The sequence below is a fragment of the Kitasatospora sp. NPDC041988 genome (assembly GCF_055588525.1).
Window position 1 is genome coordinate 1 of sequence record NZ_JBVJCO010000058.1, and the last position, 55,469, is coordinate 55,469.

Genomic DNA, 55,469 nt, shown 5'->3' on the forward strand with positions numbered 1-55,469 from the left:
CCAACATGCACACGACACGCGAGTCAGCCTGAACGACTCTGTACCCACGAACGGGCGACACCAGATCATCCAGAAACGGACTTAACGTCCTCTGACGACCACCGCGCTTTCCTGGCAGCCGGCCTACCCGTCTGCTCACCACCCGAAGAGGGCGCCACCTGGGAGAAGCCCTGGCCGGACTGGCGCAACGGCGACCCCGACGAACTCCGCTCCCACCTCGCGTGGCCGACCGATGGGGTGCTGTCAGCGGTCGAGCACGGGTACTGGCATGCCTCGTGGGGCCCGCGCCTCGCAGAACCGCAGGACGTCCGGGCCGCAGCAGAGAAGCACCTGGCGTCGGTGCCCCAACTGGTACCTCTCTACGCGCACCGATTCCTTCCCGCAGGTCGTGGAACTCACGGGCACCCGGTCCTGTCGATCTGGGGCACGGACATCATCTACTACGGCGAAGACCTTGCCGAGTACATCAGCCACGAGTTCGAAGAGGGGTACGAGCACGCAGCCGCCACTGGTAGCTGACCTGGCGCTTCATCATGCCCTCCTTGCCGGCCGCAGAGCGGCGTCCATCGTCGAGTCCAGCGCCCGTCGCAGCGTGCGGGTGCGGAAGTCGGAGGATACGCATAATGGTGACGTCGGGTATTAGAACTGTCCGAATGCCTTGGGCGTGATCGCACCCGATGACACCATTGGCCATGTAGGTCACTCATCCCAGTCCACCGTGAACTCGCCGGTAGCGCTGTCGCGAGTGGCGTGGCAGCGGCGGGGTGCCAGAGAGAACTCCGCTTCGGCCCACCCGGCGATCGCCGGCGCGAGGGCCACCTCTGCGTAATCGACCTCGAAGATCTCCAGTGCTCGGACTGCGATCAGTATGTAAGGGCTGCTTTCGACGAGTTCGATGTCGCCAGAGACCTTGCCCAGGCCGACTCGCAGCGTGGCGACTTCACTCTCGGTGAGTGCCAGCCGGCTGCCGTAGTAGGCGTTGTTGACCTCGGAAGCGTCTAGCCAGACTCGGCCGCCGACGGGGGCGCCGGCAGTTGGCGGGACCGTCAGTCGGATGGCTTCGGCCGTGATCCCAAGAAACAGTCCGAAGCCACTCTTCTGCACCTTGTAGCGATAGCTTCGCATTGGATCTCATTCATGTCGTGAGTCGCGGCACCGGTCACCGGACGCGATTTCGTGGTCGTGGCGACTTGTTCTGTGGCTGATTTCGGCTGCGTAGGTTGCCCAGTCGCCCGCAGAGAGACGTTGCCAGGCGACGGCGGCGTCGGTGTGGATGCCCAGAGTGCGGGCGAGGATCGCGGCGGGGATCTCGGTGGCGAGCTGGAAGAGAGCGGTGCTGCGGGCCTGGTTGGGCCGGATCCCGAGCTGGTTCAGGCGCTGGTTCAGCTGTGTGGTGCTGATCGGACGTCCGGGCTGGCCGCCGGGGAAGAGCCATGGAGACGGAGCCAGGACGCCGATGGTCGCGTGCCCCTTGCGGTTCGCGGCGACGGTGCGGGCCAGCTGGGCGACGGGCTCGGGCAGCTGAACGGGTGCACTACCGAGGTGGAGACGTACCTCTTGAGCGCCGACCTCGACGTCTTCGATGGTCAGTCGGTGGATCGCCGATGGCCCCTGTGCGTAGAGGAGGAGAAGCAGTCCTGCGAGGCGGTCTTCGGGCTTGAGGGTGTCGTCGTGCAGGAGCCGGCGGGCGACGTTCCACCGGTGTTCGTCATCGAGTGGCTGGGTGGGGCCGTGCCAGCGGACAGCGGGGACGTGGACGGTGGTGAGCTTGTTGGCACGAGCCCAGCGGACGAAGTGCCCGGCTGTGGGGCGGTAGGTCGCGGAGTCGTCGGTGAGCCACCGGTCGAGGTTGGCCTGTCGGCACGTCTCCAAGGCGAGGTCGTGAGCCTGAAGCCAGGTAAGGAAGGCGACGGCCGCGTCGGTGCGTTGACGCGCGGATGCGAACTGCTGCGGGGTCAGGGGGCGGCCGTTGCTGCGTCGGCGTAGTCGACGGACCAGGTGCCATATCGCGTACTGGTGAAGGACTTTGCGCTGTTCGGGGTCCGGCTGTGATGCGAGAAGGCTGGTGAGGAAACGTTCGAGGCGGACCATGTACTCGTCCCGCCCGGGCAGGGCGCCGACGCCGACGAGGACTTGGCGGAGGTGGGCGAGGGGCGGGCTGTCGGGCAGCTCGTCGAGGGCCTCGTGACTCAGGGCTCGTCGGCCGGCCGCGAGGTCGGCCAGGACCGGAGACACGGACGGCTTGTTCAGCCACCGATTGGCGGTGAGTGGGTGCTCGGTGGTGGCGATGTTGTTCCGCAGGGCTTCGAGACCGGGATGGAGGGCATCGGACGGAGGGCCCAGGAGCTCGTTGAGGCGCCGATTGATGAGACAACGAGCGCACTGACCGGGGTGCGGGTAATTGGGATCGCTGCAGGTGGGGCAGGTGTGCCAGACCTCGGGCGCGGTGCAGCGCCGGCAAAGGGGCTGGTCGAGAGTGCCGGAGACGACCGCCGCGACGCCGCCGCAGGCCGAGCACGGCGCGGAGTGACGCTGGCAGTCCAGGCACCATAGCCGACCCGTAGTCCGGGAGGTGCCGCAGGGTTTCTCCGCGTCGCAGATACTGCAATTCGCGGTGAACAAGGAGGGGCAGCCTTGGCAGAGCGGGCCGTCCGGTGTGCGGGTGTTTACGACCCTTCGTCGGCCGCAGTTGATGCAGGTCTCCAGGTTCGCCGGGTCGCTGACCAGGCAGTTCGGACACACTGGCCGGCCTTGGTCGTCGCGGGTGGCGGGCTCTCGGCGGGCTCCGCATCCCGAGCACTCCTCCATACGGGAGTGGGAGATGCACATGCGGCAGACCCGCTTTCCGTCCAGAGGCTTGTCGATGCGTACGACTCTGTGGCAGCCGGGGCAGGACGGCCGGACGATCCCGCCGATGCCGGCCTCGTGCAGCAGGTCGATCAGCTTGAGGATCGCGCGGTGGGGTGCGAGGTGACCGTCGCCGGTCAGCAGAGCTGGGTGGGATTCCAGGGCCCAGGCAAGTTTCCGCTGGTAGGAGGGACGAGGTGCCGATCGACGGACCGCCTCGGAGACCGCCTCCCGGTCGGCCTGCGGATCCAGCTCAGCGATCAGGGCGCCGATCACTGCGATGGGGTCGCGTCCGTCGTCGTCCGGGCACTTCCCGCATCGCGGCCGCCCGGTCCGGTCGCGTGAAGTGACCCAGCGGGTGTTTCCGCAGGCACCACACGGCTCGGGCTGTGACCGCCCGCAGTTCCAGCAGTACCAGTCCTGGCCGCGGCGCTGGAGCGTTCGTATCTGCCTGCCGCATTCGGCGCAACACGGCGGCGAGACCGTCTGGGCCCCGGCCTCACGCAGGGCGATGAGCAGGTCGCCGACGGCCCTGGGCGCCGGCGAGCGACCGTCGTTCAGCACGCGAGGATGCTCACTGAGATGTGCCGCGAGGAGGCGTGACTTCGAGCGTCCACCCGCGACGCTGGCGACCACGGCACGGATCCGGTCCGGCTCCAGCTGATGTTCGATGGCCACGACCAGGTCCGCAATGAGCCCGATCGGGTCGGAGACGGCCCGCTCGGGAGGACCGGGTGCGGTCACGGCCGCTCGAAACCGCGGATGCGGGCTCGCTTGGGTCGCAGGTCACCGACGCCTGCCTCGGCACCGACAGCCTTCTTTGTTCCGGTAGCGGTTCCGGCACCCGCCGGGGCGGTCGGCTCGATGAGGTCGTCCATGGTGCAGTTGAGGATGTCGAGCAGGGCCATGAGGATCTTCAGGCTGAGCCGCTCGGGGCGCTCGACGACGAGCCGGTAGACCTGGCTCGACGATAGGGTGATGCCCCGTTTGTCCAGTAGCGGGATGAGGTCGGTGGTGGAGAAGAGCCCTCGGTCGGCCATGATCTTGCGCAAGTGCCAGTGGTAGTCGAGCTTCGCGGCCATCAGCGGTCCTTGTTTGCGGGGAACTGGGCGAGCGCGGGCGCAAGTGCCCTGTGGAGCATGGTGTTCATGAAGTCGTCGCTGACGTGTAATGGTGACGTCGGGTATTGGAACTGTCCGAATGGGCGGGTCGTCATCGGCTGATGGCCTTGGTGACCGAGGCCAGGAACTGGGTCAAGTGGGGGCCGAAGTCCGGGCGGGGTGGCTCCGGGCAGCCGGGGAGTTCGTTGTTGTCCGGCAGGAGCCGTCGGAGCGCATCGACGGTGTGTCGTTGGTGGAACGGGTTCTCTGGGACTGAGGGGAGCACACTGATCGGCATCTTGAGCGTCGCCAGTTCGGCCTCGGCGACGCCTCGGAGGGTCTGCCCGTCCAGCAAGGCACGAATGATCTGGTCGGAGGCACCAAGGCCGGTCAGGCCGATGCGGGTGCGGGAGTCCACTGCGGGGTCTCCCGCGGTTGCGGGCCAGGCCAGCAGCAGTCTTTCGATCCGGTCCGGGAAGGCCAACGCGAGGCGAACGGCCACCGAGCACCCGTTTGATCCGGCCACCACCGAGACAGGGTGGCCGGGCAGGGCGGGGGCGAGGTGTTCGACCTCGGCGTCCCAGCTCGATGGGCGGTGGAGACGGTTCGGCGCCAGCACCGTGAAGCCTTCGCGTTCGAGGCCGCCTGAGATTCCCGGTGCGGCCCAGAACCGGTCGGCGTCCATGCCGTCCTCCCAGAGTCCGCCGTGGATCAGGAGGACTGCGGCGTGGTCAGGGTGGTGGTGAGGTGTCATCAGTTTTCCCATCTTGCGGTGCGTTGGCTGACGTCGGCGGCGTAGGTGGCCCAGTCGCCGGCTGCGGCTCGCTGCCACTGAACGGCGACGCCGATGTGAATTCCGAGCATCCGCGCGAGCAGTGCGGCCGGGAGTTCCTCGGCAAGTTGGAACAGGGCTGCGGAGCGGGATTGGCCGGGGAGGATGCCGATGGCGTGGAGTCGTTCGGCGAGCCGGGACGAACTGATCGGGTCTCCTGGTCGTCCGCCGGGGAAGAGCCACGGTGACGTGTCGGGGGCGCCGAGTGACGCGTGCCCCTGGCGGTCTGCGACCACGTGGAGGACGAGGTTGGCGAGGGGGTCGGGCAGTACGACTGGCACGCTCCCGAGCTGGAGCCGGACACGCTGGTCGTCGCGGTGCACGTGGTCGAGGGTGAGGCGGCTGATCGCTGCGGGGCGCTGGGCGTAGAGGAGGACCAGGAGTCCGGCGACTCGGTCCTCCGGTTTGAGGGTGCTGTCGCCGAGGAGCCAGCGTGCCTGTTCCCATCGGGTCTCGGTGTCGATGGCGCCCATCGGGCCGGTCCATCGAAGTGCGGGCAGGTCGAGCCGGGTCAGCTTCTGGCCCTTGGCCCAGCGGACGAAGTGTCCGGTGTTGGCGAGGCCGTTGGTGGTCGTCTCAGCGGCCCACTGGTCCAGGTCGCCTTGTCCGGCTGTCGCGAGGGTGAGGTCGTGCTCGGTGAGCCAGTCCAGGAAGCTCGTCGCCGCACTCAGGCGACGCCGGGCAACGGCTGCCTGGTTCGCGGTCGTTGCCTCGCGGGACCGTTGGCGAATGCGACGCATCACATGCCAAGTGCCGTACTGGTGAAGGATCTTCCGTTCCTCTGGGTCGGGGCGTCCGGCGATCTTGCGGTTCGTCCATCGTTCGAGTTGTGCGAGGTGCTCGTCCCGTCGGGGCAGGCCGCCGGTGGCGACCAGGACGCTTCGTAGATGGGTCAGGGTCTTGCTCGGTGGAAGTGCGTCGAGCGCGGCGTGTGTCAGGGAGCCGTCGCCCGTGACGAGCCGGGCCAGGAGGTCCCCGACGGCTGGGCGGGACAGCCAGCCGAGCGCGATTGCCGGCCGGTCGGTGTCGGCCAGGGCCCGGTGCAGTGGCTCCAGTTCGGGGCGCGTGCCGCCGGTGCTGTCGTGCAGCATGCTGCGGAGCTTTTCGTGGAGATGGCAGCGAGCGCAGGCTCCAGAGGTGAGCCGTCCGCTCGTTCCGCAGTCGGGACAGGTCTTCCAGAAGGCGGCGTGCGGGACGAGGCAGGTGCCGCAGAGAGGCGCCTGACGCGTACCGCCGCGGACGACGTCCATACGCCCGCAGGATGAGCACGTCGCGCGAAGCCGAGCGCAGGCCGGACACCAGGGCTGACCGGTGGCCTTGGCGATGAGGCAGGGGACGATTCTCGCGCAGATGGTGCAGGTAAGAATGCGCTGTGGTCGGCAGGTCGGACACAGCGGGCCGTCGGGCGTGCGGGTGCTCACGCGTTGGCGACGTCCGCACTGGAGGCAGTCTTCGAGGTTGTTCGGGTCGCTGATCAGGCAGTACGGGCATAGGGGGCGGCCCTGCGCGTCACGGGCTGCCGGCTCCCGGAGTGTTCCGCACCGGGAGCAGGCGACCGTGCGGGCGCGGGCGTAACAGGTGCGGCAGACCCTCATCCCGTCGCGCTGTTTCGTGAGCGGCACGATACGGCTGCAGCCGGGGCACGGTGGCCGCCGGATCGTGGTGGCGCCCGCGTCGACCAGGGCGTCGATCAGCCTCAGCAGCATGGGGACGGGGGCCTTCGCACCGTCCCCGGTGAGCAATTCCGGGGCATCGCACAGGATCCAGGCGAGTTTGTGCAGGTGGGCGTGCTTGGTAACTACCGTGCCCAGCGCGAGCGAGACCGTTTGGACCGACAAGCCCGGGTCGATCCCGGTGATCAGGGTGACCAGTGTGGATGCCGGGTCGGGGTCGTCCTGGTCGGGGCACTGGCCGCAGCGCGGCCGGCCGAGGCGGTCGCGGAAGGCGACCTGCCGTTCGTGGCCGCAGGCGGAGCACTGCTGAGGACGAACGAAGCACGGTGGGCAGTACCAGTGTTCCGAGCGTCGCTGCATCGAGGTGACCTCGCGGTCGCACTCCGCGCACCGCGGCAGTGCGATCCCGGCTGCCCCGGCCTCCCGCAACGCGAGGAGGAGGTTACCGACGCTCTTCGGAGCGGGGGACCGGCCTGAGATGAGAATCGAGGGGTTCTCGACCAGGGCCGCCGCGAGTCTGCGGCGCTTGGCGCGTCCGCCGCCGGTCTGCTCGACAATCCGCAGGACAGTGTCCCGGTCGAGCCCGGGATCGGCCGCGATGACCAGGTCCACGACGGTTCCCGCCGGATCACGGACGGGGTCCGGTTGCGACGTCATTCGTCCACCGGAGCGATGCGGGCGCGCTTCGGACGCAACGATCCGACGCCCGCGTCGGAACCAACCGCCTTCCGCTTCATGGTGGTTCCTGCCATGACCACCGGCTCGATGAGGTCGTCCATCGTGCAGTCCAGGATGTCCAGCAGGGCCATCAGGATCTTCAGACTCAGACGTTCAGGGCGTTCGACGACGAGCCGGTAGACCTGGCTGGAGGATAGTTCGATGCCGCGCTCGGCCAATAGTGGCGTGATGTCGGTGGTGGAGAACATCCCGCGCGTTGCCATGACCTGCCGTAGATGCCACTGGTAGTCGAGCTTGCCCGTCATCGGCAGTCCTTCCCCGTCGTCGTGTGCTCCCCGGCGAGCGCGGGGGTGAGGGCCTTGAGCAAGGCCGTGTTCATGAAATCGCTGCTGACGTGGGTGTATACGGCCGTGGAGCTGTCACATTCGTGTCCGACTTGGGATTGGATAAAGCGTCGGTCGACGCCGTCCTCGGTCAGATGCGTGACGTAGCTGTGGCGGACGGAATGGACGACGAGCTCCTTCGGAAGCTTCAGAGCGTCACGGTAGGCGACGAACCGGGCGTTGGTCTCCGCCGGCTTGATCCGGCCACCGCGCTCGGTCACCCACAGCGCGGGGTGGTTCTCGCAGCCGAACCTTGGCCGGACGTTCTCGACGTAGTCGGCGACCGCCTCCACCGCCCAGTCCATCACCGACAGTACGTTCCGGCGCCGCGGAGGTTGGCCTCTCTTCGCCTTGCCGTAGCGGACGTTGAGCGTGCCGTATCGGCCGAACTGCGGAGCCGCGGCGTTGCGGCCGAAGTCCACCAGGTCGAGCTTGGAGGTCTCGGTGCGGCGCAGGCCCCATCCGTAGATGACCTTGAACAAGGTGGCGTCCCGGTAGGCCGCGAGCGCGCCCTTGCGCTTGGCCCGCACCGCGCGGTCGACCTGGTCGTCGGCGTAGTCCAGGAACCGCTGGATCTCTTCCCGGGTGAACGGCCTCGCCTCGGGACTGCCCTCGTAGTCGTTGAGGTGCGCGATGGTGTTCCACTCGTGGCAGATCGCCACCGGATGCGTACCGAAGGCGTCCTCGCAGGCCACGGACCAGCCGTAGCGGCCGTCGATCAGGAACTCGCTGAACAGGCGCAGGCTGCCCTGGTAGCTGCGGATCGTGGACGGTGCGAGGTGCTTCTCGCCGGTCAGCGACAGCGACCACTCATCCACATGGCCCGGCACCCAGGCCCACGGGTACTCGTTGGTGAAGTCCACGAACCGCCGCACCAGCCGTTCCCGCGCGGTGATCGTGTCCTCCCGCAGCCCACGGGCGGCCTGCTGGGCCCGCCACCCTCGCAGCATCGCCTCGACCATCGCGTCCTCCGGACGCAACTGCACCACCCCGGAGACCAGCTCCAGATGAGCCGCCCCAGCCAGATCCACCCGCCTCTGCTGCCTCACTCGCCCTCCCTCTCGAAGGGCAAATCATGCATCAGACGGGATGGCGATGCCAAACTACCGGTTCAGGCAACCAACATGACGCTCCGTTGGACACTGGTGGACACCGGCCTTGACCTTGCGACCTGCCGCTTTGTGCCCATCTGATGCAATTCCCGAGGGTTGGTGTAGATGGAGGTGGTGCTGGCGTGCTCGTGACCGACCTGTTCCTGGACGAAGCGGGGATCCCAGCCGTCCTCGATCAGGTGGGTGACGTAGGACCTCCGGAAGGAATGGAAGTCCAGATTCTCGTCCAGGCCCAGCGCGTCCCGGTAGGCGGCGAAGCGGGTGTTCATCTGCGAGAACCCAATTGTTGAAGCCTGGCGGAAGTTGTCGGTGCTTCCGCCCGACGCTTCAGCGTCGGCGGCGGTTGAGCACCCCGATGAGAGTGGCAAGGTCGGCGGCACCGGCCGGGTCGTCTGCGTAGCGGGTGGTCTGGAGAGGGCCGACCTCGGGAAGGACGATGTCCTCCCGGGCCAGAACATGGACCAAGGCCAACAGCGCGGCGCGGGCATTGCCGTCGGTGAAGGGGTGGAAGAAGGCCACGTCGAGGTAGGCGCGGGCCGCGCGGGCGGCCAGCGGGATGTCCGGGTCTGTCGTCTCGCGCAGGCAGGAATCGAAATCGGCCTGCGTGCGAGGGGTCAGGCCGTAGCGTTCGCGGCCGGCCTTCGCGTAGGCGTCGCTCACGCGAAACGGAGCCTGTGTCGCAGCGAGGACTTCGCGCTGCCAGCCGGCCAACAGGGCGAAGTCCATCGGGGTGCGGCGTGCGGCATCTTCTCGGGCCAAGGCGTGTGCGGCGAGCAGACGTTCGGCGCGAATCGGGTCGCGCCGACGCACCGGCCCCTCGCACCAGGATCGGAACCCATCGCGGTCGGGCGGGACCCGCTGTAGGGCCGGTGCACATTGCCAGTCGACCTCGCGGCGTACGCGCAGCCAGACCGAGAGGCTGTCAGTAGCGGTCATGGAGCTCCTCCAGCACCGCCCTCTCACGGTGGTCCTGGTACGGGGCGTGGCCGGTGAGGCCGATGGCGAGATCCTCGCCGACGGATTCGATCAGCGTCCGCTCCGGGTAGACCCAGCTCTTGAACCGGCCACCGATTGCTTTCTCCACTGCCTGCGCGGCTTCGGCCCGGTCCATGCCGGTGCTGGTGAGGAACCAGCCCAGGACGATCGAGGTCTGGGTGCGCCAGGCGTTGTCCGCGCCCGAGTCCAGCGCGTGGGTCACGAGCCGGACGCAGGCCCGTTCCAGGTGCCAGCTGCGATCCTCTGGTGCGGCATCCGGCGGCGGGGCCAGCTCGGCGAAGCGCTGGGCCGTCCGCTCCAACCACTCCCGCCACTCCAGCAGGGCGGCTATGGCGCTTGCTGCGGTCCGGTCGGCAGTCGTCACTGAGTCCGGCGTGCTGTCCCAGCTGCCGATGGGCCCGCCGTTGCGGTAGCGCCAGTTCCATCCCCAGGTCCAGGCGCCGTATCGCTCCCGAAGGATCGCGTCCACGTGGCTCTCGCACCAGTTTTCGCCGTGCCACCCGACGGCCATACCGGAGAGCAGGGGTGACAGCAACGCGCAGATCAGCGAGCGGAGACGGGCCTCCTCGTCCTCGTCCCAGACGAACGAGTGGCGGGCCGGGTCGAACTCGCCCCAGTTCCGAATGCCCTCGTAGGTGATGGGGGGCACACGGTTGTCGGGGAAGGGCAGGGTGTCACGGTTGTACGTCAGGGCTGGCCACTCTTCCTGTCCGATGTGATCGGCCCATCAGTCTCGGCTCAATGCCCCTGGGATCGCGAACGGTTTTTTCGGACCGCGTCGGCTTGTCCGTCATGCCGCTGCCGCCTTCTCGTCTTCGCTGAGCACGCTGAAGTCGACGTCCAGGCGGGCGTCGTAGTCGTCGGGGGTGATGGCGAGTTCGTGGGTGGAGTATTCGCCGAACCGTTTGATGTGCTCGGTCAGGTACGGGGAGACCTGCGCGAGGTCGAGCGGGTCGACCGGGCGGCCCTCGGCCTGCAGTTCCCGGACCACGTCGGCGATGTCCAGGGTGTTGTGGAAGATCACCAGGTTGGCCAGCAGGGAGGTGAACTTCACGTCCTTCTCCTGCTCGACCGGGTCGTTCGCCGCCACGGTGCCGTTCTGGCCGAAGCGCACCCAGTCCGAGAAGCCGTTGAACGCCTCGACCTTGTTGGTCGCCGCCGTCACCCGGGCCCGCAGCGGGCTGTCCGAGAGGTAGCGCAGTAGCTGGACGGTGCGGATCACCTTGCCCACCTCGCGGAACGCGGTGTAGGTGGCGTTGCGCCGAGAGCCGGAGCGCAGGCGCCGCAGCAGCAGGACGGAGGAGATGGCGCCCTCGCGGATCGAGACGATCACCCTCATCAGGTCGCGGAAGTGGGTCTCGATCAGGTGCCAGTCGATGATGTTGCGCCCGGCTTCGCCGAACAGGGCGTCAATGTGCTCGTACTGGGCGGTGCGCGAGGGGCGGAAGAACAGCAGGTCCTTCCAGTTGCGGATGCGGGGCATCAGGTCGATGCCGAGCAGGTGGGCGATGGCGAAGACCGGGTATTTAGCCCCTGCGTGTCCGCGTGGATGGTGGTCGGGCGGACCTCGGAGGTGTTCTTGAGCAGGCCCTCGATGATGTAGACGGCCTCCCAGACCCCGCACGGCACGAAGTGCGTGAACAGCGCGATGTACAGGTCGGAGACGTGGTGGTAGGCGATCCCGCCGACCGCCCCGTAGCGCACCGAGGTCTCGGCAAGCAGGTTGTCGAGGTAGGTGTCCATGTGGGTGCCGTCGGCCGCCGCGGTGGTGCCGTTGCCCCACGCGCGGGACAGGTCGAGCTGGGCGTGCCGGTCGACCACGTCGCCGATCGCCTCGTTCAGCTTCGCCGTGGTGACGTGCCGCCGGGAGGCGACGGACAGCTCGTGGCCGGAGACGCCGGCGATGTGCCGGGCGGCCTCGGCGAAGGTCATGTTCGTGCCCTTCACGAACGTCGTGATCACGTACCGCCCGAACGGGTCCTTCAGCTTCGGATCGTTGCCGGACGCCGGCCCGAACCGGTTCCACCACTCGATCCAGTACGCGGTGCGGGCCACGATGCCCAGCAGGGTGCGCTCGGGCATCCGCTCCTTGACAGCCTGCTCCAGCACCTGGGCGCTCTTGCGTGGTTTCTCCGCCCGGCGGGCCTTGAGCTTGGGCGCCCCGGAGTCGGGGTCGATGAACAGCTCGTCGTTGTCCGGGTACTCGCCGTCCGCCGCGGCCGCCGCCGCGCTCAGGCGACCGCGCAGCTGGGCGACCAGGGCCCGGCCGTCGAAGGTCGCAGCCTCGCCCGGGATACTCAGGCCGACCTCCGCCAGGTACTCCGGCAGCTTCGCCTCCACCTGCTCCCAGGGCAGCAGCTGCTCGGACCAGTCGGCGTACTCCTCCGAGTCGAGCACCGCGACGTCGCCGGTGCGGAGCTCGTCGGCGAGGTAGTAGAACACCATCGCCTCGAAGTGGCGGCGCACGAAGTGCCCCGGCCGGCGCCGGTCGCGGATCGCCTTCTGCCAGTTCTGCGTGGCGAAGGAGACGTCGACCTTGCGGCCGTCGGTGTCGCGGTCGGGGATGAAGTCGCGCACCATCGCCCGGTGGGCCTTGGCGTGGGCGAGGGCGTCCAGCACGGAGGAGTCCTCGCTGGTGGCCTTCAGCTCGATCACGTCGGTCAGGTCGAACATCACCGGCCGGTCGGCCTTGAGGTGCCCGTGCAGCAGCACCTCCCAGTTGTCGCCGTGGTGCGCGGAGCCCGCTCGATCTGCGCGTACTGGGCGTCGAACCCCGCCAAGCCCCTCCACCGCCGCGGTGAGCGAGGCGAGCCCGTTCGACTGCACCATCAGCCCCTCGGCCAGCGTCAGCAGGGCGGGCGAGACCCGGCCCTCCAGCTTCGAGGCGGCCTCGGCCGCGCTGGACTCCTCGTACAGGCCCTCCAGCGCGTCCAGCGCCTGCTTGGTCAGCGCGGCGGCCTTCGCCCGCGCCGTCTGCGCGGGCCCACCGACGTCGACCTGCTGCAGCATTGTGCGGTAGTTGGCGACCAACCGCTCCACGATCTCCTGCTGCTGGCGCCGGATCTCCTCCAGCTCCTCGCGGGCCTTCTTCGCCTTGCCCGCCATCCGCTTGCAGAACATCGTCGCCAGGTCGTCCCGGGCCCGCATCCTCGCCTTCGCGGCCAGGCACGCGATCAGCGCGACCCGGCGGCGGGCGGTGTAGTCCTTGAGCGTCGCCGCGTCCTGGGCCTCCGCCTCGCCGGCGAAGTCCGCGACCTTCCCCGACGCCACCGACTCCAGCCACTTGCCGGTCTCGCCGAGCCCGTCGACCCACGTCAGGTGGCTCTTCAGGCGCTTGAAGTTCGACCAGGTCGCCCGCCCGGGGTCGTGCTTGAGCGCGTTGAACAGCGTCTTGCCGTCCAGGCCGACGACGTCCACCAGGCCCAGCAGCCGCACCCGCTCGTCCTCGGTCATCCGCTCCCGGATGCCGGCCAGGATCTCCTCGTTCACCCGGGCCCGCACGGCGGAGGCCATCGCGTCCAGGGTGGAGTACCGGGGGATCTCCAGCCCGGCCTCCACCAGCTTCTCCAGCGCGATGTTGATCAGGTCCGCCGGGTTGTTCTTCGACGCCGCCTCGATCCGCATCGTCTCCTCGGCCAGCGCACGGGCCCCCGGTCCGTCGTAGCGCATCCCACACCGCTGGCGGACCAGGCTCCGCTGGCTCTTGGCCGTCCGCTCCGAGCCGTACACCGGCAGGGTGTCCTCCGTCAGCTCCGCCGCCCGGCGCACGAACTCCATCACCTGGTCCGGCACGTCGTACGCCTTCGGGAAGCAGCCCATCCGCTGGTACGACTTCAGCGCCAGCAGCAGCGCCAACTGGTGCTCGTCGGAGTCCGCGACCTCCTCCGCCCAGGCCCGCTCCTCCTCGGACGGCGTGAAGAACACGTGCAGCTCACGCGCGGTGATCAGCCGCTTGAACCGCGGGTACGCGGTCCGCTCGATCGAAGTCATCCCCACCCCACCCAATGCCCAGCCCCTGCCGGCCGCGCCGTACGCACCCGCGCGGGATCATCGCGGCGTCAGCGCCGGGGGAGGATCGGAACAGCGGAACCCGGGACAGGGCCAAGCCCCCGGTGGTAGGTCCGGAACGCGGCTCACGCCCTCAAGATCATCCCACTGCCCCTTTTGGCCTCACCTTGGCTGGACCCCTACTTCAGCAGCCGCGACAGCCGGCGGTCGGCGAGCGGCTTGCCGCCGGTCTGGCAGGTCGGGCAGTACTGCAGCGAGGAGTCGGCGAACGACACCTCGCGCACGGTGTCCCCGCAGACCGGGCACGGCTGCCCGGTGCGGCCGTGCACCCGCAGGCCGAGCTTCTTCTCCGCCTTCAGCTCCCCCGCCGCCAGCCCGCGCGAGCGCTCCACCGCGTCCCGCAGCGTGCTGCCGAGCGCCTCGTACAGCCGGGCCGTCTCCTCCTCGGTCAGGCTCGACGCCAGCTTGTACGGGGACATCCGGGCCGCGTGCAGCACCTCGTCCGAGTAGGCGTTGCCGACGCCGGCCAGCACGCCCTGGTCCCGCAGCACGCCCTTCAGCCGGCGCCGTTCGTCGTGCAGCAGCGCGGTGAACGCCGCCAGGGTGAACGACGGGTCCAGCGGGTCCGGGCCGAGCCGGGCAACGCCGGGGACCTCCGCCGGGTCCTGCACCACGTACACCGCGAGGCCCTTCTTCGTGCCCGCCTCGGTGAGGTCGAAGCCGTCCCCGGCGTCGCCCTCCAGCCGCACCCGCAGCGCGAGCGGGTTCCTGCCGCCCGGGCGCGGGGGCTCGGCGGGCAGGCTCTCCTTCCAGCGCAGCCAGCCGGCCCGCGCCAGGTGGACGACGAGGTGGAGGCCGCCCGCCTCGATGTCGAGGAACTTGCCGTGCCGGGTGACCGGGCCGACCGTCCGCCCCTCCAGCGCCGTCACCGGCGGGTCGTAGGTCTTGAGCGCGCTGATCGCCACCGGCTGCACCCGGGCGATCACCCGCCCGGTCAGCCGCTCGGACAGGAAGGCGGTGAGGGCCTCGACCTCGGGCAGCTCCGGCATGCGCCCAGTCTCGCGCAGCGCTCCGTCCTTTGCCTGTCCACCACCGGCAGGCGCAGGCTGGAGGTGCCCGGCGCCCGGCAGGGCGATCGCCCTAGGAGGTCCGCCCCCGCGATGAGCACGCTCGAGGAACAGATCGACATCGAAGCCCCGGTGCTGGCGGCCTGGGAGCAACTGCACCGGGTCCACGACTACCCGCACTTCGTGGGCGGTGTGCGCAGCGCCCACCCGCACGGCCGCAACCTCGCGCACCTCGGGGTGGAGATCGCCGGCGCCGAACTCGACGTGGAGACCGAGATCACCGACCACGGCCGCGGCCGGGTGATGGCCTGGCGGACGCTGGACGGCCTGGACCTGCACGGCGCCTTCGCCCTGCTCCCGCTCGGCCGGCACCACACCCGGCTGCAGATCCGCGTCGAGTACGACCCGGAGGCGGTGCACGAGGTGTTCGGCGGGGCGCGCGGCTTCGCCCTCGCCGGGGCGGTCGAGCGCGTCGTCCGGGCCGACCTGGAGCTCTTCCGGCAACTGGTCGAGACCCGGGTCGCGGCCGCCCGCACCCCGCACCCCGAGCCCGTAAAGGACGCATAAGCCCAGCTCAGGGGCGGTGGTGAGGATCCCCACAGCGGACCTCCGGCCCGGTCGTCCACCATTCAACCTGTGGCAGACTCGGATGCCATGCAGACGCACACCGGCCAGGGCGGCCCGGGCCTCAGGACGCTCCGCGCGGCGATCTTCGCCGCGCTGGTCGTGCTGCTCGCCGGGCTCGGCCAGGTGCTGGTCACCGGCCGCCCGCTGCCGCTCGGCACGCTGGCCGTGGCCGGCGGCGCCGTCTTCGCGGCGGCCTTCGCCCTCGCCGGCTCCGAATGCGGCTACCCGGCGATCGCCGCGGTCTTCCTGCCGCTGGAGCTGGGCCTGAGCGCCCTCTTCGACCTCGCCCAGACCACCTGCCCCTCGCTGCCGCCCGGCTCCGCCCGCGGCTTCGAACCGCTGCTCTGCGGCGGCGGCTCGCTCGGCGGGTTCCTGCTGGGCCATGGCGTCCCCCAGTCCGCCGGCGTCCTGCTGCTCCTCGCCCTGCACACCGCGATCGCGCTGGCCGCCGCCTTCTGGCTGCGCCGTGCGGATGCCGCGGTGACCGGCCTCGCCCGGTCGGTGCGCATCCTCGGCGACTTCGCGCAGCGGTTCCCGGCCGCGGCCGGCCGCCGGCTGCGACTGCTGCTCGCCGCGCCCGTACCGGCCCGCCCGGTGGCCCGGATGCCCTTCCCGCGCGCCAGCCGGGTCCGGGTCCCGGCCGAGTCCGTCCTGCTCCGCCCGGCCGTCCGCCGTGGACCGCCCAGGCCCGCCCCGGCCTGCTGAGAGACCCTTCCGCTTCTCCGCCGGTCGCCTCGCCGCGCGCCCGTACGCGCGCCTGCCCCGCTCCCCGCACGGAGCACCGGACCGAGAGCACAGGACGACACCCCACCATGAGCAAGAAGCCCCAGACCCCCGCCGCCGCCGAGAAGAAGACCAGCGAGAAGCGGACCGGCGAGAAGCGGACCGGCGAGAAGCAGACCGGGAACGCCGCCCGGCGCGCCGCCACCGAGCGGATGCGGGAGGAGCGCGAGCACGCCGAGCGGTCCGCGAGGATCCGCCGCCGGACGGTCGTCGGCGCCGCCACCGCCGCCGTGCTCGCACTCGCGGCCGGCGTGGCCTTCGCCGTCGGCGGCTCCTCCGGCTCCGGCGACGCGGCCGCCAACGGCCCGCTGGTCACCCCCGCCAACGCGAGCGGCGCCGACGGCACCGTGATCACCTACGGCAAGGCCGACGCCCCGCACACCCTGGAGATCTACGAGGACTTCCGCTGCCCGTACTGCGAGCAGCTGGAGACCACCAACGGCAAGACCGTCCAGCAGCTCGCCGACGCCGGCACCTACAAGATCGAGTACCACCTGGCGACCTTCCTGGACCAGGGCCTCGGCGGCAAGGGTTCGCGCACCGCGCTGGCCGCCGCGGGCGCGGCGCTCAACGAGGGCGTCGACAAGTTCAAGCAGTTCCACGACGTGCTGTACGCCAACCAGCCGGACGAGCGCAACGACGGATTCGCCGATGTCAACCGCCTGCTCGACCTGGCCGGACAGGTCCCCGGCCTGAAGACGGACGCCTTCGTCAAGGCCGTCCAGGAGGGCACCTACGCGCCCTGGGCCGACCAGGTCGGCAAGGCCTTCGACAAGAGCGGCGTCAGCGGCACCCCGACCGTGAAGCTGGACGGACAGAAGCTGGAGGTGTTCGCGGGCGGCGCGCCCGTCGCGCCCGAGAAGTTCACCGCCATGGTCAAGCAGGTGACCGGATGACCTCCGCCGCCCCCGCACGCACCTACGGCGCGAGCCGGCCGTTCGCCCTCCTGCTGCTGATCGGCGGCGCGGTCGGGCTGTTCGCCTCCGCCGTCCTCACGCTGGACAAGATCCGGCTGCTGAAGGACCCGTCGTACGTCCCCAACTGCAACATCAACCCGATCATCAGCTGCGGCTCGATCATGCGCAGCGACCAGGCCGAGGCCTTCGGCTTCCCCAACTCGCTGCTCGGCCTGGTCGGCTTCGGCGTCGTCATCGCGATCGGCGCCGGGCTGCTCGCCGGAGCGGCGTACCGGCGCTGGTTCTGGCTCGGCCTCCAGGCCGGGACGGTGTTCGGGATCGGCTTCGTGACCTGGCTGATGTACCAGGCGCTGTACCGGATCGGCGCACTCTGCCCCTACTGCATGGTGGTCTGGGCGGCGATGATCCCGCTGCTCTGGTACACCACCCTGCACAACCTGCGCTCCGGCGTGATCCCCGTCGGCGCCCGGCTGCGCCCGGCCGTCCGGGAGGCCGCCCGCTACCACTGGGTGGTACCGGCGCTCTGGTACGCGGTGATCGCGCTGCTGATCCTCAACCGGTTCTGGTACTACTGGAGCACCCTGGTCTGATCTCCCCGCCGCCCCCGGGCCCACGCCGGCCCGGGGGCGGCGACGACCCGGCGAGGCCGCCATGCGCAAGGTCGTCCTCAGCGGCGCCGACCTGGCCGCCTCCTTCCTCCGCCACGGCCTGGTCGACGAGTACCGCATCTACGTCCACCCCGTCCGCCTCGGCCGCGGCACCCCCCTCTTCCCCACCACCGCCCACCACGACGACCTCACGCTCCTGGACACCCGCCCATTCCCCAACGGCGTCGTCCTCCTCCACTACGACCGGGAGGGCGGCGCCCGTCAGACGCCGGCGGGCTCGAACTCGTAGGCGGCCACCTCGGCAAGGAGGGCGGCGCGGCGGGGTTCGTCCAGGAAGGAGGCGCGGAAGGAGTTCGCGGCGAGCAGGCGCAGCTTCTCGCGGTCGAGCTTCAGGGCCTCCTCGACGGCGCGGAAGTTGTCGTCCGCGTAGCCGCCGAAGTAAGCGGGGTCGTCGGAGTTGACGGTGACCAGGAGGCCGGCGGCGAGCATGGCCGGGAGGGGGTGGTCGGCCAGGGTGTCGATGCAGCGGAGGCGGACGTTGGAGAGTGGGCAGAGGGTGAGCGGGATCTGCTCGCGGACCAGGCGGTCGACCAGGTCCGGGTCCTCCAGGCAGCGCAGGCCGTGGTCGATCCGCTCGACGCCGAGGATGTCGAGGGCCTCAGTGATGTAGGCGGCGGGGCCCTCCTCGCCGGCGTGGGCGACGCGGTGCAGGCCGGCCTCGGCGGCGAGGCGGTAGACCTCACGGAACTTGGCGGGCGGGTGGCCGACCTCGGCCGAGTCGAGGCCGATGCCGGTGATCCGGCCGAAGTACGGGCGGGCGGCCTCGAAGGTCTCCAGTGCGGACTCGGCGGACTCGTCCCGCAGGAAGCACATGATCAGCCGGGTGCTGATGCCGTACCGCTCCTCGCTCCGGTCCAGCGCGCGGCCGAGGCCCTCCACCACGACGCCGATCGGCACGCCGCGGGCGGTGTGCGCCTGCGGGTCGAAGAAGATCTCGGCGTGCCGCACGCCCTGCCCGGCGGCCCGGGCCAGGTAGGCGTCGGCGAGGTCGGCGAAGTCCTGCTCGGTGCGCAGCACGGCCATCAGCGCGTAGTAGAGGTCCAGGAAGGACTGCAGGTCGGTGAAGGAGTACGCGCGGCGCAGCTCCTCGGTGTCGGCGTACGGGAGGGTGACGCCGCCCCGCGCGGCGAGGGCGAAGGCGAGTTCGGGCTCCAGGGTGCCTTCGATGTGCAGGTGGAGTTCGGCCTTGGGAAGCGGCATCGGTGATCGGTCCGAGCTGTGGGAGGGAAAGGGAAGGTGAGGAGACGGCAGGACAGCGAAGTAGTCATCGTACGATCCGATCCACGAGCGCCGGTCCCGAGGGCAGGTCCCGGTTCTTGCGCATCGGCGGGGCCGGCAGCAGCCCGCCGCGGAGTACCGGCAGCCCCGTCGTGGTCCACCGGTGGCCCGGAGCCCCGGCGCGGTCACGCCGGCGACGGTGGACCCGGCCACCCGAGCGGCCGAGGCGCTGCCCTGGGGCGTGGTAGTGACCTGAAGGCCCGGGCCCACCTGTCCGGAGTGCCGCGCCGAGGCACGGGCCGCAGAAATATAGGTTGATTAAAGGTGCGCCATACCCTGGCCCCCCAAGCTCGGCGTTACGGGGATTACGACACAACCGGCTCCACGCTCAGGAGGAGAAATGCACGACGACCGGGTCGACGAAGTTCGAGTCCCCCACCCGCTGACCGTCCTGGACCGGATCGAGCAGGACAACGCCTGCGAGCAGGAGTCGCAGCTCCAGCAGGGCGACACACCCTGGGCCGAGGTGCTGGCCGCGTACATCGACGTACTCACCGAACTGATCGTCTCGCACCAGGACGAGCAGGAAGAAACCCGGCCGAAGGTGCGGAGCGACGACGAAGGCCTGTGAAAGCGTTTCGAAAGGGCCCCGGAATCGGCCGTCCGTAGCGTTCTCGGCATGAGGTCGCAGGCACCGAGCGCCTGCCCCAGGAGCCCGAGGAGAATCCCGTGAACCGCAGCGCCTTCACCGCCCGGACCCGCGCCCGCCTCGCCCAGCTGGTCACCCGTACGGCGATGCTCCTCGCGGTCGCCGGAGCGGTCACGGTCGCCCTGCCCTCCCAGGGCACCGACCAGGCCGGGTCAGCGCAGGTGTCCTCCACCGTGGTGGCGGTGGCCATGCACGACGACCCCTGGGTGTGACCGGTGCCGCCGGCCGAACGGCCCGCCGGGCCGAGGCACTTACGGCCCCGCGGACGGCGCGGCTCACGGACGGACGGACGCCGGCAGCTCCCGGGTATCGGCCCAGGGCGTGTCGGCCCAGAGCGTGTCGCGCAGGACCGCCTCGGCCTCCAGCGCGCCGAGGACACTGGTCAGACAGGCACGCTCGCTCTCGAACCACTCCTGCGGATCCGTCAGGAGACTGTCCACCAGTTCGCCCGGCAGGGCGTGCAGCCCGGCTGGGCCGCGGACGGCGCGGCCGTCCTCGGGATGGTGGCGCCGGTGTGCCTGCGCGGCGAGGCCGAGCCAGGCGCCGTACGCGCGGTGGACCGCCGCCCGGCGCACCTCCTCGCCCTCCTCCGCCAGCGCGCACTCGCGTGCGAACAGCCGCAGCAGGTTCTGGAACCGGTAGCGGACCAGGCCCGCTCCTGCGGTGAAGGGTTCCAGCAGCTGCGCGTCGACCAGTTGCTCGATGAGGTCCTCGGCCGTCACCGGGTGGGTGTCCAGCAGGGCGCTGCCGGTCCAGGCGGCGAAGTCGGGCACGCCGAGCAGGCCGAGCAGGCGGAACATCCGCGCGGCGGAGGGCGACAGGTCGCGGTAGCTGAGGCGGAAGCCGGCGCGTACACCGCGTTCGCCCTGGCTGAGTTCGTCCAGGCGCCGGTGCTGGTCCTCCAGCCGGGTGACCAGGGACCGGACCGGCCAGTGCGGCTTCGCGGCGAGCCGGCCCGCGGCGATGCGCAGGGCCAGCGGCAGCCGGTCGCACAGTTCTCCGAGCCGGGCGGCGCCCACCGGATCGGCGGCCAGCCGGTCGTCCCCCGTGACCTGGGCGAGCAGCGCGACGGACTCGGCCTGGCCGAGCGGGCCGAGGTGCAGCGACACGAAGGCGTAGTCCCCGGCGAGCGCACCCCCCAGGGTGTCCCGGCCGGTGACCAGGACGCAGCAGCGTCCGCTGCGGGGCAGCAGCGGGCGGATCTGCTCGAAGGAGCGGGCGTTGTCGAGCACGATCAGCACCCGGCGGCCGTCGAGGACGCTGCGGAACAACGCGCTGCGCTCGTTCTCGCCGGCGGGGATCTGCGGGCCGGGCACGCCGAGCGCGCGCAGGAAGCGGTCGAGGATCACCGCCGGGCGGTACGGCGCCTCCTCGTCGTAGCCGCGCAGGTCGGCGAAGAGCCGGCCGTCCGGGAAGTGGGCGCCGACCTGGTGCGCCCAGTGGACGGCGAGGGCGGTCTTGCCGATGCCGCTGGTGCCGGCGATCGAGCCGACCGGCAGGCTGTCGCCGTCGACGTGGTTCAGCAGGTGGTCGAGGGTGGTCAGTTCGGCCCGGCGGCCGGTGAAGGCGGCAACGTTCGGCGGGAGGTGGCTGGGAGCGGCGGCGACCGGGGAGAGCGTGACGGCCTCGGCGGGCCCGGTGAGCCTGGGCGAGTCGGCCAGCACCTCCTCGTGCAGCCGCCGGAGGGCGGGGCCCGGGTCGATGCCGAGCTCCTCGGCCAGCAGCCGGCGGCCCTCGCGGAACGTCTCCAGCGCCTCGGCGCGCCGGCCGGAGCGGTACTGGGCCAGGACCAGGTGCGCCATGGACTGCTCGCGCAGCGGGTGGGCGCGAAGGAAGGCCCTCAACTCGCCGACCAGCTCGCGGTGGCGGCCCAGTTGCAGGCGGATTCCGGTGTACTCCTCGTACACGTTGAGGCGCAGTTCGGCGAGCCGGGCGGCCTCGACCTCGACCGGCTCGGCCGTGATGCCCTCCAGGACGGGCCCGCGCCACATCGCCAGCGCCTCCTGGAACCGCTCGCAGGCCTCGTCCGGCCGGCCGCGCCGGGCGTCCTCCCGGCCGGCGGTCACGCACTCCTCGAACTCCACGGCGTCGATGCGGTGGGGGCCGGTGTGCAGGAGGTAGCCGGGGTGGCCGGTGACGAGGATGTCGCCGGCACCGGCCTCGGCCTTGAAGGTCTTGCGCAGCGCGGAGATGCAGATGGCGATCTGGTTGCGGGCGGTCGTGGGCGGCCGGCCGTGCCAGACGGCGTCGGCGAGCGCGGCGACGGAGACCACCCGGTCCGGTGCCAGCAGCAGCATCGACATGATGGCCCGCTGCCGGGCGCCCTGGAGAGGGACCGCCCGGCCGTCGACCTGGATGTCGAGCGGGCCCAGGACCCGGAAGACCACCTGATGCACGAGTTGCCCTCCTCTGTGCGGCCGCGACGATGCCGACGACCGTGCAGCCGGGCCGGGACGTGAATCCACGTCATCCACCAGGAGTCTCGCAGCGGGCCGATTGTCACAACAACCGCGCTGTCAGGAAGGTGTCGCCCCCAGCCGGGGCCCGGGCTCAGCCGGTGCGGGGCTGGTCCGGGCCGGGACGGGCCGGGACGGGCCGGCCGTCCGGACCGGCCGGGGGCAGCAGACCCAGCTCGGCCGCGCGGACCCCGGCCTGGAAGCGGGAGGACGCGCCCAGCAGCGTCATGATCTCCGCGACATAGCGCCGGTAGGTGCGCACCGAGACGGTCAGGTCGCGGGCGGCGACCTCGTCGGTGACGCCGGCCCGCAGGGCGCCGAGGATCTGGCGGGCGAAAGCGGCACGCGTACGGTCGCCGAAGACGATCCGCTCGTTGGCGGGCACGGCGGTGCGCCAGACGTTCTCGAACAGGATGCGGAGCGTATGGATCACCTCGGGCACCCGGATCACCGAGGAGTGACGGGCGGCCACCGACCCGGTGACGACCAACGCGGCCGTCTGGTCGACGATGATCGCCTGGAGCGGGGGGACCCTGGCCACCCGGATCGCGACGGGGTGGTCCCGGCCGAGTTGCTCGCGGACGAAGCCCTCGTCGAGCAGGTCGGGGGCGGTGAGCAGCCGCACTCCGACGGCGGGGTCCGCGTTGTAGAGCAGATCCCGCTCGGCGCGCTCCTCCCGGTCCTCACCCTGGAGCCGGCGGGCGTGCATGATCTCGATGCTCGTCCGGGCCCCCGCGATCATCTCCTCGGCCGTGTCGAGGATGGCCCCGTAGCGGCCGCCGACCGAGGTGACGAGCCGGTCCGCCGAGTACCGGTCGCGGTGCATCACGACGGTGGACTCGATCAGCGCGCTCACCCCGAGCAGGGCCTCCTCCAGCTCGTCACCGGCCCGGTTCGACACGTCGCCCATGGATCCCTTCAACAGTTCTGCTCGATTCGGCCCGCCGGGCGGGCACACTCCTGGCCGGTACCGGGGCATCCGCCCGGACCGGTCAGCCGGTCGCGGAGAGAAGCCCCAGCTCGACGGCTCGGACGCCCGCCTGGAAGCGGGAAGTGGCACCGAGTTCGCGCATGATCTCGGCCACGTGACGGCGGTAGGTGCGGAGTGAGACGTTCAGCTCCTGCGCGGCCGCCTCGTCGGTGTGGCCCTCGCGGAGCATCTCCAGGATGCGCCTGGTCGGCTCCTTGCCGAGCTTCGGGCTCAGGCCGAGGTGGTCGAGCAGCGGCCGGGCACGCGACCAGGCGCCGGCGACGAGCAGGTCGAGGGCGCGAACCACGGCCGGATCCTTCACCAGGACGGCATGGCCGGCGCAGTCCTGCGCCGCCGAGCGGACCAGTGCGCCGCGGCCGTCGACGAGCAGCGCCTCGCGCAACTCGGCCTCGGAGATGCGCACTTCGACCCGGAGCCCCTTCAGCCGCCGGGCCAGGGCGAGGGCGGCTTCGGTCGCGGCGTCGGAGCAGAGCACCCGCACCACCACTGCGCCCTCGGCCACCGGGTCCGCACCCGAGCGGACGGAGTCGGACGTCCAGTGGACCGCCAGGCGGGTCAGCGCCTGGGTCGCCAGGGTGGCGAACTCGCTTGTGGCGGTGAGTGTCAGGCTCACCGCCCGGCGGGTACCGCCGACCAGTTCGTCCAGGGCCCCACCCATCGCGTCGGCGTCGGTCCGTGTCACGAGAGGATGACCGCCGGCCCTCTGCCGGTGCAACGAGACGGTCGACTCGATCAGGGCCCGGGCCTGTAACAGCGCCTGTTCCACATGCTCCGCGTGCGCCCGCGGGACACCCGCCTCCGACGCGCCCACACCTGATGTCTGTACCACCGTCACCGCCCCCGTTGATCCACCCCGTATTGCTCCCTATACACGCGATGACAACCGTCGATTCCGCCAAGCGGTTTTCGGACACCGTTTGTCGGGTCGAGCCGGCTGTTGAGGAATGAACCAGATTCGCGTGAACAGGACAAAGATCGCCTTAACACTAGTTTGTGTCCCTGCCACAGTCAACGAGAGACAGCGTTCAGTAACGCCCGCGTATAGCAGAACGCTCTCCGCGGCATCGGCGTATCCGATGGTCCGTCAGCAAGTTGCCGACTCCTCGCACAAGAGACAGCCACTCGCTCCGCTTTCGGCACCGGCGGCGATCCGCCCCTCACATGCCGTGAGCACCCGGCGCCGCTTCAGGCCAGCGCCCGTTGCCCCGACCGGGAGCCGACCTACGGTTTCTCCCCGTGACCACAGCAGCCCCACAGTGACCGGCTGACCCACCGCGAACCGCGGAAATGATGCCTGCTCACTTCCTTTGTCCCATTCCTCCCTCTTCGACTTCCCCGAATGGTCCGCCGTCACACCGGAACCGACCGGCAAACGGCCTTCTCCCGCTCCACCGCCCGTCCGAACCGACAGCCAAGGCACTGGAGAAAACCATGGAAATCCCCCCACAGACGATCGGCGACCTGCTACTTCGCGCCGCGACCGAACACCCCGGCACCGGGATCCGCTACTGCTCGGGCAGGGCCGGATCCGAGTACCGCGACCAGAGCCACATCGAACTGCTGCAGGAGGCACGCCGCGTGCTCGCCGGCCTGCGGGCCCGCGGAGTCCGGCCGCGGGACAAGGTCGTGCTCCTGCTGGAGCACCAGCCCGACTTCCTCGCCGCGTTCTGGGCCACAGTACTCGGCGGATTCGTCCCCTGCCCGATGGCGCCGCTGCGCGGCGACCAGGCCCGCTGGACTGCCCAACTCACCCATGTCAACGGACTGCTGGACCAGCCTCTGGTGATCACCAGCGAGAGCCTCGCGGCCGAGCTGCCCGCGGTGGAGGGCCTTGCCGTCGCCACCCTCGCGTCCCTGTCCGAGGGCGCGCCGGAACCCGCCGAAGAGCTGCACCGGGCAGCGCCGGAGGACGTGGCCGTCCTCGTCCTGACCTCCGGCTCGACCGGCGACTCCAAGGCGGTCAGGCTCAGCCACGCCAACCTGCTGGCGTCCATGGCCGGAAAGAACGGCTACCACCGCCTCACCGCCGCCGACACCAGCCTCAACTGGGTCTCGTTCGACCATGTCGCCGCCCTGCTGGAGTGCCATCTGCTGCCGCTCTCGGCCGGCTGCCGCCAGGTCCACGTGCCGGCGCAGGTCGTCCTCGGGGAGCCCCTGGAGTTCCTGCGGCTCGCCTCCGAGCACCGGGTGACCATGACCTTCACCCCCAACTTCCTTCTGGGACTGCTGAACTCCGCCGCCGACCGGGCGCCGGAGGAGGAGCTGGAGCAGCTTGACCTGACCGGACTGCGGCACATCGTCAGCGGCGGCGAGTCCGTGGTCTGCGCCACCGGCCGGACCTTCCTGGAGCGGTTCGCGCCGTACGGGCTCGCCCCCACCGCGCTCTGGCCCGCGTTCGGCATGACCGAGACCTGCGCCGGCAGCATCTACTCGCTCGCGTTCCCCCAGGCCGACGAGGGCGAGGAGTTCGCCAGCCTCGGCACCCCGGTCGCCGGGCTGCGGATCCGGGTCGCCGGCGACGAGGACCGCGCGCTGCCCGAGGGCGAGGTGGGCGAGCTCCAGCTGAGCGGCCCGATGATCACCCACGGCTACCACAACAACGAGCAGGCGACCCGGGAGGCCTTCACCGCCGACGGCTGGTTCCGCAGCGGCGACCTCGGCCGGATCAACGGCGGGCGGCTCACCCTCGTCGGCCGCAGCAAGGACAGCGTCATCGTCAACGGCGTCAACTACTTCAGCCACGAGATCGAGGCCGTGCTGGAACGGCTGGACGGTGTCGCCTGTTCCTACGTCGCGGCGTTCCCCACCCGCCCGGCCGGCAGCGACACCGAGCAGCTGGTGATCGCCTTCCGCCCGGAGGTGCCATGGGAGGACGAGGCCGGCCTCTACCGGGTACTGGCCTCGGTGCGCAGCAGCGTGGTGATGCAGTGGGGCTTCCGGCCCGCCCTGATCCTGCCGCTGCCCGCCGAGGCCTTTCCCAAGACCAGCCTCGGAAAGATCCAGCGCTCGCTGATGCGCAACCGGTTGGAGACCGGCCGATACGAGCAGGAGGTGCACGCAGTAAGGGAGTTGACTCTGCGTCGACTCGGCGGTCACACCGCGCCGGAGGGCGAGACCGAGCAGGTCCTCGCCGGGATCTACGGCGAGCTCTTCGACATCGACCCGGCCCTGATCAGCGCCACCGCCAGCTTCTTCGACCTCGGCGGCACCTCGCTGGACATCCTGCGGCTGCGCAGCCTGGTGGCGCAGCGCCTGGGTGTGCCCGGTCTGCAGATCATCACCGTCCTGACCTCACCCACCGTCCGGTCGCTCGCCGCCCGGCTCACCGGGCCGCGGGGGCCCGGTGAGCCCGACTTCGACCCGATCGTGCCGATGCAGCTGAGCGGTGACAAGACACCGCTGTTCTGCGTCCACCCCGGCGTCGGCGAGGTGCTGGTCTTCGTCAACCTCGCCCAGTACTTCGTGGGTGACCGGCCGTTCTACGCGCTGCGCGCCCGGGGCTTCAACGACGGCGAGAAGCCGTTCCGGACCTTCGAGGAGATGGTCGACACCTACGTGGCCGCGATCCGGGCCCGGCAGCCGCACGGCCCGTACGCCGTCGCCGGCTACTCCTACGGCGGTGCCGTCGCCTTCGAGATCGCCAAGGTGCTGGAGGAGCAGGGCGAGCGCGTCGACTTCGTCGGCAGCTTCAACCTGCCGCCGCACATCAAGTACCGGATGGACGAGCTGGACTTCGCCGAGACCGCCGTCAACCTGGCCTTCTTCATGGCGCTGGTCGACAAGCGGCAGGCGCGGGAGCTGCCAGGCCTGCTGCGCGGGCTGCCCCGGGAGGAGCAGCTGGCTCGCCTGCTCGCCGTCGCCCCGGCCGAGCGGATCGCCGAACTCGACCTGGACGCCGACCGGTTCGGCGCCTGGGCGGAGATCGCCGACCGGCTCACCGATCTGGGCCGCGAGTACCAGCCCGGCGGAAGGGTCCGCGAGATGACGGTCTTCTACGCCGTGCCGCTGCGGGGCAGCAAGGAGGACTGGCTGGAGAACGAGCTGCGCCGCTGGGACGACTTCACGGACGGTCCCAACCGGTACGTGGACGTCCCCGGTGAGCACTACACGCTGATGGGGCCGCAGCACGTGGCGGCCTTCCAGGCGATTCTGCGCAAGGAGCTGGACCGGGCGATGGGAGAGGGCAAGTGAGGGGCAAGAAGATCCTGGTGACCGGCGGCACCGGGCAGGTCGCCCGGCCGGTGGCGGAGGCGCTCGCCGCGGAGAACGACGTCTGGTGCATCGGCCGCTTCGGCACCCCGGGCGTGGCGGACGAACTGCGGGCGCAGGGGATCACCACCTGGCGCTGGGACATGGCGGACAGTGACCCGTACGCGCTCAAGGGCCTGCCGGAGGACTTCACCCACGTCATCCACTCCGCCGTCGAGCGCGGCGGCGACGGCGACGTCAACGCCACGATCGAGGTCAACGCCACGGCCACCGGCCGGCTGATGTCGCACTGCCGCACCGCCGAGTCCTTCCTGTACGTGTCGACCGGCGCCCTGTACGCCCGCCGCACGCTCGACCACAAGTACACCGAGGACGACCCGATCGACGGCGTCGCCGACTGGCTGCCCGCCTATCCGGTGGGCAAGATCGCCACCGAGGGCACGGTCCGGGCGTTCGCGCAGGTACTCGGCCTGCCGGCGACCATCGCGCGGCTCAACATCGCGTACGGCCCGGGCGGCTACGGCGGCGTGCCGATGCTCTACTTCAAGCGGATGCTCGCCGGCGAGCCGATCCCGGTGCCGCTGGAGGGGCAGAACTGGTGCTCGCTGCTCCACACCAGCGACCTGGTACGCCAGGTGCCGCTCCTGTGGGAGGCGGCGTCGCTGCCCGCGACCCTGGTCAACTGGGGCGGCGACGAGTCGGTCGGGATGACCGACTGCGTGCGCTACATCGAGGAGCTGACCGGCGTCCGGGCCGACCTCGTGCCGAGCGCCGTCACCCGGGAGACCTACCAGTTCGACCCGACGCTGCGCCGGCGGCTGACCGGTCCCTGCGAGGTCGGCTGGCGCGACGGCATCCGCCACACCCTCGAAGCCCTTTACCCCGAGCACGTCCGCAGCTGAGGAGATCGAGCACATGTCCCGAGAGTCCGAGAACCTCGAAACGATCCACGCCGCGTACCGGGCCTTCCACGACCGCGACCTGGCCGCGCTGCTGGCGACCATGGACGCGGACATCGAGTGGGTCCACCCGGACGGCCTGGCCGCGTACGGGCTGGGCGGCACCAAGAACGGCCACGCCGGGGTACGGGAGTTCCTGGCCAAGGTACCGACCGTGCTGGGCGGCATGCGGCTGGAGCCGCAGGAGTTCGTGCACTCCGGCGACCGCGTGGTGGTGTTCGGCGTACGCGCCGTCACCTCGCTGAGCGGGCACACCGAGACCCTGCCGTTCATCCACTCCTGGACCATCCGGGACGGCCGCGCCGTGCGGATGGAGGACGTCTTCGACACCGTCGTCTTCGCCCGGCTGATCGAGAGCTGACCGGCGGACGACCCCGCCGGCCGGAAGCCCGGCACCGGACGAGCCGTCCGGCCCCGAGGGGGCCTTTCCGGGCCCGGTCGCACCCCGTGTGCGGCCGGGCCCGCGGAGGGCGCCCTCCCGGCGTTCCCGGTGCTCCGCACGGCCGTTCAGCAGGCCGCCCCGCCGCCGTTCCACGGTGAGTGGAGGCGCCTCAGGTAGGCGTAGGCGTCCGGCAGGGTCTCCAGCAGGCTGCGCTGCTGGCGGCGCACCCGGTCGAAGACCGGCACCGCGCCGCGCACCGACTCGGGCCGGTGGGCGAGGGCGGGCGGCGGGCCGTCGGGCTCCAGGCCGAGCCCGGCGAGGACGCAGTAGTAGTCGGCGTCGCTCCACGGGCTGAGCGGTTCCTCCGTGCTGTGCCCGTAGTACCGGGCTTCCTCCGCGAGCACCGACCCGGCGAGCAGGCCGGCCCGGTAGAGGTCGGTCCTGGTGCGCGCGCCGCCGGACAGCGCGAGCCCGCGGGCGGCCTTCCAGAACGGTGTGTCCGTGCGCGGGGAACAGCCGTAGCGGAGCTGGAGGAAGTCCCCCGCCTCGTCGAACGAGCAGGCCGTCGCCCGGTTGAACCGCTCCTGGAGCACCGGCTGGGGCGGCCCGCCGGGAAAGTGCCCGACCAGCAGTTGGAGGGCCCGGACCACCAGGTGCAGCCCGCCCGCCCCTCCGGGTTCCAGCACGCCGGCCGCCGGGCCGACGGCCACGCAGTTGCGCACCCAGGCACGGCGGGTGCGCCCTGCGGGCTGCTCGTGGTACGCGACCTCGGTGCGCTCCGGGTCCAGGCCCCAGAGCCGGCAGAGGTCGCGGGCGGCCTCCGCCGCGCCGGCGAACTCCCGCGCGTACACGTAGTCGGCGCCCGCGCGGTCCAGCAGCGGGTAGAGCCCCGCCCGCCCGGCGGGCATCGCGAGCAGGGTGCTGTGCGGCTCGATGCCGCGGCGCCGGCCGTCCGGCTGCGGGACGCTCACCGACACCACGGCGTCGCACGGCAGCTGGTCCCGCAGGTCGAGGAACGGCTCCGCCAGCACCGCACCGATCAGCCGGCGGTCGGCGGAGCAGTCGACGAAGAGCTGGCCGGTGAGCCGCTCGCCCGCGGCCGTGTGCAGGGCGGTCAGGTGGCCGCGCTCGTCCTGTTCGACCCGGGCCAGGGCGCCGCGCACCCGTCGTACGCCCCGGACGGCAACGCTGTGGCGACGCAGGTAGCGGGTGAAGGCGCGGCGGTCGAAATGCCAGCCGTAGCGGGTGGCGGGCCGGCCGTCGAGCCAGCGCGGGGAGCGCCGGGCGTCCAGCAGCGGCGGCTCGCGGAAGCACGCGTAGTCGAACGGCTCGGTGGTCTCGCCCCGGTGCCGGCGGTGCTGCCAGTAGTGCGAGAGCGGGAGCCGGTCGTGCTCGGGAAGCAGCCCGAACGGGTGGTAGAAGGCATCGGCCCGGGCGCTCGGGAGCGCTCGCGGGCGGGCGTCGACGGGCCCCGCCGTACGCCAGTTCACATAGCGGTCGGCCATGCTGAACGTGGCCGCGCAGGCACGCATCCAGTCGTCCTCGTCAATTCCGAGAATGTCGAAGAAGCAGTTCTGGAGTGACGGGAGCGCTCTTTCCACGCTGGGCTCCGCGGCGGCGTCCGCCTCCTCCAGGACCGTCACTGAAACAGTCTCCTGGAGCTCCTTCCGGAGATAGGCGGCGCTCATCCAGGCCGCCGGTCCGGCTCCGAGAACTATCACGTCGCTGATGCTTCTATCCACGTCAGGACGTTGCCCGAGCGGCCCATAGGATTTCTATGAAACTTCTGTCCGCCGCCGCCGACGGGCCGCAGAGGATTCATAGGGGGGCCATAGCCGCCGGGCCGATCCTCTTCTCGCGACCAGGAATTCCGCGAGAGGACCGGAGGCGATTGTGGAGACAATCAGCAGCAACACCAACGTGATCGAACAGGAATTGCCGCTCTACCTCGATCTCGAACTTCTGCTCAGCGACCCGGACATGCTGGCGGCGACCGCACCGCTCCCGGCCCGCAGTCTCGATGTCGGACACGCCGGTGGGTGCGGCTGACGGCGCCGGCCGGGACGCGCAACGCCGAGCGCCCGCCCCGCAAGAAGCGGAACGGGCGCTCGGCCGGAAGAGCCCGGCCCGAGAGCCGTCAGGCGACGAGGGCGGCCACGGGCTGCTCACGGGCGACCAGGCGGACCAGCGGCGCGAAGCGGTAACGCAGTCCGGCGCGGTCGTCGCCGGCGGCGGTGAGCAGCCGAGCGCCGGTCAACAGCTCCAGCACCTCCTCCGCCTCGGGTTCGGTCGCGTGGAGCACCCCGGCGGCGTCGGCGACGGTGAAGCTGTCGGCCTCGTCGAGCGCGAGGGCCGGCAGGGCCGCGCGGGCAGCCGGGTCGAGCCCGGCCAGGCCGGCGCACAGGCGCACCCGGACGTCGAGGTCGCCGAAGCGCAGCTCGTCCAGCCGGCGGTCCACCGGGGCCAGGCGGTCGGCGAGGCGGGCCGGTGTCCAGTGCGGGTGGGCGGCCAGGCGGGCGGCGCAGATCCGCAGGGCGAGCGGCAGGCGGTCGCAGAGTTCGACGATCCGGGCGGTGGCGGCCGGGTCGGCGCTCACCCGTTCCTGGCCGGCGGTCGCGAGCAGCCGGTAGGCGTCGGGGAAGTCGAGCGGACCGATCCGGACCGTCCGGGCGCCCGCCAGCGCGCCGAGCACCGCGCGACCGGCGACGACCGTGCGGCAGCGGGCGTCGGCGGTGAGCAGCGGGCGGACCTGGCGGCCGTCGGAGGCGTTGTCCAGCACCACCAGGGCCTGGCGGCCGGCGAGCAGGCTCCGGTACAGCTCGGTGCGTTCGTCCAGGCCCTCCGGCATCGCGCGCTCGTCGGTGCCGAGCGCGCGCAGGAAGCGGGCGAGGACGTCGGCCGGGTCGACGGCGGTGCCGTCGGCCGCCCGCAGGTCGGCGTAGAGCCGGCCGTCGGGGAAGTCCGCCTGGGCGAGGTGGGCGGCGTGCACGGCGAGTGCGGACGTCCCGGTGCCGGCGGCACCGGTCAGGACCACCGGGCCGGCCGCTCCCCCGGCGACGGGATCCGTTCCGTGGGCGCGCCGGGCCCCCAGGGCGTCCAGCACCGCCGCCAGCGGGCGCTCGCGGCCGGCGAAGTCGGCGCTGCCGGGCGGCAGCATCGCCGGAACCAGCCCGCTCCAGGCTCCGCCGCCCTCGGCCGGGCGCGCAGCGGTGGGCGACGGCTCGCCCCCGGTCCGGGTGGCCGGGAGGACGGCCACGGCCGCCGGCCGCTCCGCCGCGGGCGGGCCGGGCAGGGTCCCGGTGAGCACCTGCTGGTGGAGCCGGCGCAGCGTCGGCCCCGGGTCCGCGCCCAGCTCCTCGGCGAGCAGCCGCCGCCCGGCCTCGTACAGCTCCAGGGCGTCGCCCTGCCGGTCGCAGCGGTACAGGGCGGTCATCAGTTGCCCGCGGAGCCGTTCGCGGGTCCGGTGCTCGGCGACCAGCCCGCTCAGCTCGGGGACGGCCGCCCGGTGGCCGCCGAGGGCGAGTTCCGCCTCGATGCGGTTCTCCAGGGCCGCGAGCCGGCTCTCCTCCAACCGGGGCAGCTCCTTCTCGGCCAGGTGCTCGGTGACGCCGGTCAGCGGCTCGCCGCGCCAGTGTGCCAGCGCCGCCGACAGCAGCTCGGCCGCCCGGGCGTAGTGGCCGGCGTCCAGGGCGCGGCGGCCGAGCTCGGCGCCCCGCTCGAACTCGCGCAGGTCGACCCTGGCCGGCCCGGTGTCCAGCCGGTAGCCCGGGCCGCGGCGGACCAGGGTGACCTGCGGCCCGAGCCGCCCGCGCAGCCGCGAGGCGTAGGTGTGCAGTTGTGCCGTCCAGGTGGCCGGCGGGTCCCAGCCCCAGAGCAGGGTGCTGAGCCGGTCGTCGGGCAGCAGCCGGCCGCCGGCCAGCAGCAGGGCGGCCAGAACGGAGCGCTGCTTGGCGCCGTCCAGGGGGACGTCCCGGCCGTCGGCCGCCGCCTCGACCGGACCGAGCAGGCGGAACTCCAGGGTCGGAGCGGCCTCCCCGGCATCCGGGGACTCGACGAACTGCATGGGCTGACCCCGTTCCACGCGGCGGAAATCCTGACCGGCCGACCGTACGGAGCCGGCCTGTCGCCGCTCTGTCGGGTGGATTTCGCCCCCGGCCCCAGGTCTTTGAAACCGGTTCGAAAGAGGGTCAAAATCCCTTCCGCATAAGGTCGTGCCCGGCGGGGGCCCACGAGAGACCGAGGAGACCGACCATGACCCACGATCGCGCGGACGACCCCTGGACCGCCGTCGCCCGCAGTACCCGGGCGGACCAGGGGACCGACGGCCTGCCCCGCTGGTAGGTCACGCCTCCAGCAGTTGCCAGAGCCGCTCGGAGTCGAGGGCGCCGGCGCCCCGCACGGCCCGGTCGAGGCCGGCCACCCGCTGCTGCCAGACCGGTGAGCCGAGCTCGTCGAAGAGCGCGGCCGCGGTGGCGAGGAGGCCGGCCCCCTCGACCCGGTCCCCCAGGACCACGGTCACGCAGGCGAGCAGCGTGCCCACCCGGGCCTCCAGGAAGCGGTCCGACACCCGCACGGCCACCGCCAGCGCCTCACGCAGGGTGTCGGCCGCCTCGGCCGGCCGGGCCTGCTTCCACAGCGCCTCGCCCAGGCAGCGCAGCGAGTGCGCCTCGCCCCGGAGGTCCCCGGTGGCGCGCACGAGTTCGAGTGCCCGGCGGCTCGCCGTCTCGGCCCGCTCCCCCTCGCCCTGGCTGACCAGCACCTCGGCCAGCCGGACGGTGCTCTGTGCCTCACCGCGCGTCGAGCCCACCGCGAGGTGCATCGCGATCGCCTGCTCGGTGAGCTCCAGGCTGGTCCGCTGGTCGCCGTACTCCAGCTCGATCCGGGCCAGGATGCCCAGCACGTGGGCCTCGGCGTAGGGGTCGTCCGCCGCGCGGAACCCGGCCAGCGAGTGGTAGCCCTCCTCCCGGGCCGCCGCCAGGTTGCCCCGGTTGCGCTCGTAGAGGGCGAGGTTGCGCCGGACCAGCGCCTCGCCGCGCCGCTCGCCGTGCTCCTCGAACAGCCGCAGGGCGCGTCCCAGCCGGGCGCCGGCCTCCTCCCAGCGGAACTGGACGACCTCCAGGGTGCTCAGGGAGTGCAGCATCGCCGCCTCGCCGAGGGCGTCGCCGGTGCGCTGCGCCGCTGCGAGCGCGCGTTCGGCGCACTGACGCCATTCCTCCGGGTAGTTGCGGTTCTGGAAGAGCGTGACGCTGGTCATGGTGAGGTCCCAGGCGAGCGCGGACTCGCCGTTCTCGGCGGCCTGGTCGACGATGCCGACGATCGAGGCGCGCTCGCGCTCGAACCACTCCATCGGGTCCTCCACCAGCGCGCCGACCAGCCCGTCGGGCAGCGGGTGCCGGGGCCCCGGGCCGTGCACGACGGTGTAGTCGCCGCCGTAGATGCGGCGGTGCGCCTCCTCGGCGAGGAACAGCCAGCCGCCGAAGACGCGTCGCAGCGCCGCACTCCGGGCCGACGAGTCCTCCTGCTCGTGGGCGCACTCGGAGGCGAAGAGCCGCAGCAGGTCCTGGAAGCGGTAGCGGACCTGGCCGCTGTGGCGGTCGGCCACCACCTCCAGCAGTTGGGCGTCTACCAGCTGCTCGATCAGGTCCTCGGCGTCCAGCGGGTCGATGTCCAGCAGGGCGGCGCCGACCCAGGCGGAGAAGTCCGGCACGTTCAGCAGGCCGAGCAGCCGGTACATCCGGGCGACCTGGGCGGGCAGGCCGCGGTAGCTGAGGCGGAAGCCGGCCCGCACCCCGCGCGAGCCCTCGCTGAGTTCGTCCAGGCGGCGGTGCTGGACCTTCAGCCGGTCCACCAGCTGCCGTACCGTCCAGTGCGGCTTGCCGGCCAGCCGGGCCGCGGCGATCCGCAGGGCCAGCGGCAGCCGGTCGCAGAGCGCGCCGAGTTCGGCCACGCTGGCCGGGTCGGCCGCCAGCCGGTCGCCGCCGACCACCTTGGTCACCAGTTCGGCCGCCTCGGCCTGGTCCAGCGCGCCGAGCGAGAGGTGGACGAAGTCGTAGTCGCCGGCGAGGCCGTCGAGCGGGTCGCGGCTGGTGACCAGGACGCAGTGGCGGCCCGTGCCGGGCAGCAGCCAGCGGATCTGCTCGAACGAGCGGGCGTTGTCGAGGACCACCAGGACCCGCCGGGCGCCGAGTTCACTGCGGAAGCGGTCGGCGCGCTCGACCAGGTCGGCGGGGATCTCCGGGGCGGGCACGCCGAGGGCGCGGAGGAAGCGGTCCAGGACGGCGTTGGGGGTGAGCGGCTCGTCGGACTCGTCGTAGCCGCGCAGGTCGGCGAAGAGCTGGCCGTCCGGGAAGCGCGCGGCCACCCTGTGCGCCCAGTGCCGGGCCAGGGCCGTCTTGCCGACCCCGCCGATGCCGGTGATCGACCCGACCGGGAGCACCGAGCGGTCGCCCGAACCGGCCAGCAGTCTGTCCAGGATGGCCAGTTCCTCGGCCCGTCCGGTGAAGGCGGCGACGTCGGCCGGGAGTTGGGCGGGGATCGCCACCGCAGCGACGACGGCGGGCGGCGGCCCGGGGGCGGCGTCCTCGATCGGCGCGGCCGTGGGCGCGGTCAGCCAGGACTCGTCGGCGAGCACGGCATCGTGCAGTTTCTGCAGCAGCGGGCCGGGTTCGATGCCGAGTTCGTCGACGAAGAGCCGGCGTGCCTCCCGGAAGGTCTCCAGCGCCTCGGCCCGCCGGCCGGAGCGGTACTGGGCGAGCATCAGCTGCGCCCTGGCCTGCTCGCGAAGCCCGTTCTCCTTGATGAAGGACGTCAGCTCGCCGACCAGCTCGCGGTGGCGGCCCAGGTCCAGGCGCAGCGCCGTGAACTCCTCGTAGACGGCCAGACGCAGCTCGCCGAGCCGGGTGGCCTCGGCCGCCACGCGCTCGCCGACCACACCCTCCAGGGCGGGGCCGCGCCACATGCCGAGCGACTCCTCCAGCAGCTCGGCCGCCTCGGTGCTGCGCCCGCTCCGCGCCGCCGCCCTGGCCTCGGCGACCAACTCCTCGAACTCGACCGCGTCGATGCGGTGTTCGCCGGTGGCCAGCAGGTAGCCGGGGTGCACGGTGACGATCAGGTCGTCGATGCCGACGGCGGCCTTGAAGGTCTTGCGCAGCCCGGAGACGCAGATGGCGATCTGGTTGACGAAGGTGTTCGGAGGCCTGCCCTGCCAGACGGCGTCGGCGAGCGTGTCGACCGAGACGACGCGATTGGCGGAGAGCAGCAGCATCGAGAGGATGGTGCGCTGCCGGGCCCCGGAGAGCGGCACCGGCCGCCCGTCCACCTGGACGTCCAGCGGCCCGAGGATCCTGAACACCACCTGGAGCATCAGCCGCCTCCCCTCGGCCGCAGCCGCGCGGCGATTCGGCCGCATTCGCTTCGATCTTCCAATTTGCCTTGTTCGTAACAGCCTTGCGCGCGGGCGGGCAAGCCGGGTTACAGGAAGCTGCCACCCGCCCCGGGCATCAGAGCCGGTGGGGGCGCGGAGCGGCACGCGTCCAGCGGGCCGGGACCGGGCTCCGCGACGGCGCCGGCGGCTGCTCGGCTCGGCGGCGTGCGGCCAGGACCAGCACCGCCGCGAGGGCGGCCAGTTCGTCCGCCGTCGGGCTTCCGCGCAGGACCCGCAGCAGCGCCCCGGGCCGTTCGGGCCCACCGGGGGCGGTGGCACTCACCCCGGCGGGCTCCCGTCCTTCCGGGCCCGGAGCGGCATCTGCCTGGCGGCCGGCCTGTCCGGCGCTCCGATGAGCACCCGCCAGGTCCTGCGCGGCCAGGGCCCCGGGGCCGCGGAGCGGGTCGGACTCCTGATGGACCGTCATCTTTTCGCCGGCCTGCCGGGCCCCGGTGGCCCCGGCGCCGCCGGAGCGGACGGCAGTCCTCAGGCCCCGCGGTACCTCGACCCGGTCCCGCACGGTGGACGCGGTGAGTGCGGCATCCGGCACCGGTCATCCCCCCTTCTGGTGGTCGGCTGTTCCCGACGGACAGTCGAACGTTAGGGACCCCGGGTGCGGGACGCCACGGTTCGCCCGCCGGCGGTCCGCAAGCTGAACCGCCCGCCGCCGGTCGCGCCCCCGGCCGGCGGCGAGTGGCCACAAGCTGTCACGTCGCAGGTGTGCGGGAGACCAGCGGTGCGATGCTGCAGCCTCACCTCTGCAGTCGCGGACTTCGGTCGCGCACCATCCATCAGTTCGGGTGGCCGTGCGGGCTCGCACCCCGTTCGAGGGCCATCGGACCACAAGGAGTGTCATGTTCACACGGATCGGACGGTTCGTCGTCCGCCGACCGTGGCTGGTCGTCGCAGCCTGGCTCGTTGCGGCCGTCGCGCTGACCGCCCTGGCCCCCAAGCTCAAGTCGACCACCGACCAGGCCGAGTTCCTGCCCTCGCACTACGAATCCGTCCAGGTCGCCGACCTGGAGAAGCGTGCCTTCCCGGGACAGGACCAGCCGGCCGCGATCGGTGTCTTCAAGCGCGGTGACGGCGCCACGCTGACCGACGCCGACAAGGCCGACGTGGCGAAGGTCGCCGCGGGCCTGGGCGCCAAGCAGTACGCCCACCTCAAGAAGGTCGAGTCGGACCCGGCCGCGTTCTCCCCCGACGGGAAGATCGGCCTGGCGCAGATCTACGCCGACACCAAGGAGATCTACGAGCCCGCCGTCACCGACGACGTCAAGCAGCTGCGGGCGGACGCCAAGGACCTGCTGAGCGGCACCGCCCTCAAGCTCGGCGTCACCGGCCCGGCCGCCAGCGCGCTGGACGCCCAGGAGTCCGGCAGCAACACCGACGGCATGATCATGATGGCCACCCTGCTGCTGATCATCATCCTGCTGGGCGTCATCTTCCGCAGCCCGCTGATCGCGCTGCTTCCGGTGGTCGTCATCGCCATGGTCTACCTGACCGCCATCGGGCTGATCTCCACCGCCAGCTCCGTCTTCGGCCTGACCGCCGACAGCTCCGTCTCCACCATGCTGATCGTCGTCCTGTTCGGCGTCGGCACCGACTACCTGCTCTTCCTGCTCTTCCGCTACCGGGAGTTCCTGCGGGCCGGGCTGGAACCGCGGCCCGCCATGGCCGAGGCCGTCGCCCGTGTCGGCGAGACCATCGCCTCCGCCGCCGGCGCCGTGGTGGTGGCCTTCCTGGCACTCACCCTCTCCACCATGGGCATGCTGCGCGCCATGGGCCCGGCGCTCGCCATCGCGGTCGCCGTCAGCCTGGTGGCGGGTGTGACCCTCGTCCCCGCGGTCTTCGCGCTGCTCGGGCGGGCCGCCTTCTGGCCCTCCAAGGCCTGGCGGCGTGAGCCCAAGAACGCGCTGCCGCAGAAGATCGGTGCCCTGACGGCGCGTCGCCCGGCCGTCGTGGCTGCGGTCTCCGGCGGTCTGCTGGTGGTGCTCGCGGTCGGCGCGCTCAGCTTCAAGCCCTCCTTCGACATGAGCAGTTCGCAGCCGAAGACCCTGGAGTCCGTGCAGGCCATGGACGACCTCCAGAGCGGCTTCTCGGCCGGCCGCGCCGAGCCGACCACCGTCTTCCTGGAGAAGACCGCCGGCGGCGCGCTGCCCGCCGAGCAGCTGGCCGCCTACCGCGACAAGCTCGCCGGCATCGCCGGAGTCTCCCAGGTCTCGGAGCCCGTACCGGGCGCCGACGGCTCGGTCGCCCAGTACAGCGTCTCGCTGAGCTACCGCCCCAGCGAGGACAAGGCGATCGACCTCGTCGACGGCCCGCTGCGCGACCAGGCCCACGCCGCCGCGCCCGCCGGTACCAAGGCCCTGGTCGGCGGCACCTCCGCCGTCCTGGCCGACATCCGCACCGCCGTCGAGCACGACTACACGGTCGTCTTCCCGGTCGCCGGGCTTGCCATCATGGTGATCCTCGGCCTGCTGCTGCGCAGCGTGGTCGCGCCCTGGTTCCTGATGATCTCGGTCGGACTCGGCTTCGCCGCAACGCTCGGCGCAACGGTCTGGCTCTTCCAGGGCCTCAAGGGCGAGGACGGAGTGCTGTTCAGCCTGCCGGTGCTGGTCTACCTCTTCGTGGTAGCCATCGGGACCGACTACAACATCCTGATGGTCGCCCGCCTGCGCGAGGAGATCCGCGAGGGCAGCGACCCGCGCGAGGCCATCCGGCACGCCATCGCGAGGTCCGCGCCGACCATGAGCGCGGCGGCGGTCATCCTGGCCGGCACCTTCGGTGTGCTGATGCTCGCCGACAACTCGATGCTGCAGCAGATGGGCTTCGCGGTGGCGTTCGGCATCCTGCTGACCGCCTTCGTGATGGCGCTGTTCCTCGTCCCCGCCGCCACCACCCTGCTGGGCCGCCGCGCCTGGTGGCCGGGGCTGGCGGAGCAGGCGCCGGCGCGATCCGGCGAGGAGCCGGTCCTGGTCTCCACCGGACGCACCACGGGCTGACCCGTCACCACCACCGACGAGGGACCGCCGGGTCGGCTTCGACCCGGCGGTCCCTCGTCTTTCGGCTTCCGGCGCTACGAAGTGCGGTGCTCCACCAGGGCGACCAGGTTGTCGAGGGCCTGGCGGGCCGGGATGTCCGGCAGGTCGGCCAGCGCCTCGCGGGCGTCCGCGGCGTACGCGTGCAACAGCTCGCGGGCGCGCGACTCGGCGGTGGAGCTGCGCAGCAGGGCGGCCGCGCGACGACGGTCGCGCTCGTCCACCAGCGGCCCCCCGTCCAGCAGTTCGCGCAGTTCGGCGGCGCGCGGCCCGTCCTCGCTCAGCGCGAGCAGCACCGGCAGGGTGCGCACCCCGGCGGCGAGGTCGATGCCGGCGTCCTTGCCGGACTCGGCCGGCTCGGCGGTGAAGTCCAGCAGGTCGTCGGAGAGCTGGAAGACGATGCCGAGCTGCTCGCCGTACTCGCCGAGCGCCCGGACGGCCGGCTCAGAGGCGCCGGCCAGCTGCGCGCCCAGGCGCAGCGCGAGCGCGATCAGCGAGGCGGTCTTGTCGGAGATCACTCCCAGGTGGTGGGCCAGCGGGGACTCCTCCGCCCCCGGGCCGGTCAGCTCCCGCAGCTGCCCGCGGACCAGGCGCTCCGCGGCCTTCCCCTGCAACCGGACCACGTCGTCGCCGAGGTCCGCGGCGAGCCGGCCGGCCTTGACGAGCAGCCGGTCGCCGAGCAGGACGGCGGTGCGGTTGCCCCAGCGGGCCGGGGCACTGGGCACGCCGTGCCGGCTGCGCGCGCCGTCCATCACGTCGTCGTGGTGCAGCGAGGCCACATGGACCAGTTCGACCAGGGCGGCGGCGTCCAGCACGCGCTCCGAGGGCGCCGTGCCGGCCGGACCGCCCGGCCGGCCGCCGAACTCGGCGGCGAGCAGCACGAGCAGCGGCCGAAGCCGCTTGCCGCCGGCCCTGATCAGGTAGCCGGACCAGTCCGCGACGAGCGCATCGGGGACGTCGGCCGCGACCGCGCGCAGCCGCACCTCCGCCTCCGAGGTGGCCCGGTGCAACCTGGCGGTGAGGCCCGGGTCGGTGACGTCCAGGCGGCCGGCCAGCGAGTCGGGCCGCAGGTCGGCGGTCAGGGCGGTCATCGGTCCTCCAGCGGGGCGTCAGTACGGTCGTTCGAACTCGACCCTAGGAGCCGTCCCGTCCGGCGGGCCCGGCTTCCCCGACAAGCTGGCAACAAGCTGTCACCGGGCATGCGGAAGGCCCCGGTCCGCGTGGGGTCGGACCGGGGCCTGGTCGTGGCGGCGCGGCGGCGGAGGCCGTCGGCCGCCAGTGGTCGTCAGGCGCCCATCGCCGCGATCAGGCTCTTCGGGCGCATGTCGGTCCAGTTGGTGTTGATGTACTCCAGGCAGGCCTCACGGCCGTCCTGGCCGTGGACGACCGTCCAGCCGGCCGGGACCTCGGCGAAGGCGGGCCAGAGCGAGTGCTGGTTCTCCTCGTTGACCAGAACGTAGTAGGAGGCGCTGTCGTCCTCGAAGGGGTTGGTCGCCATGATCGGGCTCCTGTCGGATGGTTGTGGAACGAAGGTTGGTCAGCTTGCGGTGGCGCTGGCGGCCGCCATGCGGTGGCGCACCGCCGAGACGAATCCGGGCAGGCGGTCGATTCCCCAGAACCGCTGGTAGCCGTCGATGAAGTACGGCACCCCGAAGACCCCGTCCCGGTAGGGCGCGTTGAGCGCCTCCAGGCCGCGGTTGCGCACCTCCGGGTCCTGCCAGGCCCAGCCCAGGAGCCGGGGGTCGAGACCGAGTTCCCCGCCGAGGGCGGCGACGACACCGGGGTCGGAGATGTCCCGGCCCTCCTCCCACCGGGCGCGGTAGGCCAGGTCGATGAACTCCCGGCCCCGGCCGTGGTCGCGGGCGACCAGGTAGGCCAGGTGCGAGACCTCCCAGCGGGGCGCCCGGTCCAGCGGCCAGACCATCTCCAGTTCGCGCTCCCGGGCCAGCCGGCCGACGTCCTGGAGGACGTACAGGTACTTCTCCCTGGACATCGCCACGTACGGCAGTTGCACGCCGCTGGACTCCAGGTGGTCGTGGTGCGCGTCGTCCGGTTCCCAGAACGGCAGCCAGTCGATCGCCTCCGCCACATCGGGATACCTCCCGGTGAGGTCCCGGTAGGCCATCCAGGAGTACGCGCTGCTGAACGAGAAGTACCAGCGCGGCAGTTTTCTTGCCATCACCGTCTCCAAGGAATTCGCAATGAATTGCCGTACGGATTTCTATCGATTTCTGCGGGACCGGGGCAAGCCTTCTGCAACTTACTGCCAGGTCCCGCGAGCCGGCGCCGGGAATTCCCGGCCGGCCGAAGGACGGCCGGTCAGGTCAGGCCCTGGCCGAGCCGCGTCGCCGCGTCGATCAGCAGGCCGCCGCAGAGCCGACCCGGAGTGCGGGAGAGCAGCGAGACCGGGCCGTCGACCACCAATGCGGCGACCACCTTCCGCGCGGCCCCGCGCACCGGCACGGCGGCCGCGGCGAAGCCCAGCTCGCCCGCCCCCAGGCTCTGCGCCCAACCCTGCTGCCGGACGCGCGTCAGGGTGAAGCCACCGAAGCCGGCACCCTGCACCGCATGGGTGAGCTCCTCCGGATCCTCCCAGGCCAGCAGCACCTGGGCGCCCGCACCGGCCTTCATCGGCAGGGCCACGCTCAGCGCCGACCGGGCCTGACGACCGGTGCCGGGGCCCTCCGCCGAGGCCACGCAGATCCGCAGATCGCCGTGGCGCCGGTACAGGCGGACGCTCGCCCCGGTGCGTTCCCGCAGCTCGGCCAGGACCTGGTCGGCCTCGTCGAGCAGCCGGTCCCGGCCGGCCTCGACGGCCAGCTCCCCGATCCTCGGGCCGAGCACGAAGCGGCCCTGCACGTCCCTGGTCAGCAGCCGGATGCTCTCCAGCGCCAGGGCCAGCCGGTGCACGGTCGCACGGGACAGCCCGGTGATGTCGCTGAGGGTCCGCAGCGAGGCCGGCCCGTCCGCCAGCACGCCGAGCAGCAGCGAGGTCTTGTCGAGGACGCCGACCCCGCTGGACGCGTCGATGGTCATGGTGGCCACCGCGTCACGCGATCCGCGCTGCCAGGTCGCGCACCAGCGCGTCCCGCTGGTCCAGCAGGTAGAAATGGCCGCCCGGGAACACCGTCAGGTCGAAGGAGACCGAGGCCACGTCGGCCCAGGCCGCCATGTCGACCGGGCTGATCCCCTCGTCACTGTCGCCGACATAACCGACCACCGGGCAGCTCACCGGGTGCGGGGGCTGTGCGTGGTAGGTGCCGACTATCTCGAAGTCGGCCCGCAGGGCCGGCATCACCAGCTCGTACAGGTCGGGGTCGCCGAGCAGCGCCGCCTCCGTGCCACCGAGCTTGAGCACTTCCTTGAGCAGGGCCTCGTCGCCCCCCAGGTAGGTGGGCTCCGGGGCGAGGCGGTGCGGCGCCCGGCGCCCCGAGACGTACAGACCCTCCAGCCGGACGCCGTGCTCGTTCTCCAGCCTGAGCGCGACCTCGTAGCCGAGCGAGGCGCCCATGCTGTGGCCGAACAGGGAGACCGGCAGGTCCAGGAACGGCAGCAGCGCCTCGGTCACCGCCTCGGCGAGCTCCGGCATGCTCGTGATGCAGTCCTCGGCGATCCGCTCCTGTCGGCCGGGGTATCTGGCGGCCAGCACCTCGACCCCGGCACCGAAGTACTCGGCCCAGCCGTGGAAGGCGCTGGCGGCCCCGCCCGCGTGCGGCAGGCACACCAGCCGTCTGACGGCTTCTCCACCCGACGGCGGGTAGCGCCGGAACCACCTGCTGTCGACCGTGCTTTCGATCATCTCTCCCTCTCCTCTCGGTTCGTCATGCCCGTACGCCCAGCACTGCTGGGCCGACAGCCCCGAGAGCGACCGGGCTGTCCACGGAGAGCACCTCGGCCGCCGGCGCGATCCGACGCGCCATCCCGGCGAGCGTGCGCCCCGGCCCCAGCTCGATCAGCCGGCCGCAGCCCAGCGGGCCGAGCAGCGTCCGGACGCCCGCGTCCCAGAGCACGGGCGAGGTCAGCTGGGAACACAACAGTTCGGGCCAGTCGGCGCCCGACGCGTGCGGGCGGGCGTCCACGTTGGCGACCACCGGCGTGTGCAGCGTGGCGAACTCGACGCCGGCCAGCGCGGCCCGCAGCCGTGAGGCGGCGGGCGCCATGTACGGACTGTGGAAGGCACCGCCGACCGGGACGGCGATCAGCTTCGCGCCGATCCCCGGCGCCTCGGCGCCGACCGCCGCCACACCGTCGACCGAGCCGGAGATCACCACCTGGCCGGGCGCGTTGACGTTGCCCACCCACACCTGGTGCCCGGCCTGCCGCGCGTCGGCGACCAGCCCCTCGACGGCCGGCAGCGGCGCGCCGACCAACACCCCCATGGTGCCGTCGCGCAGCTCCGCCGCCTCCCGCATGGCGCGGCCCCGGACCGCCACCAGCGCGGCCGCGTCCGGGAGGCTCAGCGCCCCGGCGGCCACCAGTGCGGCGTACTCGCCGAGGCTGTGGCCGGCGCAGGCGGCAATCGGCGCCTCGGACAGCAGCCCGCCCCGCAGTGCCTCGTCGTGCGCCATCACCGCGACGGTGAAGATCACCAGCTGCGCGAGGTCGGTCCGGCGCAGCAGCGCGCCGTCCGTGCGCAGCAGCAGCTCGGCGACGTCCTGCCCGGACTGCTCCGAGACCGTGTCGACGAGGGCCCAGGCATCGACCTCCCGCCAGGGCTCTCCCATGCCCTGCCGCTGCGTGCCCTGTCCGGGGAACAACAGCGCGATCGGTTCGGGAGTCATGGATGCACCCTTCCAGTCTGCGATCTCGATTGCCCGGGTCTTGCGGGCGGAGCCGGTCCCGCCGGGGGTGCGGGACCGGCCTCCGCCATCTGCCACCGACCGGGGCGCAGCGGTTCCCGAGGGAACGCGCGCCGCCCGGACGGCGGTTCCGGCAGCCCGCCCGGGGAGGTGGCTGCCGGAGCTCTGAAAACTGCCGGCTCCGGACCGCGGCAGGCGGCTTCCCCGCACCGTGGTCCGCGCGGGCCGGCCGGGCATCCGCCGGTGTGCGGAGACGGCCGGTTGCCGCGACTTTTCTATCCGGCCGCGGGAACCGGCGGCAACGACCCTTTCAGGAAGCTGCCAGGGCACCGGGCTGCCGGTCCTCGCCGACCCGGGCATGGTGGGCCCGGATCGGGCGGGGTGTCCGCTCGGTGGGGAGCAGTCCCAGCTCAGCGGCCCGCGATCCGGCCTGGAAGCGGGAGCTGGCCCCGAGCAGCTCCATGATCTCGGCCACGTAGCGGCGATAGGTGCGGACCGAGACCGACAGCTCCCGGGCGGCCACGTCGTCCGTCACCCCGGCGTTCAGCCGGTCGAGGATGCGCAGGGCGAACTCCGTCCTGGCCCAGCCGCCGAAGTCGAAGTGGCCGGCCAGCGGGACGGCACTGCTCCAGACACCCGCGAACAGGTTGTGCATGGTGCGGATCACGGACCTGTCCCGGATCACGGCGGCCTGCCGGCCACCGGCCGCGGAGTCGGTGCTGGCCAGGACGACCTGATGGTCGACCAGCACGGTCTCCATCCGCGGCAGCCGGGCCATCCTGACCTCCAGCCGGCTGCCCGCGTCGAGCTGGGTCCGGACGAACTCGCGGTCCAGGGTGCCCTCCACGCACAACAGCCGCACCTGGACGGAGTCGCCGCAGGCGGCCAGCAGTTCGCCCAGCGCCCGGTAGATGCCCCTGGCCCAGGGCACGTCCGAGGCGAGGACCACCTCCAGGCCCCGGCGGGTGCGGCCGATCAGCCGGGCGGCCTCGGCCGACAACACCGACTCGTCGGACTGCACGGTGGTGACCACGGCAGCACGGGACACGAAGTCCCGGTGCCTCACCACCGTGTCCTCGATCAGCGCTTGAACCTCCAACAGGCCCTGTTCGACCTCGTCCTCCGGCCAGCGGTGCGCGACCGGCGCCGGTTCCGGCACCGCCGACACTTCTCTCATCATGACAACCCCCATGACGTGCGACTCCGTCCACCGTCATGGAACAGCGCGGGTCTCGGCACTCCTACAGTGCTGTCAGCAAGCTGCGCGGCCGGCCCGCCCCAGCGCCGCCCCGGGGCCCGGATTCTGACGTTGCGTGTACGGCCGCCCACCCGAAGTGTCGATCCGGCCCTCCCGCGCGGCGGTCATTGACCGATTCCGGACATGACAGCTACCGGCCAATTTCGAATTCCCGCCCCCGGATCGGCATTACGTTCCATGGGCAACCTTTCGAGGGAGGAATTGCCGTGAAAAGCACCCCGCTCACGGACGTGACCGAACACGGTATCCACCACCGGATCGTGACAATGCTGTCGCTGATGGAGGTGCCGTACCGTCTGATCCACCACCGCCCGGAAGGCCGTACCGCCGAGGCGAGTGAAGTGCGCGGGCACTCGCTCCGGCAGGCCGCGAAATCCATCGTGGTCCGGGCCAAGACCGCCGGGGGCCCGCCCCGGCACGGTGTCGTCGTCGTTCCCGGGGACCGCCGGGTCGACCTGGAAGCCGTCGCGCAGCTGCTCGGCGGCGACCGTGCGGCGTTCGCCGACCAACGGACCGCGGAGCGGCTCACCCGATGCCGCAGCGGTTCCATCGTCCCCTTCTCGTTCCACAAGGACCTGGAGCTCCTGGCCGACCCCGGCCTGCTCGAGCACGACGAGATCTTCTTCAACGCGGCCCGGCTCGACTGCTCCGTTGCCGTGGCACCCGAGGACTGGGCCGCCATCGCGCGCCCGGTGATCCGGCCGGTCGCCCAGCGCGATCCGGTGCCGGCCGCCGGCTGAGACCCCGCCGAGGCCCGACAAAACGACAGAGCTCCGGTGGTTCGGCGATCCCGAACCACCGGAGCTCTGCTCCTTCGCCCTGGCTCGCCGTCAGACGGCGGCCATCTCGGCCTCGTCCGCCACGGTCCAGCCGCCCGCGCCCAGCAGCCGGGACAGCGCCTGGACGGAGCCCTGCTGCACGAACAGCTCGACCAGTCCGCGGGGCCGGTCCAGGGAGTGCTCGATCCGCACGTCCTCGATGTTCACCCCGATCTCCCCCACCGCGGTGAACAGCCTGGCCAGCGCGCCCGGTTGGTCGGGCACCAGGACCGGTACCGCGGTGAGGTCGGTCAGCGGCGTGCCGGACTTGAGGGCGACCCGCGCCCGCCCCCGGTTGCCGTGCCGGAGCAGGTCGTCCATGGCGGCCGCGCCGTGCTTGCGCCGCGCCGCGTCGCTCCCGCCGAGGGCGCGCAGTGCGGCGATGGCCCGGCCGAGGTCGGCGGAGTACTCGTCGAGGACGTCCGCGACGGCGTCGGCGTTGGCATCGAGGATCTCGCCCCACAGGCCGGGGTCGCCGGCCGCGATCCGGGTGACGTCCCGCAGGCCCTGCCCGGCGACGCGGATGCTCTCCTCCCCCGCCAGCTCCAGGCGGGCCGCCATCAGGGCGGAGACCAGGTGCGGGGCGTGCGAGGTGAGGGCGACGGCGCGGTCGTGCGCGACGGCGTCCATGACGATCGGCGTGCCGCCGCACAGCGAGGCGAGTTCGAGCGCGCGGTTCAGCGTCTCCTGGCCGGTGCGGGCGGACGGCGTGAGCACCCACGGCCTGCCTTCGAACAGGTCGGCCCGGCCGGCCAGCGGCCCGGACCGCTCGGTGCCCGCCATCGGGTGGCCCCCGATGTAGCTCGACGGGTCGGCGCCGGCGAGGCCGACCTCGTGGTGCGGCCGGGCCTTCACACTGGCGACGTCGGTGTAGGAACGCGCCAGTCCCCGGCGCTGCGCCCGCGCCAGGACGGTGCCGATGTGCGCCGGCGGCACGGCGAGCACGGCGAGGTCCACCGGCTCGTCCGGCGCGACCGCCGCACCCGCGCCCATGGCCTCGGCCGTCCGCAGGGCGGTGCGGTTCACGTCGTCCAGGTACACGGTCACGCCGTGCCGGGCCAGGCCCAGCGCGACCGAGGTGCCGATGGCGCCGGTCCCGATGACGACGGCACTCCTCATCGGACGGGCCCCTGTGCCTCGGGCCCGCCGCCGGCCCGTCCGGCCTCGGCCTCGGCCTCGACGAAGCGGGCCAGCCGGGCGATGCCGTCCTCGACGTCCGAACGGGTCAGGTAGCTGAAGGAGAGTCGCATGGCGTGTTCGCCGCCTCCCTGGGGATAGAAGTACGACATGGGGGTCCAGATGACACCGTGCTCCTCGGCGGAGCGCAGCAGGGCGGCGTTGTCCGCCGCGAACGGGACGTCGACGGTGAGGAAGAAGCCTCCTCCGGGGGCGTTCCAGCCGATGCCGAGCTCGCGGCGCCGCTCCTCGGGGAAGTGCCGCTCCAGCTGCTCCAGGACGGCCGCCAGGACGTCCCCGTAGTGCGCGGCGGGACCGGCGTTGAGGTCCGACAGGCGTCCGTCGGCCGCCAGCAGCATGCCGGCCACCGCGGCCTGGCTGAGCGGCGGGGTGTTCACCGTCACCATGCTCTTGATCTTGACGAGCTCGTCGGCGAGGAGGCCGGTGGCGCCGGAGGCGTCCCGGACGGTCTGGTCCGCGACCACGAAGCCGATCCGCGCGCCGGGGAAGACGGTCTTGGAGTAGGAGCCGAGGTGCACCACGCGGCGCTCGGTGTCGAGCGCCTTGAGCGTGGGCAGCCGGGTTCCGGTGCTGACCAGGCGGTACGGGTTGTCCTCGATGAGCAGCAGGTCCAGGCGCGCGGCTAGCGCGAGCAGCTCCTCCCTGGTCCGTCCGGGCATGGTGTTGCCGGACGGGTTGGAGTGGTCGGGCACCACGTAGAGCGCGCGCGGGCGCCGGCCCCGGGCCCGCTCCGCCAGGACGGCCGCCTCCAGCGCGGCGCAGGAGAAGCCGTCGGTCCCCTCCTCGACGGCGGTCACCGGGATGCCGAGCAGCGCGGCCGCGCCGGTAATCCCCACGTAGCAGGGGCTGGTGGTGAGCAGGACGTCCCGCGGGCCGGCGAACAGCGCGCGCAGGGTGAGGAACATCGCCTCCTGGCAGCCGACCGTCACCACGATCGACCCGGGCGCGACGTCGATTCCCTCGTCCTTGCGCAGCGAGTCGGCGATCAGGCCGTTGATGAGCCCGGCGGTGGGACCGTACTGGAAGAGCTTGGTCCGGATGTCCGCCGGGGTGTCGCCCTGCTCCGCCAGGTGGTCGAGGTAGCGGCGGATGTGCGTGAAGAGCTGCTCGGTGTCGAAGAAGCCCTCGTAGGGGCGGCCCGGCGCGAAGGAGACGGCCCCGGGGTAGCGGGTGGTCACCTCGTTGAGGAAGTTCATGGTGTCGAGCACCGGGTCGCCGAGGCTGGCGTGCAGCTCCTCCCTCCGCAGGACGCCGGGCTCCGTCGCGGCCACCGCGGCGGGTGGCCCGGCCGGCGGTGCCGGCTCCAGCGGTACGGGCAGCGGGGCGAGCGGTCGCACCAGCGCGGCCCCCGCCTCGGCGGCCGAAGGCGTGCCGGTGAGCAGCAGCGCGTCCTCGAACTCGCCGTGCAGGATGTCGAGGACGTCGGAGACGCCCGTCTGCCCGGCCACCGCCAGGCCGTGCAGCACCGGGCGACCGAGCAGGACGGCGTCGGCGCCGAGGGCCAGCGCCGCCAGGACGTCGGTTCCGCGCCGGACGCCGCCGTCGAGCAGCACCGGGCAGCGGCCCGCCACCGCCTCGGAGACCTCCGTGAGCACGTCCAGGGTGCCGTACGCGCCGTCGAGTTGGCGGCCGCCGTGGTTGGAGACGACGAGGCCGTCCGCGCCGGCCGCGAGCGCGCGGGCGGCGTCCTCGCCGGTGGTGACGCCCTTGAGCAGGACCGGCAGGCTGCTGACCGACCGCAGCCAGGAGACCACCGACCAGTCCAGCGCCGGATCCAGTTCGGTGCGCCCGTGGCCGCTCGGTGACGAGTAGTCGGCCGGAGGCAGGTTGGCGGGGACGATGCCCGCGGGCAGCCGGAAGTCGTTGCGCAGGTCGCGCAGTCTCCTGCCGAGGCGCGGCGTGTCCACGGTGAGCACCAACGCCTCGAACCCCGCCTTCTCGGCGCGCTCGATGAGTTGACGGGTCGTCGCGCGGTCCCGGAAGCAGTAGACCTGGAGCCAGAGCGGCGAACTCGCGGCGGCGGCCAGCTTGTCGAAGGGCTGCCCCGCGAAGGTGCTCACCACGACCGGCAGGCCCGCCACCCCGGCCGCCTGTACGGTCGCGATCTCGCCCCCGGGGTGGACCAGCGTGTGGTACGCCATCGGGGCCACGCCCACCGGCGCGGCCCAGCGGCGGCCGAGAACCGTGACGGAGGTGTCGACCTCGCTCACCCCGGTCAGCACCCGGGTACGCAGCCGCACGCGGTCGAAGGCGAGAAGGTTCTCGGAGAGCGTCCGCTCCTCCCCCGCGCCGCCCTGGATGAAGTCCCAGACCGACGGATCCATCCCGTCCCGCGCCAGGGCCGCGTAGTCGTCGAGGGTCAGCGCCTGCCTCACCGCGGCGCGGAGATCGTCGGTGCTCATGCGGCCACCGCCTCTGCGTGCCGTCCGGTCCCTACGACAGCGTGTTCGTCCATAGTGCTTTCCGCTCTCCCAATCGACGGAGCCAGTGCCGGTTCCCATTGGACGCGCAGGCTCGTCGGCCGCGGGGGCCGTGGGCTCGGATCGGCAGCTTGCTGACACGCGCCCCGTGCGCCCCGGCCCGGTTCCGCGCCCGCCGACGAGCTCCGGTGCCCGGTCGAAGGCCCGTCAGCCGGCCACGAGGGGCTCCGCGCGCACGGCACCCACGTCCGCCGCCTCGGCGGCGCGGCGACGCCGGTAGTAGTGCACGGTAAGAACGGCGAGCATCGGCCCCCAGGCGGCCGGCGGCGTGTACGCGGCCCAGAAGACGACCGCCTGCCGGCCCTCCACGACCAGGCAGGTCGGACCACCGGTGATCTTGTGGCTGGTGGCGATCACGGTCAGGTCGTACGCTGTTCCCCCGCGACGCGGGCCGTCCGGTGCTTGGTCGACAGCACCACCGGGTGAAGCGTGCGCCGGGGACGGCGGCCCCGCTACGCCACGTCGAATATTTCGAACCGGATGGTGATGCAGGCCGGTTGTGGGAAGACCGCGGCCGACACGTCCGCGCCGGACACGCCTCCTGTCGCAGGCCGACGGCACCGCCGCACGAAGCCGTCCGCCTGCCGTGGTTCCACCCGCCGAACGAGACGGACCTCACCCTCCAGGGGGATGCGCTCAGCCCGAAGACCTAGGTCAACTCCGGTTATCGGTTGCTATGTTCGGAGGAGACCGGGCAGGGACTGCCCGCCGGACCGGAGGGTCGCACATGTCCAGCCTCACCAGAACTCCCCTGACAACCGGGCGAATGCGCGCGGCCTGGAGAGCCGCCCACGACCCCGTGGCGGGAGTCGCCCGCTGGACACGGCTCGCGGCCTACGCCATTCCGTTCACCGTGCTGCCGTCCAGCCTCTGGCGCATCGCGGCCGGAACGTTCCACCTGCCGCTCGACGGCGGCGACAGCGCCCACGGGGACATGGCGCCGGTGTTCGGGGCGCCGGCCGAGGTGTACGTCGTCTTCCTGTCCGTCGTCTCCGAGCTCCTGGCGTTCACCGCCGTAGGACTGGTGGCCGGCTGGGGCGAGGTCTTCCCGAGCCGGCTTCCCGGCTTGGGAGGACGGCGGGTGCCGACAGCCGCCGCCGTCGTGCCGGCGGTCATCGGTGCCACGGTGCTGACCGTTCTGTGGACGACCCTCGGCGTCGCCATCGTCACCGGCCACACCCTCCGCGGTGACCCGCTCCCCGCCACCTTCCCGTCCCAGACGCATGACTGGCGCGCCGTGCTGTTCACCGTCTGCTACGCCCCGGTGCTGCTCTGGGGGCCGTTGCTGGCGGCGGTCACCGCGGCCTACTGGCGGCGCCGGCGGCGCCTGCCCGCCGTCCCGACCGCCGCGCCACGGGCCGAGGTCGCCTCCCGCTGACCGGTGCCCCGTACGACGACGGTGGTCCGCCCGGATAGGGGCGGACCACCGTCGCGCGCGTACGGCCGGACGCACTCGTCACGGGGACGGCAGGTGCCCTTCGCAGTCGTACAGACGACTCTCGGGGGCAGCCCCCGGGGCGCCGCCGGCCGGACCGGCCGCGGGGCCGGCCACGGCGTACTCCGCCGGGTCGACGACGGCGCAGTTCGCCGCCACCCAGGCGAGGTTCTCCGCCATCACCGGCGAAGGCTCGACCGCGGGCGCGGTGATGAGGACGAAACGCAGTTCCCGGTCGCGCAGAAGCGACCGGAACCCGTCCTTCGTCGGGAAGGGGATCCGCCCGGTGAACCCGCCCATCGGCAGGATCCTCGCGCCGGTGCTGGTGATGAGGTCCGCTGCCCTGGTCTCGTCGGACACCGCGAGGAGGTACCGGGCGCCGCCCTCGCGATCCCGCAGGTACCGCAGCATCGCCCGGTCCGGTTCGGAGAGCGGCGGCGTCACGAAGAGCGCCCCGCGCGCCTGCGCGGAAGTGAACCGCGCGACTCCGGCGATCAGCTGTTCCCGCACCCCGGGCGGAGCGTCGATGTACGACAACTCCGCGTACACCGGGCCGGCCGCCGGGTTGAAGGCGAGGCCGGAGTACGTCTTGTCGGCCGTGGAGACCGCCCAGGTCGCGGGCGCGATCAGCACGGCCGCGAGACCCGCCGCCGCTCCGGCCGTCGCGGCCGAGCCGGGCAGCCGCCGCACGAGCAGGCCCAGCACCAGCAGCAGTACAGCCCCCGCCCCCAGACCGATCGCGGTACCCGGCACCCACGAGCGAAAGCCCTCGACCCGGCCGGAGAGGACGACCGCCCACGCGACCGTGGCCGTGATCGCGGCCGGCAGCACCCAGGCCCGCGGACCCCCGGCACGGTAGGCCCGCCAGAACACGGCCAGTCCGGTCCCGGCCAGCGCCGCCAGCGGAGGTGCGAGCACCACCACGTAGGCGACGTGGTTGACCTGCGCGACGCTGAACACCGCGACGAAGACCGCCGACCAGATCCCCCACAGCAGCAGCCCGGCCCTGCCCCGGTCGGTCCGCTCGGCGCGGCGCCGCCAGAACAGGCCGCAGACCAGTGCGAGCAGTGCCACCGGGAAGAGCCACATGACCTGCGTGCCGAACAGCCCGAAGACGGTCGGGAGGAGGCCGGTCCGGTACTGGAAGGCCGTCGCCGACTGGGTGTGCTCACCGAAACGGTCGAGGCCGTTGTATCCGACCACCATGCCGAACGGGTTGTTGTCGGTCGTCGCGTCGACGAACGGCCGATCACCCGCCGGTGTCAGCCAGACCACCGCCGGCCACGCGCAGGACACCGCCAGCACGACCGCGCCGGCGAGGCAGACGTCCCGGACGCGCCGACGCAGCGGCGCCGGCGCCGCCACCAGGTAGACAGCGGCCAGCGCCGGAAGCACGCCCCAGGCGGCGAGCATCTTGGCGTGCACGCCCAGACCGACCCAGGCGCCCGCCAGTGCCAGCGTTCGCGCCCGCCCGGTGCCGATCGCCCGGAGCGTCGCATCGGCGGCCAGCACGAGCAGGAGCGTCAGCAGCGTGTCCGGCCATTGCGAGTGCGCGAGCGCCGCCGCCACCGGTGTGAACGCCATGGCCGCCGCCGCGAGAAGCGCCGCCGTCGGTCCGGCGTGCCGACGCACCGCGCGGTGCAGCACCAGCACCGTCAGAACGGCGAAGACCGCCTGCGGAAGGACGACCGCCCAGGGACGGAATCCGAAGACCCGCACGGACAGCGCCTGCGGCCAGAAGCCCCCGGGAATCTTGTCCACCGTGATGGACGCGGCCGGGTCCACCGCGCCGAACAGGAACGCCGTCCACGACTCGGACATGCTGCGCACCGCGGCCGAGTAGTAGGGAGCCATCGGCCGGCCGCCGAGGTCCCAGAAGTAGATGAGCGCGGCCCCCGCGAGAATCAGCGCCAGCGCCAGGACTTCGCCCGGCCGCCGGCGGATGGGCGACTCTCGGTCGGGCGGCACGGCCTGCCCGGATGAATCGGTCCGCTCTTGTGTGATGAACATGCCTCAAAGCTTTGGCGACTCCCGATCATCTGCCAACGATCCATCAACGACTTCGAAGTACGGTCCGTATTTGGACGGACCGGGACTCAGACGGACCTGGCGGCCTCGAGCGCCACCGGGCGCTGGAACGAACGGTCGCAGTAGACCAGCGGCGCGTCCTCGCCCGCATAGGTGGCCTCGACCCGCCCGATCAGAATGGAGTGGTCGCCTCCGTCGGCGACGCTGTGCATGGAGCACGCGATCCGCGCCGCCGCCTCGGGGACACCCGGCAGCCCGAGCTCCATCGGTCGGGTGTCACCGGCGTCGAACCGGTCCACGCCGGAACGCGCGAAGCGCAGCGCTATGCCCGCCTGTTCCTGCGCCAGGACGTTGATCATGAAGTAGTCGGCGTACGCGAACGCCGCGTGAGTGCTGGCGGACTTGCCGAGGCAGACCAGCACGAGCGGCGGTGCGATGGACAGGGAGCTGAACGAGCTGGCCGTGAACCCCCACCGGCGCCCGGACCTGTCGACCATGGTGACCACCGTGACCGGGCCCGGCACCCGCGCCATGGCCCGGGTGAATTCCTCGGGTGCAAGGGACATCGATTCCTCCGATTGACTGAGGGGGGCGGCGGTGGGCTGGTTACCACCGCCGCCACGCGGGCTTCTCGGTGCCCGCCGATCAGTTGGGAACTACCAGCCGCCCTCCAGCAGCTCGATCTCGTCCTGCTCCAGACCCGCCAGCCCGAGGTCCGACGGCGTGTGGCCGCCGGCGCCGGGCCCGGCGGCGTGCACCGTCAGGGCCTTCAGCACCCTCAGCCACGTTTCGCCTATCGCGCGCGCCTCCACCTCGGAGAGCACGCCCGGCGCGTAGGACCAGGTCGCCAGCAGCTCGGAACCGGCCGGCCGGTCGATGGTGACGGCGTTGAGCTCCAGGTCGTATGCCAGGCCCGGCCCGTCTGTTCCGCCGAGATCCAGCTCCGGCGCCTCCGGGGCCACGGCCCAGTCGCCCTCCGCCTCACCGGGGCCGGTGATCCGGCCCAGGTAGTTGAAGCCGATCCGCGGGACGGCCAGGCCGGCCAGCTCCGCGCCCGCCCTCTCGTCGAGGTACCGCAGCAGGCCGTAGCCGAGGCCGCTGCCGGGAACCGCGCGCAGCTGCTCCTTGAGCCGCTTCACCACCCGCCCGGCGGCCGGCCCGCCCGCCCACAGCTCGCCCCACTGGACCGAGCCCGGGTCCAGACGGACCGGGTACAGGCTGGTGAACCAGCCGACCGTCCGGGAGAGGTCCGCGCCGAGTACGTCCTCGTCCCGGCCGTGGCCCTCGACCGCGATCAGGACGGAACCCGCTGCGGTACCCAGCCGGCGGCGCCGGTCGGCGACGGCCAGGGCCAGCGCCATCACCAGGACGTCGTCGACGCCGCAGTGGAAGACCGACGGCAGCTCGGTGAGCAGGGCACCGGTGTGCTCGGACGACAGCGCGACGGTGACCCGTCCCACGGCCGGTCCCGGATCTCCGGCCGGCGTGGCCGGGCCGAGCCCCGTGTCCGGTGTGCTCGCGATCCCCGTCCACAGGGGGAGTTCCGCCTGCCGCTCCGGCCGGCGCGTCTCCGCCTCCAGGAGCCTGCTCCAGCGACGTACCGAGGTGCCGACGGGCAGGAGGTCGGGGTCCTTGCCCGCGGCGAGCGCCACCCAGAGCTCGGCCATGTCCTGCAGCAGGATCCGCCAGGACACGCCGTCGACCACCAGGTGGTGCGCCACGAGCAGGAGCCGGCCCGGCCGGTCCGCTCCCGCGTCGAACCAGACGGCGCGGAGCATGTCCCCTGCACGGGGTGCCAGTTGGCCGCGGGCCTCGGCGAGGTGCCGGTTGATCAGCGGCACCAGGTCCACCGCCCCGGTCCCCACGGTGTCGACCCGCCGGATGCGGGATGACACGGAGACCGCCGAGGCCGGGGGCACGCTCAACTGCCAGCCGCCGCCGTCGGTGTCGCCGAGCCGGGCCCGCAGGACGTCGTGCCTGTCGTGCACCGCCTGCAGGACGGCGGTCAGCGTCGGGAGGTCCAGGCCGGCCGGCGTGCGGACCAGCATCGGCTGGCTGAAGCCGTCGATCTCGCCGCCGCGTTCCCGCAGCCAGTGCATGATCGGCGTGGGTGCGACGTCCCCGACCGGCTCGTCCCGCTCCCGGGGCGCGCCGTCGTCGAGCACGGTGACGACGGACGCCAGCCCGGCCACCGTTCGGTGCTCGAAGATGTCGTTGACGGCGAGCACCAGACCGGCTTTGCGGGCCTTGGTGACCAGCTGGATCGACATGATGCTGTCACCGCCGAGTTCGAAGAAGCTGTCGTCGATGCCGACCGAGGGCAGCCGCAGGACCTCGGCGAACGCCGTGCACAACACCTCCTCCCGCGGGGAACG

General features: G+C 72.1%; 46 protein-coding genes and 2 pseudogenes. 15 read left to right on the forward strand and 33 right to left on the reverse strand.

The annotated features are described in order from the left end of the window. A partial coding sequence (locus ACZ6NC_RS36930) for a hypothetical protein (RefSeq protein ID WP_465738257.1) occupies nt 1-519 on the forward strand: 519 nt, incomplete at its 5' end. A gap of 180 nt (nt 520-699) precedes the next feature. Here ACZ6NC_RS36930 and ACZ6NC_RS36935 read toward each other — a convergent pair. The 12 genes and pseudogenes from ACZ6NC_RS36935 to ACZ6NC_RS36990 form a co-directional block, all read right to left on the reverse strand. Continuing rightward, the gene (locus tag ACZ6NC_RS36935) at nt 700-1,125 is read right to left on the reverse strand and encodes a hypothetical protein (RefSeq protein ID WP_465738258.1); all 426 of its coding nucleotides are present in this window, start codon (nt 1,123-1,125) and stop codon (nt 700-702) included. Between the two features lie 6 nt (nt 1,126-1,131). Continuing rightward, nucleotides 1,132-3,525, reverse strand: coding sequence for a site-specific integrase (locus ACZ6NC_RS36940; RefSeq protein WP_465738259.1), 2,394 nt, complete (start codon nt 3,523-3,525; stop codon nt 1,132-1,134). 62 nt (nt 3,526-3,587) lie between these two features. After that, nucleotides 3,588-3,929 (reverse strand): helix-turn-helix domain-containing protein, encoded by a 342-nt coding sequence (locus ACZ6NC_RS36945; RefSeq protein ID WP_465738261.1) that lies wholly within the window; start codon nt 3,927-3,929, stop codon nt 3,588-3,590. A 130-nt stretch (nt 3,930-4,059) separates the two neighbouring features. Further along, nucleotides 4,060-4,701 (reverse strand): alpha/beta fold hydrolase, encoded by a 642-nt coding sequence (locus tag ACZ6NC_RS36950; RefSeq protein WP_465738262.1) that lies wholly within the window; start codon nt 4,699-4,701, stop codon nt 4,060-4,062. Next, on the reverse strand, nt 4,701-5,870 hold the full coding sequence (locus ACZ6NC_RS36955) for a hypothetical protein (protein WP_465738263.1): 1,170 nt from the start codon (nt 5,868-5,870) through the stop codon (nt 4,701-4,703). The genes ACZ6NC_RS36950 and ACZ6NC_RS36955 overlap by 1 nt, the downstream gene beginning before the upstream one ends. Nucleotides 5,871-7,105: 1,235 nt before the next feature. After that, complete coding sequence (locus ACZ6NC_RS36960; RefSeq protein ID WP_465738264.1) at nt 7,106-7,435, reverse strand: helix-turn-helix domain-containing protein; 330 nt, start codon at nt 7,433-7,435, stop codon at nt 7,106-7,108. Beyond that, on the reverse strand, nt 7,432-8,562 hold the full coding sequence (locus ACZ6NC_RS36965; RefSeq protein WP_465738265.1) for a tyrosine-type recombinase/integrase: 1,131 nt from the start codon (nt 8,560-8,562) through the stop codon (nt 7,432-7,434). The genes ACZ6NC_RS36960 and ACZ6NC_RS36965 overlap by 4 nt, the downstream gene beginning before the upstream one ends. A 161-nt stretch (nt 8,563-8,723) precedes the next feature. Beyond that, nucleotides 8,724-8,894 (reverse strand): annotated as a pseudogene (locus ACZ6NC_RS36970) (tyrosine-type recombinase/integrase); the annotation flags it as partial. Between the two features lie 58 nt (nt 8,895-8,952). Next, entirely contained in the window at nt 8,953-9,561 is a 609-nt protein-coding gene (locus ACZ6NC_RS36975; RefSeq protein ID WP_465738266.1) for a Fic family protein, read from the reverse strand. Further along, the gene (locus ACZ6NC_RS36980; protein WP_465738267.1) at nt 9,548-10,270 is read right to left on the reverse strand and encodes a hypothetical protein; all 723 of its coding nucleotides are present in this window, start codon (nt 10,268-10,270) and stop codon (nt 9,548-9,550) included. The genes ACZ6NC_RS36975 and ACZ6NC_RS36980 overlap by 14 nt, the downstream gene beginning before the upstream one ends. 141 nt (nt 10,271-10,411) lie before the next feature. After that, a pseudogene (locus ACZ6NC_RS36985) lies at nt 10,412-13,611 on the reverse strand (Tn3 family transposase). 197 nt (nt 13,612-13,808) lie between these two features. After that, complete coding sequence (locus ACZ6NC_RS36990) at nt 13,809-14,678, reverse strand: Fpg/Nei family DNA glycosylase (protein WP_465738268.1); 870 nt, start codon at nt 14,676-14,678, stop codon at nt 13,809-13,811. A 111-nt stretch (nt 14,679-14,789) separates the two neighbouring features. Between ACZ6NC_RS36990 and ACZ6NC_RS36995 the strand changes: the two genes are divergently transcribed. From ACZ6NC_RS36995 to ACZ6NC_RS37015, 5 genes are all read left to right on the forward strand, one after another. Continuing rightward, nucleotides 14,790-15,263, forward strand: a complete 474-nt coding sequence (locus ACZ6NC_RS36995; RefSeq protein WP_465738269.1) for an SRPBCC family protein — start codon at nt 14,790-14,792, stop codon at nt 15,261-15,263. A 69-nt stretch (nt 15,264-15,332) separates the two neighbouring features. Next, nucleotides 15,333-16,028 carry a hypothetical protein gene (locus ACZ6NC_RS37000; RefSeq protein WP_465738270.1) on the forward strand — a complete coding sequence of 232 codons (696 nt, stop codon included), beginning with the start codon at nt 15,333-15,335 and terminating at the stop codon, nt 16,026-16,028. A 107-nt stretch (nt 16,029-16,135) separates the two neighbouring features. Next, a complete protein-coding gene (locus tag ACZ6NC_RS37005) occupies nt 16,136-17,002 on the forward strand; it encodes a DsbA family protein (RefSeq protein ID WP_465738271.1) in 867 nt (288 codons plus the stop codon). Next, nucleotides 16,999-17,613 carry a vitamin K epoxide reductase family protein gene (locus ACZ6NC_RS37010; protein ID WP_465738272.1) on the forward strand — a complete coding sequence of 205 codons (615 nt, stop codon included), beginning with the start codon at nt 16,999-17,001 and terminating at the stop codon, nt 17,611-17,613. Before ACZ6NC_RS37005 ends, ACZ6NC_RS37010 begins: the two co-directional genes overlap by 4 nt. 61 nt (nt 17,614-17,674) lie before the next feature. Then, nucleotides 17,675-17,920 (forward strand): dihydrofolate reductase family protein, encoded by a 246-nt coding sequence (locus tag ACZ6NC_RS37015; RefSeq protein WP_465738273.1) that lies wholly within the window; start codon nt 17,675-17,677, stop codon nt 17,918-17,920. Here ACZ6NC_RS37015 and ACZ6NC_RS37020 read toward each other — a convergent pair. Continuing rightward, nucleotides 17,893-18,891: an adenosine deaminase gene (locus ACZ6NC_RS37020; RefSeq protein WP_465738274.1), complete on the reverse strand. Its 999-nt coding sequence runs from the start codon at nt 18,889-18,891 to the stop codon at nt 17,893-17,895. The two genes, ACZ6NC_RS37015 and ACZ6NC_RS37020, sit on opposite strands and share 28 nt — an antisense overlap. Nucleotides 18,892-19,309: 418 nt before the next feature. Between ACZ6NC_RS37020 and ACZ6NC_RS37025 the strand changes: the two genes are divergently transcribed. Together ACZ6NC_RS37025 and ACZ6NC_RS37030 are read left to right on the forward strand one after the other, a co-directional pair. Then, the gene (locus ACZ6NC_RS37025; RefSeq protein ID WP_465738275.1) at nt 19,310-19,540 is read left to right on the forward strand and encodes a DUF6269 family protein; all 231 of its coding nucleotides are present in this window, start codon (nt 19,310-19,312) and stop codon (nt 19,538-19,540) included. 98 nt (nt 19,541-19,638) lie between these two features. Continuing rightward, nucleotides 19,639-19,830 carry a hypothetical protein gene (locus tag ACZ6NC_RS37030; RefSeq protein WP_465738276.1) on the forward strand — a complete coding sequence of 64 codons (192 nt, stop codon included), beginning with the start codon at nt 19,639-19,641 and terminating at the stop codon, nt 19,828-19,830. Nucleotides 19,831-19,893: 63 nt separating this feature from the next. On the opposite strand, the gene ACZ6NC_RS37035 is transcribed toward ACZ6NC_RS37030, so the two are convergent. From ACZ6NC_RS37035 to ACZ6NC_RS37045, 3 genes are all read right to left on the reverse strand, one after another. Further along, on the reverse strand, nt 19,894-22,014 hold the full coding sequence (locus ACZ6NC_RS37035) for an AfsR/SARP family transcriptional regulator (protein WP_465738277.1): 2,121 nt from the start codon (nt 22,012-22,014) through the stop codon (nt 19,894-19,896). A gap of 154 nt (nt 22,015-22,168) precedes the next feature. Further along, nucleotides 22,169-22,984 (reverse strand): LuxR family transcriptional regulator, encoded by an 816-nt coding sequence (locus ACZ6NC_RS37040; RefSeq protein WP_465738278.1) that lies wholly within the window; start codon nt 22,982-22,984, stop codon nt 22,169-22,171. Nucleotides 22,985-23,066: 82 nt separating this feature from the next. Further along, complete coding sequence (locus tag ACZ6NC_RS37045) at nt 23,067-23,747, reverse strand: LuxR C-terminal-related transcriptional regulator (RefSeq protein WP_465738279.1); 681 nt, start codon at nt 23,745-23,747, stop codon at nt 23,067-23,069. A gap of 749 nt (nt 23,748-24,496) precedes the next feature. Between ACZ6NC_RS37045 and ACZ6NC_RS37050 the strand changes: the two genes are divergently transcribed. From ACZ6NC_RS37050 to ACZ6NC_RS37060, 3 genes are read left to right on the forward strand one after another with little or no spacing between them, the layout of a single operon-like run. Next, on the forward strand, nt 24,497-27,256 hold the full coding sequence (locus ACZ6NC_RS37050; protein WP_465738280.1) for an alpha/beta fold hydrolase: 2,760 nt from the start codon (nt 24,497-24,499) through the stop codon (nt 27,254-27,256). After that, the gene (locus ACZ6NC_RS37055; protein ID WP_465738281.1) at nt 27,253-28,176 is read left to right on the forward strand and encodes an NAD-dependent epimerase/dehydratase family protein; all 924 of its coding nucleotides are present in this window, start codon (nt 27,253-27,255) and stop codon (nt 28,174-28,176) included. Before ACZ6NC_RS37050 ends, ACZ6NC_RS37055 begins: the two co-directional genes overlap by 4 nt. Nucleotides 28,177-28,189: 13 nt before the next feature. After that, nucleotides 28,190-28,594, forward strand: coding sequence for a nuclear transport factor 2 family protein (locus ACZ6NC_RS37060; protein ID WP_465738282.1), 405 nt, complete (start codon nt 28,190-28,192; stop codon nt 28,592-28,594). Nucleotides 28,595-28,740: 146 nt separating this feature from the next. Here ACZ6NC_RS37060 and ACZ6NC_RS37065 read toward each other — a convergent pair whose 3' ends face one another. Next, complete coding sequence (locus ACZ6NC_RS37065) at nt 28,741-30,357, reverse strand: tryptophan halogenase family protein (protein WP_465738283.1); 1,617 nt, start codon at nt 30,355-30,357, stop codon at nt 28,741-28,743. 151 nt (nt 30,358-30,508) lie between these two features. On the opposite strand from ACZ6NC_RS37065, the gene ACZ6NC_RS37070 reads away from it, so the two are divergent. Further along, nucleotides 30,509-30,664, forward strand: coding sequence for a hypothetical protein (locus ACZ6NC_RS37070; RefSeq protein ID WP_465738284.1), 156 nt, complete (start codon nt 30,509-30,511; stop codon nt 30,662-30,664). Between the two features lie 88 nt (nt 30,665-30,752). Here the strand turns inward: ACZ6NC_RS37070 and ACZ6NC_RS37075 are convergent, their stop codons facing one another. The 3 genes from ACZ6NC_RS37075 to ACZ6NC_RS37085 form a co-directional block, all read right to left on the reverse strand. Next, nucleotides 30,753-32,696, reverse strand: a complete 1,944-nt coding sequence (locus tag ACZ6NC_RS37075; RefSeq protein WP_465738285.1) for an AfsR/SARP family transcriptional regulator — start codon at nt 32,694-32,696, stop codon at nt 30,753-30,755. 261 nt (nt 32,697-32,957) lie between these two features. Further along, nucleotides 32,958-35,978 carry an AfsR/SARP family transcriptional regulator gene (locus ACZ6NC_RS37080; RefSeq protein WP_465738286.1) on the reverse strand — a complete coding sequence of 1,007 codons (3,021 nt, stop codon included), beginning with the start codon at nt 35,976-35,978 and terminating at the stop codon, nt 32,958-32,960. Between the two features lie 136 nt (nt 35,979-36,114). Beyond that, a complete protein-coding gene (locus ACZ6NC_RS37085; RefSeq protein ID WP_465738287.1) occupies nt 36,115-36,588 on the reverse strand; it encodes an acyl-CoA carboxylase epsilon subunit in 474 nt (157 codons plus the stop codon). 304 nt (nt 36,589-36,892) lie between these two features. On the opposite strand from ACZ6NC_RS37085, the gene ACZ6NC_RS37090 reads away from it, so the two are divergent. Then, complete coding sequence (locus ACZ6NC_RS37090; RefSeq protein WP_465738288.1) at nt 36,893-39,043, forward strand: MMPL family transporter; 2,151 nt, start codon at nt 36,893-36,895, stop codon at nt 39,041-39,043. Between the two features lie 74 nt (nt 39,044-39,117). Here ACZ6NC_RS37090 and ACZ6NC_RS37095 read toward each other — a convergent pair whose 3' ends face one another. The 7 genes from ACZ6NC_RS37095 to ACZ6NC_RS37125 all read right to left on the reverse strand — a co-directional run bounded on the left by ACZ6NC_RS37095 (nt 39,118) and on the right by ACZ6NC_RS37125 (nt 45,058). Beyond that, the gene (locus tag ACZ6NC_RS37095) at nt 39,118-40,170 is read right to left on the reverse strand and encodes a polyprenyl synthetase family protein (protein WP_465738289.1); all 1,053 of its coding nucleotides are present in this window, start codon (nt 40,168-40,170) and stop codon (nt 39,118-39,120) included. Nucleotides 40,171-40,364: 194 nt separating this feature from the next. After that, nucleotides 40,365-40,577 (reverse strand): MbtH family protein, encoded by a 213-nt coding sequence (locus ACZ6NC_RS37100; protein ID WP_465738290.1) that lies wholly within the window; start codon nt 40,575-40,577, stop codon nt 40,365-40,367. 39 nt (nt 40,578-40,616) lie between these two features. Further along, nucleotides 40,617-41,258: a DsbA family protein gene (locus tag ACZ6NC_RS37105; protein WP_465738291.1), complete on the reverse strand. Its 642-nt coding sequence runs from the start codon at nt 41,256-41,258 to the stop codon at nt 40,617-40,619. 140 nt (nt 41,259-41,398) lie between these two features. After that, nucleotides 41,399-42,109, reverse strand: a complete 711-nt coding sequence (locus tag ACZ6NC_RS37110) for an IclR family transcriptional regulator (protein ID WP_465738303.1) — start codon at nt 42,107-42,109, stop codon at nt 41,399-41,401. Nucleotides 42,110-42,128: 19 nt separating this feature from the next. After that, complete coding sequence (locus ACZ6NC_RS37115; RefSeq protein WP_465738292.1) at nt 42,129-42,878, reverse strand: thioesterase II family protein; 750 nt, start codon at nt 42,876-42,878, stop codon at nt 42,129-42,131. Between the two features lie 22 nt (nt 42,879-42,900). Next, nucleotides 42,901-43,860, reverse strand: a complete 960-nt coding sequence (locus ACZ6NC_RS37120; RefSeq protein WP_465738293.1) for an ACP S-malonyltransferase — start codon at nt 43,858-43,860, stop codon at nt 42,901-42,903. A 328-nt stretch (nt 43,861-44,188) separates the two neighbouring features. Then, on the reverse strand, nt 44,189-45,058 hold the full coding sequence (locus tag ACZ6NC_RS37125) for a TrmB family transcriptional regulator sugar-binding domain-containing protein (protein ID WP_465738294.1): 870 nt from the start codon (nt 45,056-45,058) through the stop codon (nt 44,189-44,191). A gap of 284 nt (nt 45,059-45,342) precedes the next feature. On the opposite strand from ACZ6NC_RS37125, the gene ACZ6NC_RS37130 reads away from it, so the two are divergent. Then, nucleotides 45,343-45,876 carry a YbaK/EbsC family protein gene (locus ACZ6NC_RS37130; RefSeq protein ID WP_465738295.1) on the forward strand — a complete coding sequence of 178 codons (534 nt, stop codon included), beginning with the start codon at nt 45,343-45,345 and terminating at the stop codon, nt 45,874-45,876. A gap of 90 nt (nt 45,877-45,966) precedes the next feature. On the opposite strand, the gene ACZ6NC_RS37135 is transcribed toward ACZ6NC_RS37130, so the two are convergent. The 3 genes from ACZ6NC_RS37135 to ACZ6NC_RS37145 all read right to left on the reverse strand — a co-directional run bounded on the left by ACZ6NC_RS37135 (nt 45,967) and on the right by ACZ6NC_RS37145 (nt 49,988). After that, a complete protein-coding gene (locus tag ACZ6NC_RS37135; RefSeq protein WP_465738296.1) occupies nt 45,967-47,073 on the reverse strand; it encodes a prephenate dehydrogenase in 1,107 nt (368 codons plus the stop codon). Then, on the reverse strand, nt 47,070-49,553 hold the full coding sequence (locus tag ACZ6NC_RS37140; RefSeq protein WP_465738297.1) for an aminotransferase class I/II-fold pyridoxal phosphate-dependent enzyme: 2,484 nt from the start codon (nt 49,551-49,553) through the stop codon (nt 47,070-47,072). Before ACZ6NC_RS37140 ends, ACZ6NC_RS37135 begins: the two co-directional genes overlap by 4 nt. A 225-nt stretch (nt 49,554-49,778) precedes the next feature. After that, entirely contained in the window at nt 49,779-49,988 is a 210-nt protein-coding gene (locus ACZ6NC_RS37145) for a hypothetical protein (RefSeq protein ID WP_465738298.1), read from the reverse strand. A 409-nt stretch (nt 49,989-50,397) separates the two neighbouring features. Between ACZ6NC_RS37145 and ACZ6NC_RS37150 the strand changes: the two genes are divergently transcribed. Then, nucleotides 50,398-51,009 carry a hypothetical protein gene (locus tag ACZ6NC_RS37150; RefSeq protein ID WP_465738299.1) on the forward strand — a complete coding sequence of 204 codons (612 nt, stop codon included), beginning with the start codon at nt 50,398-50,400 and terminating at the stop codon, nt 51,007-51,009. A 78-nt stretch (nt 51,010-51,087) separates the two neighbouring features. Here ACZ6NC_RS37150 and ACZ6NC_RS37155 read toward each other — a convergent pair whose 3' ends face one another. The 3 genes from ACZ6NC_RS37155 to ACZ6NC_RS37165 all read right to left on the reverse strand — a co-directional run. Beyond that, entirely contained in the window at nt 51,088-53,076 is a 1,989-nt protein-coding gene (locus tag ACZ6NC_RS37155) for a glycosyltransferase family 39 protein (RefSeq protein WP_465738300.1), read from the reverse strand. An 86-nt stretch (nt 53,077-53,162) separates the two neighbouring features. Then, on the reverse strand, nt 53,163-53,660 hold the full coding sequence (locus ACZ6NC_RS37160; RefSeq protein WP_465738301.1) for a flavin reductase family protein: 498 nt from the start codon (nt 53,658-53,660) through the stop codon (nt 53,163-53,165). Between the two features lie 90 nt (nt 53,661-53,750). Then, nucleotides 53,751-55,469 (reverse strand): condensation domain-containing protein (locus ACZ6NC_RS37165; protein WP_465738302.1); only part of this gene is annotated, 1,719 nt, incomplete at its 5' end.

What these genes read in the sequence shown, in the direction of transcription:
- ACZ6NC_RS36935 (WP_465738258.1), bottom strand. Translation starts at nt 1,125, where the DNA reads ATGCGAAGCTATCGCTACAAGGTGCAGAAGAGTGGCTTCGGACTGTTT.
- ACZ6NC_RS36945 (WP_465738261.1), bottom strand. Translation starts at nt 3,929, where the DNA reads ATGGCCGCGAAGCTCGACTACCACTGGCACTTGCGCAAGATCATGGCC.
- ACZ6NC_RS36950 (WP_465738262.1), bottom strand. Translation starts at nt 4,701, where the DNA reads ATGACACCTCACCACCACCCTGACCACGCCGCAGTCCTCCTGATCCAC.
- ACZ6NC_RS36955 (WP_465738263.1), bottom strand. Translation starts at nt 5,870, where the DNA reads ATGCTGCACGACAGCACCGGCGGCACGCGCCCCGAACTGGAGCCACTG.
- ACZ6NC_RS36960 (WP_465738264.1), bottom strand. Translation starts at nt 7,435, where the DNA reads ATGACGGGCAAGCTCGACTACCAGTGGCATCTACGGCAGGTCATGGCA.
- ACZ6NC_RS36975 (WP_465738266.1), bottom strand. Translation starts at nt 9,561, where the DNA reads ATGACCGCTACTGACAGCCTCTCGGTCTGGCTGCGCGTACGCCGCGAG.
- ACZ6NC_RS36990 (WP_465738268.1), bottom strand. Translation starts at nt 14,678, where the DNA reads ATGCCGGAGCTGCCCGAGGTCGAGGCCCTCACCGCCTTCCTGTCCGAG.
- ACZ6NC_RS36995 (WP_465738269.1), top strand. Translation starts at nt 14,790, where the DNA reads ATGAGCACGCTCGAGGAACAGATCGACATCGAAGCCCCGGTGCTGGCG.
- ACZ6NC_RS37005 (WP_465738271.1), top strand. Translation starts at nt 16,136, where the DNA reads ATGAGCAAGAAGCCCCAGACCCCCGCCGCCGCCGAGAAGAAGACCAGC.
- ACZ6NC_RS37010 (WP_465738272.1), top strand. Translation starts at nt 16,999, where the DNA reads ATGACCTCCGCCGCCCCCGCACGCACCTACGGCGCGAGCCGGCCGTTC.
- ACZ6NC_RS37015 (WP_465738273.1), top strand. Translation starts at nt 17,675, where the DNA reads ATGCGCAAGGTCGTCCTCAGCGGCGCCGACCTGGCCGCCTCCTTCCTC.
- ACZ6NC_RS37020 (WP_465738274.1), bottom strand. Translation starts at nt 18,891, where the DNA reads ATGCCGCTTCCCAAGGCCGAACTCCACCTGCACATCGAAGGCACCCTG.
- ACZ6NC_RS37025 (WP_465738275.1), top strand. Translation starts at nt 19,310, where the DNA reads ATGCACGACGACCGGGTCGACGAAGTTCGAGTCCCCCACCCGCTGACC.
- ACZ6NC_RS37040 (WP_465738278.1), bottom strand. Translation starts at nt 22,984, where the DNA reads ATGGGCGACGTGTCGAACCGGGCCGGTGACGAGCTGGAGGAGGCCCTG.
- ACZ6NC_RS37050 (WP_465738280.1), top strand. Translation starts at nt 24,497, where the DNA reads ATGGAAATCCCCCCACAGACGATCGGCGACCTGCTACTTCGCGCCGCG.
- ACZ6NC_RS37060 (WP_465738282.1), top strand. Translation starts at nt 28,190, where the DNA reads ATGTCCCGAGAGTCCGAGAACCTCGAAACGATCCACGCCGCGTACCGG.
- ACZ6NC_RS37080 (WP_465738286.1), bottom strand. Translation starts at nt 35,978, where the DNA reads ATGCTCCAGGTGGTGTTCAGGATCCTCGGGCCGCTGGACGTCCAGGTG.
- ACZ6NC_RS37090 (WP_465738288.1), top strand. Translation starts at nt 36,893, where the DNA reads ATGTTCACACGGATCGGACGGTTCGTCGTCCGCCGACCGTGGCTGGTC.
- ACZ6NC_RS37095 (WP_465738289.1), bottom strand. Translation starts at nt 40,170, where the DNA reads ATGACCGCCCTGACCGCCGACCTGCGGCCCGACTCGCTGGCCGGCCGC.
- ACZ6NC_RS37100 (WP_465738290.1), bottom strand. Translation starts at nt 40,577, where the DNA reads ATGGCGACCAACCCCTTCGAGGACGACAGCGCCTCCTACTACGTTCTG.
- ACZ6NC_RS37105 (WP_465738291.1), bottom strand. Translation starts at nt 41,258, where the DNA reads ATGGCAAGAAAACTGCCGCGCTGGTACTTCTCGTTCAGCAGCGCGTAC.
- ACZ6NC_RS37115 (WP_465738292.1), bottom strand. Translation starts at nt 42,878, where the DNA reads ATGATCGAAAGCACGGTCGACAGCAGGTGGTTCCGGCGCTACCCGCCG.
- ACZ6NC_RS37120 (WP_465738293.1), bottom strand. Translation starts at nt 43,860, where the DNA reads ATGACTCCCGAACCGATCGCGCTGTTGTTCCCCGGACAGGGCACGCAG.
- ACZ6NC_RS37125 (WP_465738294.1), bottom strand. Translation starts at nt 45,058, where the DNA reads ATGATGAGAGAAGTGTCGGCGGTGCCGGAACCGGCGCCGGTCGCGCAC.
- ACZ6NC_RS37135 (WP_465738296.1), bottom strand. Translation starts at nt 47,073, where the DNA reads ATGAGGAGTGCCGTCGTCATCGGGACCGGCGCCATCGGCACCTCGGTC.
- ACZ6NC_RS37140 (WP_465738297.1), bottom strand. Translation starts at nt 49,553, where the DNA reads ATGAGCACCGACGATCTCCGCGCCGCGGTGAGGCAGGCGCTGACCCTC.
- ACZ6NC_RS37150 (WP_465738299.1), top strand. Translation starts at nt 50,398, where the DNA reads ATGCGCGCGGCCTGGAGAGCCGCCCACGACCCCGTGGCGGGAGTCGCC.
- ACZ6NC_RS37155 (WP_465738300.1), bottom strand. Translation starts at nt 53,076, where the DNA reads ATGTTCATCACACAAGAGCGGACCGATTCATCCGGGCAGGCCGTGCCG.
- ACZ6NC_RS37160 (WP_465738301.1), bottom strand. Translation starts at nt 53,660, where the DNA reads ATGTCCCTTGCACCCGAGGAATTCACCCGGGCCATGGCGCGGGTGCCG.